General features: G+C 43.1%; 51 protein-coding genes and 1 pseudogene (2 of these 52 cut by a window edge). 19 read left to right on the forward strand and 33 right to left on the reverse strand.

Annotated elements, in window-relative coordinates; genetic code table 11:
- The 4 genes from QSH61_RS18400 to QSH61_RS18415 all read left to right on the forward strand — a co-directional run.
- Positions 1-316 carry the 3' end of a sigma-54-dependent transcriptional regulator gene (locus tag QSH61_RS18400; protein WP_010606973.1) on the forward strand. Its footprint begins 1,097 nt before the window's first position, so the window shows 316 of its 1,413 coding nt (coding positions 1,098-1,413); its start codon lies beyond the left edge, outside the window; its stop codon occupies positions 314-316.
- An 11-nt stretch (positions 317-327) separates the two neighbouring features.
- On the forward strand, positions 328-1,653 hold the full coding sequence (locus tag QSH61_RS18405; protein WP_206473530.1) for a sensor histidine kinase: 1,326 nt from the start codon (positions 328-330) through the stop codon (positions 1,651-1,653).
- 132 nt (positions 1,654-1,785) lie between these two features.
- A complete protein-coding gene (locus QSH61_RS18410; RefSeq protein WP_206473532.1) occupies positions 1,786-2,562 on the forward strand; it encodes a LytR/AlgR family response regulator transcription factor in 777 nt (258 codons plus the stop codon).
- A gap of 139 nt (positions 2,563-2,701) precedes the next feature.
- The gene (locus QSH61_RS18415; protein WP_206473533.1) at positions 2,702-4,669 is read left to right on the forward strand and encodes a TonB-dependent receptor; all 1,968 of its coding nucleotides are present in this window, start codon (positions 2,702-2,704) and stop codon (positions 4,667-4,669) included.
- Between the two features lie 38 nt (positions 4,670-4,707).
- Here QSH61_RS18415 and QSH61_RS18420 read toward each other — a convergent pair whose 3' ends face one another.
- Positions 4,708-8,133, reverse strand: coding sequence for a GMC family oxidoreductase N-terminal domain-containing protein (locus QSH61_RS18420; protein WP_206473535.1), 3,426 nt, complete (start codon positions 8,131-8,133; stop codon positions 4,708-4,710).
- Positions 8,134-8,270: 137 nt separating this feature from the next.
- A complete protein-coding gene (locus QSH61_RS18425; RefSeq protein ID WP_206473537.1) occupies positions 8,271-9,473 on the reverse strand; it encodes an acyltransferase family protein in 1,203 nt (400 codons plus the stop codon).
- A 167-nt stretch (positions 9,474-9,640) separates the two neighbouring features.
- On the opposite strand from QSH61_RS18425, the gene QSH61_RS18430 reads away from it, so the two are divergent.
- The 6 genes from QSH61_RS18430 to QSH61_RS18455 all read left to right on the forward strand — a co-directional run bounded on the left by QSH61_RS18430 (position 9,641) and on the right by QSH61_RS18455 (position 14,300).
- Positions 9,641-10,504, forward strand: a complete 864-nt coding sequence (locus tag QSH61_RS18430; RefSeq protein ID WP_206473539.1) for a LytTR family DNA-binding domain-containing protein — start codon at positions 9,641-9,643, stop codon at positions 10,502-10,504.
- Positions 10,505-10,734: 230 nt separating this feature from the next.
- Entirely contained in the window at positions 10,735-12,021 is a 1,287-nt protein-coding gene (locus QSH61_RS18435; protein ID WP_174170170.1) for a LysM peptidoglycan-binding domain-containing protein, read from the forward strand.
- A 23-nt stretch (positions 12,022-12,044) separates the two neighbouring features.
- Entirely contained in the window at positions 12,045-12,791 is a 747-nt protein-coding gene (locus QSH61_RS18440; RefSeq protein ID WP_206473541.1) for a hypothetical protein, read from the forward strand.
- A complete protein-coding gene (locus QSH61_RS18445) occupies positions 12,755-13,411 on the forward strand; it encodes a lysozyme family protein (RefSeq protein ID WP_206473543.1) in 657 nt (218 codons plus the stop codon). Before QSH61_RS18440 ends, QSH61_RS18445 begins: the two co-directional genes overlap by 37 nt.
- A gap of 258 nt (positions 13,412-13,669) precedes the next feature.
- On the forward strand, positions 13,670-13,819 hold the full coding sequence (locus tag QSH61_RS18450; protein WP_206473545.1) for a hypothetical protein: 150 nt from the start codon (positions 13,670-13,672) through the stop codon (positions 13,817-13,819).
- Positions 13,820-14,012: 193 nt separating this feature from the next.
- Positions 14,013-14,300 carry a hypothetical protein gene (locus QSH61_RS18455; protein WP_193521935.1) on the forward strand — a complete coding sequence of 96 codons (288 nt, stop codon included), beginning with the start codon at positions 14,013-14,015 and terminating at the stop codon, positions 14,298-14,300.
- A 235-nt stretch (positions 14,301-14,535) separates the two neighbouring features.
- Here QSH61_RS18455 and thpR read toward each other — a convergent pair whose 3' ends face one another.
- From thpR to QSH61_RS18470, 3 genes are all read right to left on the reverse strand, one after another.
- On the reverse strand, positions 14,536-15,054 hold the full coding sequence (thpR, locus tag QSH61_RS18460) for an RNA 2',3'-cyclic phosphodiesterase (protein ID WP_193521934.1): 519 nt from the start codon (positions 15,052-15,054) through the stop codon (positions 14,536-14,538).
- 20 nt (positions 15,055-15,074) lie between these two features.
- A complete protein-coding gene (locus QSH61_RS18465; RefSeq protein WP_206473547.1) occupies positions 15,075-15,797 on the reverse strand; it encodes a helix-turn-helix domain-containing protein in 723 nt (240 codons plus the stop codon).
- Between the two features lie 171 nt (positions 15,798-15,968).
- Complete coding sequence (locus QSH61_RS18470; protein WP_010606984.1) at positions 15,969-16,835, reverse strand: helix-turn-helix domain-containing protein; 867 nt, start codon at positions 16,833-16,835, stop codon at positions 15,969-15,971.
- A gap of 284 nt (positions 16,836-17,119) precedes the next feature.
- On the opposite strand from QSH61_RS18470, the gene QSH61_RS18475 reads away from it, so the two are divergent.
- From QSH61_RS18475 to QSH61_RS18500, 6 genes are all read left to right on the forward strand, one after another.
- Complete coding sequence (locus QSH61_RS18475) at positions 17,120-19,774, forward strand: TonB-dependent receptor (protein ID WP_206473549.1); 2,655 nt, start codon at positions 17,120-17,122, stop codon at positions 19,772-19,774.
- A 40-nt stretch (positions 19,775-19,814) separates the two neighbouring features.
- On the forward strand, positions 19,815-21,302 hold the full coding sequence (locus tag QSH61_RS18480) for a tryptophan halogenase family protein (RefSeq protein ID WP_206473551.1): 1,488 nt from the start codon (positions 19,815-19,817) through the stop codon (positions 21,300-21,302).
- 106 nt (positions 21,303-21,408) lie between these two features.
- Positions 21,409-22,674: an MFS transporter gene (locus QSH61_RS18485; protein WP_206473552.1), complete on the forward strand. Its 1,266-nt coding sequence runs from the start codon at positions 21,409-21,411 to the stop codon at positions 22,672-22,674.
- A gap of 6 nt (positions 22,675-22,680) precedes the next feature.
- Positions 22,681-23,556 (forward strand): ROK family protein, encoded by an 876-nt coding sequence (locus QSH61_RS18490; RefSeq protein WP_206473553.1) that lies wholly within the window; start codon positions 22,681-22,683, stop codon positions 23,554-23,556.
- Positions 23,546-26,092 (forward strand): family 20 glycosylhydrolase, encoded by a 2,547-nt coding sequence (locus QSH61_RS18495; protein ID WP_206473554.1) that lies wholly within the window; start codon positions 23,546-23,548, stop codon positions 26,090-26,092. The genes QSH61_RS18490 and QSH61_RS18495 overlap by 11 nt, the downstream gene beginning before the upstream one ends.
- A gap of 228 nt (positions 26,093-26,320) precedes the next feature.
- Positions 26,321-26,494 (forward strand): hypothetical protein, encoded by a 174-nt coding sequence (locus QSH61_RS18500; protein WP_017218574.1) that lies wholly within the window; start codon positions 26,321-26,323, stop codon positions 26,492-26,494.
- 49 nt (positions 26,495-26,543) lie between these two features.
- Here QSH61_RS18500 and QSH61_RS18505 read toward each other — a convergent pair whose 3' ends face one another.
- On the reverse strand, positions 26,544-27,062 hold the full coding sequence (locus tag QSH61_RS18505; protein ID WP_206473555.1) for a hypothetical protein: 519 nt from the start codon (positions 27,060-27,062) through the stop codon (positions 26,544-26,546).
- 237 nt (positions 27,063-27,299) lie between these two features.
- Here QSH61_RS18505 and QSH61_RS18510 point away from each other — a divergent pair, with 237 nt between their 5' ends.
- Positions 27,300-28,865: an NAD(P)-binding domain-containing protein gene (locus QSH61_RS18510; RefSeq protein WP_206473556.1), complete on the forward strand. Its 1,566-nt coding sequence runs from the start codon at positions 27,300-27,302 to the stop codon at positions 28,863-28,865.
- A 45-nt stretch (positions 28,866-28,910) separates the two neighbouring features.
- On the opposite strand, the gene QSH61_RS18515 is transcribed toward QSH61_RS18510, so the two are convergent.
- Entirely contained in the window at positions 28,911-32,039 is a 3,129-nt protein-coding gene (locus QSH61_RS18515; protein WP_206473557.1) for a lantibiotic dehydratase, read from the reverse strand.
- Positions 32,040-32,048: 9 nt separating this feature from the next.
- Positions 32,049-33,254: a lanthionine synthetase C family protein gene (locus tag QSH61_RS18520; RefSeq protein WP_206473559.1), complete on the reverse strand. Its 1,206-nt coding sequence runs from the start codon at positions 33,252-33,254 to the stop codon at positions 32,049-32,051.
- Between the two features lie 233 nt (positions 33,255-33,487).
- Here QSH61_RS18520 and QSH61_RS18525 point away from each other — a divergent pair, with 233 nt between their 5' ends.
- Positions 33,488-33,676 carry a hypothetical protein gene (locus tag QSH61_RS18525; RefSeq protein ID WP_010606994.1) on the forward strand — a complete coding sequence of 63 codons (189 nt, stop codon included), beginning with the start codon at positions 33,488-33,490 and terminating at the stop codon, positions 33,674-33,676.
- A 35-nt stretch (positions 33,677-33,711) separates the two neighbouring features.
- Here QSH61_RS18525 and QSH61_RS18530 read toward each other — a convergent pair.
- Positions 33,712-34,158, reverse strand: a pseudogene (locus tag QSH61_RS18530) (ATP-binding cassette domain-containing protein); the annotation flags it as partial.
- 425 nt (positions 34,159-34,583) lie between these two features.
- On the opposite strand from QSH61_RS18530, the gene QSH61_RS18535 reads away from it, so the two are divergent.
- On the forward strand, positions 34,584-36,671 hold the full coding sequence (locus QSH61_RS18535; RefSeq protein WP_029215891.1) for a winged helix-turn-helix domain-containing protein: 2,088 nt from the start codon (positions 34,584-34,586) through the stop codon (positions 36,669-36,671).
- Positions 36,672-36,697: 26 nt separating this feature from the next.
- On the opposite strand, the gene QSH61_RS18540 is transcribed toward QSH61_RS18535, so the two are convergent.
- The 24 genes from QSH61_RS18540 to QSH61_RS18655 all read right to left on the reverse strand — a co-directional run.
- Positions 36,698-36,976 (reverse strand): 2TM domain-containing protein, encoded by a 279-nt coding sequence (locus QSH61_RS18540; RefSeq protein WP_010606998.1) that lies wholly within the window; start codon positions 36,974-36,976, stop codon positions 36,698-36,700.
- A gap of 2 nt (positions 36,977-36,978) precedes the next feature.
- On the reverse strand, positions 36,979-37,902 hold the full coding sequence (locus tag QSH61_RS18545; RefSeq protein WP_206473560.1) for a ketopantoate reductase family protein: 924 nt from the start codon (positions 37,900-37,902) through the stop codon (positions 36,979-36,981).
- Between the two features lie 6 nt (positions 37,903-37,908).
- Positions 37,909-38,253, reverse strand: coding sequence for a pentapeptide repeat-containing protein (locus QSH61_RS18550; protein ID WP_010607000.1), 345 nt, complete (start codon positions 38,251-38,253; stop codon positions 37,909-37,911).
- 26 nt (positions 38,254-38,279) lie between these two features.
- A complete protein-coding gene (locus QSH61_RS18555) occupies positions 38,280-39,515 on the reverse strand; it encodes an ATP-grasp domain-containing protein (protein WP_227386661.1) in 1,236 nt (411 codons plus the stop codon).
- A 17-nt stretch (positions 39,516-39,532) separates the two neighbouring features.
- The gene (locus QSH61_RS18560) at positions 39,533-40,144 is read right to left on the reverse strand and encodes an amine oxidase (RefSeq protein WP_206473562.1); all 612 of its coding nucleotides are present in this window, start codon (positions 40,142-40,144) and stop codon (positions 39,533-39,535) included.
- Complete coding sequence (locus QSH61_RS18565; RefSeq protein ID WP_174170153.1) at positions 40,134-40,502, reverse strand: ApeI family dehydratase; 369 nt, start codon at positions 40,500-40,502, stop codon at positions 40,134-40,136. The genes QSH61_RS18560 and QSH61_RS18565 overlap by 11 nt, the downstream gene beginning before the upstream one ends.
- Positions 40,503-40,515: 13 nt before the next feature.
- Positions 40,516-40,887, reverse strand: coding sequence for a hypothetical protein (locus tag QSH61_RS18570; protein WP_010607004.1), 372 nt, complete (start codon positions 40,885-40,887; stop codon positions 40,516-40,518).
- 3 nt (positions 40,888-40,890) lie between these two features.
- Entirely contained in the window at positions 40,891-42,129 is a 1,239-nt protein-coding gene (locus QSH61_RS18575; protein ID WP_206473564.1) for an AMP-binding protein, read from the reverse strand.
- A gap of 9 nt (positions 42,130-42,138) precedes the next feature.
- Positions 42,139-43,572 carry an AMP-binding protein gene (locus QSH61_RS18580; RefSeq protein ID WP_206473565.1) on the reverse strand — a complete coding sequence of 478 codons (1,434 nt, stop codon included), beginning with the start codon at positions 43,570-43,572 and terminating at the stop codon, positions 42,139-42,141.
- A 20-nt stretch (positions 43,573-43,592) separates the two neighbouring features.
- The gene (locus QSH61_RS18585; protein ID WP_039841423.1) at positions 43,593-44,882 is read right to left on the reverse strand and encodes a beta-ketoacyl-[acyl-carrier-protein] synthase family protein; all 1,290 of its coding nucleotides are present in this window, start codon (positions 44,880-44,882) and stop codon (positions 43,593-43,595) included.
- Positions 44,883-44,891: 9 nt separating this feature from the next.
- Complete coding sequence (locus tag QSH61_RS18590) at positions 44,892-45,989, reverse strand: beta-ketoacyl synthase (RefSeq protein WP_174170150.1); 1,098 nt, start codon at positions 45,987-45,989, stop codon at positions 44,892-44,894.
- A gap of 12 nt (positions 45,990-46,001) precedes the next feature.
- On the reverse strand, positions 46,002-46,367 hold the full coding sequence (locus QSH61_RS18595) for an acyl carrier protein (protein WP_010607009.1): 366 nt from the start codon (positions 46,365-46,367) through the stop codon (positions 46,002-46,004).
- A gap of 47 nt (positions 46,368-46,414) precedes the next feature.
- Positions 46,415-47,131, reverse strand: a complete 717-nt coding sequence (locus tag QSH61_RS18600; protein WP_010607010.1) for an SDR family NAD(P)-dependent oxidoreductase — start codon at positions 47,129-47,131, stop codon at positions 46,415-46,417.
- A gap of 33 nt (positions 47,132-47,164) precedes the next feature.
- Positions 47,165-47,470: a hypothetical protein gene (locus QSH61_RS18605; protein ID WP_174170149.1), complete on the reverse strand. Its 306-nt coding sequence runs from the start codon at positions 47,468-47,470 to the stop codon at positions 47,165-47,167.
- A gap of 1,100 nt (positions 47,471-48,570) precedes the next feature.
- Positions 48,571-49,365, reverse strand: a complete 795-nt coding sequence (locus QSH61_RS18610) for a class II aldolase/adducin family protein (RefSeq protein ID WP_010607012.1) — start codon at positions 49,363-49,365, stop codon at positions 48,571-48,573.
- A gap of 108 nt (positions 49,366-49,473) precedes the next feature.
- Positions 49,474-50,229, reverse strand: a complete 756-nt coding sequence (locus QSH61_RS18615; protein ID WP_010607013.1) for a 4'-phosphopantetheinyl transferase family protein — start codon at positions 50,227-50,229, stop codon at positions 49,474-49,476.
- A 9-nt stretch (positions 50,230-50,238) separates the two neighbouring features.
- Positions 50,239-51,000, reverse strand: coding sequence for an outer membrane lipoprotein-sorting protein (locus QSH61_RS18620; RefSeq protein ID WP_010607014.1), 762 nt, complete (start codon positions 50,998-51,000; stop codon positions 50,239-50,241).
- A complete protein-coding gene (locus tag QSH61_RS18625; RefSeq protein ID WP_010607015.1) occupies positions 50,993-52,207 on the reverse strand; it encodes an ABC transporter permease in 1,215 nt (404 codons plus the stop codon). Before QSH61_RS18625 ends, QSH61_RS18620 begins: the two co-directional genes overlap by 8 nt.
- Complete coding sequence (locus tag QSH61_RS18630) at positions 52,207-52,902, reverse strand: ABC transporter ATP-binding protein (RefSeq protein ID WP_010607016.1); 696 nt, start codon at positions 52,900-52,902, stop codon at positions 52,207-52,209. The genes QSH61_RS18625 and QSH61_RS18630 overlap by 1 nt, the downstream gene beginning before the upstream one ends.
- Positions 52,903-52,918: 16 nt before the next feature.
- On the reverse strand, positions 52,919-53,503 hold the full coding sequence (locus QSH61_RS18635; RefSeq protein ID WP_010607017.1) for a hypothetical protein: 585 nt from the start codon (positions 53,501-53,503) through the stop codon (positions 52,919-52,921).
- Positions 53,504-53,764: 261 nt separating this feature from the next.
- Positions 53,765-54,553 carry a LytR/AlgR family response regulator transcription factor gene (locus QSH61_RS18640; protein ID WP_010607018.1) on the reverse strand — a complete coding sequence of 263 codons (789 nt, stop codon included), beginning with the start codon at positions 54,551-54,553 and terminating at the stop codon, positions 53,765-53,767.
- Positions 54,522-55,409, reverse strand: a complete 888-nt coding sequence (locus tag QSH61_RS18645) for a sensor histidine kinase (RefSeq protein WP_248298751.1) — start codon at positions 55,407-55,409, stop codon at positions 54,522-54,524. Before QSH61_RS18645 ends, QSH61_RS18640 begins: the two co-directional genes overlap by 32 nt.
- Before the next feature lie 181 nt (positions 55,410-55,590).
- On the reverse strand, positions 55,591-56,778 hold the full coding sequence (locus QSH61_RS18650; RefSeq protein ID WP_174170145.1) for a hypothetical protein: 1,188 nt from the start codon (positions 56,776-56,778) through the stop codon (positions 55,591-55,593).
- Positions 56,779-56,943: 165 nt separating this feature from the next.
- Positions 56,944-57,671, reverse strand: the 3' end of a protein-coding gene (locus tag QSH61_RS18655) for a peptidase domain-containing ABC transporter (protein WP_206473566.1). Its footprint extends 1,411 nt past the window's final position; only the last 728 of its 2,139 coding nucleotides appear in the window; its start codon lies beyond the right edge, outside the window — the gene reads right to left on this strand; its stop codon occupies positions 56,944-56,946.

The following is a 57,671-nucleotide window of genomic DNA, read 5'->3' on the forward strand; positions in this document are numbered from 1 at the left end:
ACAAACCTACCCGTGGCCCGGTAATGTCAGAGAGCTCGCACATGCTATCGAACGTGCGGTGATCTTAAGTGAAACCGAGTTTTTGGATATCAGTACCGTGATTGGCACTAATCCCACGGCGGCACAAGCAAGTATGGAAGATACCTCGGACACCAATACACTCACTTTTGAAGGCACTTTCAACCTTGAAGAAATTGAACAACGTACGGTGCGTGCAGCGCTCAAGCATTATCAAGGCAATGTCTCAAACGCAGCCAAAGCGCTCGGGTTAACCCGAGGGGCAATGTATCGTCGCTTAGAAAAGTACGATTTGTAGGAAGAAAAGAAATGACACGCGTTGCTCACCATCCCATCCTTGTTTTTTTCTTTACTATCATTGGTCTAGTAATTTCCAGTGGGCTCTCGCTATATTTGTATATACAAGGTGGCTTTTCGGCAACTTGGCTATTGATCACCCTTATTACCATCACGTTTATTTCAACCTTATACTTTCAATTTAACAAGCAAAACAAGCACATGGGTTTTGTACTTAAGTCTTTAGCCAATGGCGATAGCTCCTTGGGACTAAGCCAACATCACCCAATGCGGCAACACTTAGAAGAGATCAAAACGCGGATCCAAAGCGCGCGGTTGAGCGCCGAGCAGCAGGCTCACTTTTTACAAACCTTGCTAGTGCATATCGACTTAGCGGTTTTGGTGTTCGACAGCGAGGGGAAGGTTATTGAATCAAACCCAGCGGTAACCCGCCTACTCGGTAAACCCATTAATCAAAGTCAAGACTTAGACCATCTTGCACCTTTGGTTAATGAATGCGATAAGAGCTTGAAAACGATAGCAAATTGGCAATATGGCGAGCAACAAGATAACTTGTCTATACAAATAACATCAGCGCAGATCCAAGGGCAAATTCGTAAAATTGTCACCTTACAATCCATTCGTGATGCATTACAAAACAAAGAGCAGCAAGCCTATAAACGCCTCACCAAAGTGCTTACGCACGAGGTAGCTAACTCTATTACACCTCTGGCATCCATTGCACAAACCTGTGGGGGACTCTTGCCCGACACATTGAGTTTTGACGATGAAGAAGATAAACAAGACCTCGCCTTAGCGTTGCAAACACTGGCAAAACGCACTGAGTATCTGGGCGCTTTTATCGCCCGTTTTAGAACGGTGAGTAATTTACCCAGCCCAGCGCTGCAACCTGCCCAGCTTGCGCCGCTGGTAGAGGGCATCTATCAGTTACATCAACAAAGCTGTCATCAAGCGAACATAGACTTACAGCTTGATGTTAGCCACTCCCAACTGGTGATGTTAGACACGGCTCAAATTGAGCAAGTACTTATTAACTTAACCAAAAATGCCATAGAAGCGGTGCAGCAGCGCAATGAAGAAGATCAGCGAAACACCCGCCAAGTGGTATTAAAGACCGGAGCCAATAACGCAGGCCAGCACTATATAGAAATAAGCGATAATGGGCCCGGCATTGCCGAACATGTAGTCGACATGATTTTCGTGCCGTTTTTTACCACTAAACAACAAGGCTCGGGGATCGGCTTAAGCCTCTCAAGACAAATTATGATTAATCATGGCGGCGACTTAATTTATCTTAGGCGCGAACAAGGCGCATGCTTCAGATGCGTATTTGGTTAACTCACTTGAACTTTGCTTAAGGGCTTATCTTTAGTTCAAGGCAAATAAGACCGCATGCCAGGTCGCTCCTTGAGGATTTGTGAACTTATAAAAAATCGGTAAACTAGAAGTATCTAATTTAGGGAAAAGTTCGTGCACACCGTATACAAACCTATTCTTACTATTACTGGAATTGGCTGGACTGCCGTCATCATATTTTTAACCGCAATCGACTTACTGCACGATTGGGTTGAGATAGAAAGTGAGCGGCTGAATAACCCTATCTGGTGGGCTTTGCAGGAATGGGGGCTTTGGTATATTTACACGCCAATACTCTTCTTGTGGTTAAATAAACTCAGCCAACAGAATAGGGTATGTTGGCGCGATTACCTTGTTTGCTGCTCGGTTTTATTCGTGATGAGCATGTCTATACAAGCCGTATTCGACTACTTCGTTTACTGCGATGATCTTCCCTATACCCTGTATTATTTTGCGCCGTTACATCCGCTGGTGATCTACGTCTGCTTTATGGTTTGGCACAAGTTTATCCGTATTGAAAGCAACGAAGAAAACAATAGCACCGCGATAAATCAACGTTTACTTGTGGATTTAGGCGGCGATAAGTCATTTGTACAGATCAAAGATATAGTGCACATTGTGGCTGCAAAAAACTATGTTGAAATTCATACCGAGTCACACCAATACCTCAAGCGAGCAACCTTATCTCAGTTTGAAGCCATGCTGCCAACCGATATATTTGTGCGCACCCACCGCTCTTATTTGGTTAACATGACATATGTTGAACGTATCATCACCAAAGCGTCAGGCAATGCCATCATCAAGTTATCAACGGGCGCGCAAATTAGCTTGAGTAAAGGTTACAAGAAAGCACTAAAGTCACGCTTTGATACGCTTTCTCAGGCCGCATAACACCAGCGAGCGACGTGAACCCGCTTACGGTTTCCCGTCGATCCGTCCCATAGAACCACCTTACGTACCTAGTAATTTGTTTTATCTGCTTTTTTATTTTTAATAGCGCAATGGAGAGCTTTTTATTCAAAGAGGAACAATGACACGATTTCATCCCTTCACGGCTGCCTATTACGCTGTAATGAGCGTCATAAGTAGCAGCGTTTACGCCAATATGGATAACGCTAAACCGAGTGTTTATGCTGGAAGTTCACTGCAACAGTTTGCAGCACAAGATGCACTTGCAGCCATCGAGCGCTTACCGTCATTCACGCTCATTGAACAAAGTGGTGAGCGCGGCCTAGGAGGCAGTTCTGCCAATATTTTATTAAATGGCATGGAGATCCGCATAAAGTCTGGATCGGTCTCGGAGTATTTAAAACAACTTCCCGTTGACAAAATCGTTGCGCTAGAAGTGTATCTAAGTCACCACCCATTTCCTTCACTTAAGCAATATAATCAAGTTGTTAACATCATTCGTGATGAAAAAAACAATGCCTATAATTGGCAACTAGGTAGTGCAATAAATGCCAGTGCCTCCACTGGCAAAACAGCAATGGCGGGATTTGTATTACCTAAAGGGCAATGGACACACAGCGGTCATATTCAAGTTCAAGATGAGCCGTTTAAAAGCACCAGCCAAGGTCAGCTGTTCGCGTCTGATAACACACCCGAAGAAAAGAGCGAAGAAACATTTAAAGAGCAAAGTGAGCGAATAACGCTCTCACTTACCAGCCACAAAACCATTCAGGATGGTGCCCTAACGCTCAATGTTCAGGCTGTAAAAGACAACTTGCAGTCGCAATACGAATGGCTGTACCGCACACCAACTTCATCCAGCGATGTTGAATCTGCGTTTTCGCAAGAGCGCGATAAAACAGACATAACCGAAATGTCTATCGATAGGCAGTGGCAAGGTCAGCGCTGGAGCACACAGCTTACAGGCTACTACTCAAAACAAAAGAATGAGTTGCACATGCTTGATGGTCTCTCTGCGCAACTTTCAACACCGGGCTTTACACAGTATAAGCGTACTGACGAGCGAGTAATTCGCCTGATGGTAAACGATGCTGTCTCGGAGTACGGTCTTGAGGCCAGTATCAATCGCGTGAATGCCAACACAATATTGCCCGAGGAGCAGTTACACAGCACGATAAAAGAGCTAAGTATTGAGCCCTTTACTGCTTTTACTTGGTTGCTTTCACCAAAATGGCAGTTATACAGCAAACTGGCAGCCGAACAGGCTACGCTTTCGACCAACAGTAGTAAAAGTGAAGATATTCAACATTTCATCGTCAAGCCGTTGGTGCGATTAAATTATGACGCAACAAAACACATTCAGCTTACGACCACCTTAAAACATGAAGTGGAACAGCTCGATTTTTCACTTTTTTTACCAGAGCTCAACGCAGGATTTGGCCGCTTACAGTTTGGCAACCTTGAAATAAAGCCAATGCAGTACACTGAACTTGCGCTGCAAATTGATATTGAAGAAGGTGAAAGATGGCGTTTTAACGTTAAACCTTTTTATCAGTGGCAAAAAGATGTGCATGAATATCAGCAAGATAATCGAGGTGAAAGCATAGTTGCAAATGCCGGGGATGCCGCGCTTTGGGGACTAGATGGTGCAGTTAATCTAGACTTATCAAGCTGGATCAACAACAGTCAGCTCAATCTTGATTATAGTTATCGAGACGCATCATACCGTGACGCGCTCACAGGAAAACGTACGATTAACGGGACTGTTCCACATTGGGCTAGCGTGCAATTTCGACAAAGCTTTAATCGCTTTTCTTGGAGCGCAGAGATTTCCAGCGGGGATAGTTATCGCGAATATTACCCCGATGAGCAGTTTATTGAATCAGGCTCATTGCAATTGACTTTACAAGCGCAGCTTCAAGTAAGCCAGCAAGTTAAGCTCAACCTAGAAGCTTCGCCACTCACGTCTAGATATAAATATCGACGCTTGTACTACAACACCTCACGGGCAGATAGCGTAAGCGCCGTGGAAACGATTCGTGAACGTGTACCACCTGAGTTTGCGTTCACGCTCAGTGGTAGTTGGTAGGCCGATACTAATCGTGCCTACCGACTTTAGTGTCCTAACTAATATCGCTCTAAATGATTGAGAATATGAGGAAAAACATCTACATCAGCCTGACGCCCAAAGATACAATCTATATGCGCGTAATTGGGGATCACTTTACGCGTAAACTTAGCCTCACCAAAGGCAAGACAAAGACGTTCATAGGTTTTTTTCGTGCTCTCGGGTAAATAACATTCGTTATCTGCCCCGCTAATAAATAGCGTCGGTACGTTTAACCGGTTGATGTGTGGCATGTAAACGTCCTTGCCATCTGCATCGACCAGTTTTCCTGCTCGGCAAATTGCAGCAAGGTGCTCAAGGGTTTGAATATTGGCTTCGGCAAATAGTTCATCAATATGCTCATGCAGCAAATCGGTTAACTGGTCATGACGGTATAAGGAGGCGTACATAAAAGTCACGCGATGGCAGCTGTCATTGTTGCATCGCCCCTGTGCTTCAGCGAGCGCGTACAAGCCCAACGCCTTATCATACAAAGAGGCAAGCCCATTGCTCTGCTGTGGTACTCGCGCCGTTAGCGAGTCTACACCCAGCCTTTCTAAAAATGAGGGGAGATGTAAACCTGTCTTCATTTTCGTTGCCATCGGCACCACCACGTCCGCCGCAATTTGTGATGCAACAACACTTCGAACCCCTGAAAGGCCGCTAAGCATAGACATAAAGAAGGTCGTAGCACCATAACAATGCACCACCGCCTGGATACTATCTGCTCCCGTGATGGTTCGGATCTTGTTCACTGCAGCAGGGTAATCGTATTTCGCTACCTGATCGCCATTTGATTGCTTTGCGGCAGCAGGCAACAAAATACTGACTCGATAATCCAATAGCCACACGTCATATTGGTTAGCGACTAGGTACTCGACTAAGTTGGTATCTATCATATCGGTGGAAAAGATACTCGAAGCAACTCCCAGCCCATGCACTAACATAACCGGGCCCTTGTCACCGCCACGATAACGAGTCAGCGATAGCTGCACATGATCAGCTGTATCAAACAAGTATACTTCAGGTGTTGGAGCCCTTAGCGGCCGTTTTTTGCGCACCAATTCACCACTGTGCGTTTTTTCTTGGTAAAAAATACTGCCGTAACTCTGATATAGTGTGCCCGCAAAAAATTGCCCAAAGCGCGCGATGGCTTTTAAGCGAGCCGCTTTACTCTCGGCATGACTTACACGAATAGTGGCAAGCTGCGTCACAAAATCAATCGGCGCTATTTTCATAATACCATGACCACATACGGCCCCTTGAGTATCTTCTCCTTCATGAATATCAACAAATAAAGTTGTAGTATCATCCCAAAGATCGAGAGAATGAGGGTCGTCTTTGATTAACTTAAAGGCATTAAAGAAGTACTGTTTGCCATCCTCCGCCATTAAATTCATTTTATAGATCATCTTCCGAGTATTTGGAGGAAAGGCCTGACGCTCAAACAGACGAAACTCACCATTGCGAACGGTCAGTGGTTTATCAGAAAGCAGATTACACTCAACGCGACCCGAAATATGCGCTTTATGTTGTGGGTCGGTCAACATCACCTCTAGATCCGTCGAGGTGACCGTCAATACAAACGACAGCGTTTGGTTTGTTTCTTGGCCCTGCTGATAGGCAGCCAAGTAGGTTTGTAAAGAGGTCGTGCTTGGCTCTACCACGCGGCTAAAATAGCCCTGCATGCGCTCTGTAAACGCCAACCCTGTTGTAGTCGGCTCAGCGCTACGGGAGCGGCTTGACGGCAATTGATAGTCAATTTGCCAATCACGGTCCTTGGCGATAAGCGCACAGCAGCGCTCCGTCAATGCACTTATCGTAAGCAGCGGATTGACCGCAAGTGACGTTGGAATGATGGCACCATCTGACACATAGAGCGAGTCGTAGCAGGCATCACTCTCTCCCGTAAACACTTGCCCTTTATGATTCACCACCCCTTCGGAACCCGTCTCAGCAAGCCGACAGCCACCTAAAGGATGAACTGTAACCAAGCGATTATTCAACCACGGTGACCAAATTGGGTTTTTAACATAGGTGCCACCGAGCGCAGCTGTCGCTTGAAGCAGCTTTTCACTCGCATGATGAAAATTAGGCTGAGCTCCTAACTCTGGCCAACGGATGTTCAACTTGTCTTGCTCTAAAGTTATGACACCTTGGCTATCGTCATGGCTCATTACTAAGTAGGTCTGAGTATGTTTTACCGCACCATGATAAGCGCCTCGCCATTGGCTTTGCCATACTCTCGCTTGCTCCTCCAAAGCGTCATAAAAACCATGATCCGTGTCGAGTCCAACTACACCCGCTGCACTTGCAAGCGCAGTTGGTAACACTCCTGCCATGGCGCCGGGTAAACTTCCCTCTTCAATAATCATTTGTTGCGCGCGTTCGCTCGCTTCACGAAGATCGATTGCACTAGTGATACAAGGCCCTGTAGGCGCTTTGTCTTCAGGCTCTAGATTACCAACCCCAACACCATCAATTTCGCTGTCGCAGTTATAGCCAAAACCCAACATATCGCCATTACCAGTAAAATGCTGACCAAGTTGCGAAGAGATAGCCAAACCGCGACTTTGGCTACGCAATAAAATTTCATTACTGCCCAGCGTGCCTGCAGCCAAGATCACAAGATCCGCCTCAACAAATAACGGTTCAGCAGAAAAGCACTCTGCGCCGGTTCCCATGTCTTGGTAAAACACCCGCCAACCGGAGTCGGTTTTCTCCAAGTAGCGCACACTGGCCTGGCAATAAATTTCTGCGCCATGATTCCAAGCATCCGGTAAGTAGTTCATTCGAGTGGTGTTTTTAGCATTAAAATTACAGCCAGACACACAGTCTCCGCAGTTATTACATGCTTGCTGCTCAACACCCACATGGTTGATGCCACCTTCTGGGGTCGCAAAACATACATTGATTGGTACTTTATTAAAGGGGGCTTCTAATGCATTTGCCGACTGCTGGTGAGCCTTAAGTTTATTCAAAGTTGGGTAATGTTCAGGGTATAAGGCAGGCTTCAGCATCTCTCGAGCTCGCGAGAATCCCTCTTCCAACAAACCATCCTCATCATCTCTAATCGCGTGTGGCCATACTGGATCTCTCAGTACTGCATCTACTGGGGGCAAAGCAACATTGGCATTGATAAGAGAGGTACCACCTAAGCCACAACCGACGACGACATTCTGTTCACGGTGCATATGAATATCAAATAATCCCAAATGAGAGCCCTTGTGCCCTGTTTGGCTATTAAACTGCAACTCACCAGCGGCCTCCAACTCGGTATCCGGAAATTCTCCCGTTAAAAACTCGCGTCCTCGCTCAAGTAGGCAGACTGATTTTCCGGCTCTCGCCATGCGTGACGCAGCGATAGAGCCACCATAACCACTACCAATAACAAGTACATCGTAATGCGGCTGAATTGCCGCCAGAGGTGAAGAAATTGGTTTCATTTGCTTGATTCCCTCTTCTTATTTTCGCTCACCACCTTGCCCGTGGCGATGCTATCCGTGAAGTATCCTCCACCGGAGGCATACTGACCCTAGCAATAAGAGTAGAGCATTTATTGAACAATGGTGCAGTACACTGGTTAAATAATCCGGAGGATCAGCGGCAACAATAACAAACACCCCACCCCCCAAAGAATTTTATTGTTTGTCAGCAAGGCGGCGCGATACCCCATCATCAACCCAAGGGAGCCCAGCTTTGGCACCAGCCAAAACAACAATCCAGAAAATAGCAGTGTTCCTGTGATCACCAACAGGCTCTCAGGCACACCACCGAGTTGATAACGGCTCAGCCAGAGCGCCAAGGCAATAATCACGCTTTGATGCCAGAGATAAATGGGAAACACCGCTTTATTGAGCCCCGTAAGCAGTGGATGAGGACGGTTAAGATAACGCGCCGCTAATGCTAATATCAACAACACTGCGCACACACGCTGTAACACCAACACAAGACTCCCACCCCAAGTAATGAAGGTAGTGCGCGTGTCTTGCTGCAACCAGTAAAAATGATATAAAAGCAAAATAATCATGGCGTTGACGGCACAAACCCACAGCAGCACTTTACCTTGTCGAGCAAGCCAAGCCCAAAACCGATTATGCTTAGCAAGCAGATAACCTGCGAGCAGAAAAACAAACCCCTGAAATTCTCTTTTGCTATCACCTTCCAATGCCAACTGAGCCCAGAGTAAGCTTGCAAAAGCCAGCACGCTTAGTAGATAAGTTAACCAGCGCAAAGTGATACAATGCCGGAGCATTACTTGAAGCTTAGAATTAAAGACGATATGCAGTACAGCAAGGAGCAAAGTAAAACGCCATAATTCTCGCAAATACCACAAGTGATTGACATCGACATGGGGCCAAATACCGCTTTGATATTGACTAAATAAAGGACTGTTAAAATCAATAAACTGTTTGTAAAAATCAACATACCCGAGCGTTAATCCAGCATTTTGCTGCATTTCTGCGTACAGTTGCACTGGCACAACAACCCATATGCCAAATAATAGTGGGAGCAATAACAAAGGAGTACGAAAGAGCATGGCTGTGCATGCTCCTTGTTTATCAAAAATATATCTAAGCGCAACTCCCGAGATAAACCAGATAAGCAACATGCGCCATGGTGAGATCACTAACATCAGATATTCTAGCCAAACCGAAGTATAAGCACTTTTGTAGTGAAAACCCCAGTTAGGTACATATAACATAGCGGTGTGATAAAAAATGAGTATTGTAAATGCAATAACACGCAGCCAGTCTAGCTCTACTCGCCGATTTAAATGATCCATGTTATTTTCTTTTTGAAAGTAAACTTACCCCTACAGTGCGCCAATACAGCGTACAAACAAACGAAATTTGCTTAAATAACAATAGCTAGGGATAAACCGTGGAATAGAGGGATAAAATAAGTGACCGCTTTGCGTCCAGTTGCTAGAGTAAAAGAAAAACTCAAACCATGATGTTTTCACGTACCTTTATTCAGCAATACCACCCTTTGATGGCAATGGCATTACTCGCCCTCTTTCTGGCGATTAATAGCACCTTAAATGCCATTACTCTGATCATGGATGCCAACCGAGATGCGCAGCTCGATTTTGCGCTGTGGGAACCTTTCGTGTGGGAATATACCAGTGCAGCTGCCAGCTTAGCCTTAATTCCCGTCATATCTTGGTATTTAAACGCATTTCCTTGGCAGTGGCATAAACCTGTTAACGTCGCTTTTAGCTTTTTTATGGCCTCACTGTTATTTTGTTTTGGCCATGTTGGCATCATGGTGTTATTACGTGAAACGATTTATTTTAGTTTGCAACTAGATTACAACTTTCACCTTTCTTGGTTTGAACTTATCTATGAATATCAAAAAGATGCATGGAGTTTGGTGTTCTTTATTGCACTCATAAAAGGTTATCAATTTAGTGTCTCCCATATGCTTGGTGAAGCATCTCCGATAAAACAAGAAAGCGATGAAGGTGAAACACTCCACAAACCTATTCATCACTTATTGGTACGTAAGCTTGGTAAAGAATTTATCGTTAAAGTTGAAGAGGTTGAGTGGTTACAGTCGTCTGGAAATTACGTCAACCTACACGTAAATGGCCGCATTTATCCGCTACGCTCGACGCTTGCTACTTTATGTCAGCGCTTAGACCCCGTTGGCTTCGTGCGTATTCATCGCTCTTTTGCTATTAATGTGTCTAAAGTGGTAAGTATTACGCCACTCGCCAGCGGTGACAGTGAAATCGCATTGCAAAGTGGGAAAGTATTAACGCTCTCGCGAACCTATAAAACACAATTTAAGCACCAACTACGCCTTGAATAAATGGGCAATACACGATCAGTGAGTAATCGCGTGTTATTGCGTTAATCCCATTAATCAATGATAAATGCTGTAACGCTAAAGTTCATTTTGTATCCATTTCATCGCTCTACACTACACAGCCGCAACAGGTAAGGTGCCTATTTTTGCATTTGCACCGAATTTATATACAATCTTATGCGGTTCAGATGCCTCATTGGACTGCATAATAAAAGGATAATAAAAAAGGCTCTATGAAAAACCTCATCACTCCATTACTCGCAGCAATCCTGCTCCTAAATGGCTGTAGCCAAATACAGCAACCTCAACAGGATGAACCAACGCCAGATAACTCCGTGCAAACTGGTGTAAATAAGCCAAGAGAGACAGTTAAAAACGAAGCTAAAACGGTGGTTAAAACACCATATGATCCGCTCGCAACTGATGATTTATGGCTCCGCATTAAAGATCAGCTCAGCTTTGCCGATTCCGACGATAAGCGTGTAAAACAACGGATTGATTGGTATCTCAGGCATCCAAACTATATGGATACCATCAGTGAACGTGCAGCGCCGCTACTTTATTACTTAGTGGAAGAAGTCGAAAAGCGCGATATGCCAATAGAGCTTGCATTGATGCCGCTAATTGAAAGCGACTTTAATACCCAGGCCTACTCTCACAAGCATGCTTCGGGTTTGTGGCAACTCACACCGCTGATTGCAAAACATTATGATGCCAAGATCAACGCTTGGTATGACGGTCGCCAAGATATCGTAGACTCGACCCGTGTCGCATTGGACTTTTTGCAATACCTCCACAAACGTTTTGATGGTGATTGGTATCATGCCATTGCCGCCTATAACACAGGTGAAGGTAGAGTGCTTGCAGCCATTGAACGAAATAAAAAAGCAGGTAAACCAACTGACTTTTTCCATTTGAAGCTACCGCGCCAAACAAGTCACTACGTACCAAAGCTACTTGCGGCATCACAACTGCTAAAGCATGACTTAATGAAGTTTCCTAAGATCCCTAATCGTTCGTTAATCAGCGTTATTAAACTCGAACAACAAGCTATTTTATCTGATCTTAAAGGTTGGAAAGAAGTCGAGGTATTAAATCCAGGCTATGCACGTTTTCCTGCATTACTCGGCGGCCCTGAGCATATTGTCATCCCTACAGCGCGCGTGTCAGAGTGGCAAACCATGCTCACACACTTACCAAAAATGCCCGCGGATACATGGCAACATTATACTATTCGACGTGGAGACTCTCTTAGCACCATTGCAAAGCGCTACTCGCTAACTGTCGCCGAATTAAAAGCCTTTAATCAATTAAAGAGTGACCGTATTCGTGCAGGAAAAAAGCTAATTTTGCCCATTTTGGCAGACAAACAACTGGACTATCAGATCAAACACGGCGATAGTTTATGGCGCATTGCGAAACAATTTAATGTCAGTGTCGCTAAGCTAAAGCAATGGAATCAGCTTTCGACAGATAGACTGAAAATTGGCGATACGTTACTCGTATTTCTGTCGCCCTAGGGCGTAATATCAGTTGGATAAATATGTCAGAACATAATAACAACTCACACTCTGAAGATTTGACCGAAGAGAAACGCACTGAGCGCCTAAACCCATCTCCACATAATTCAAGACAAGCGAGAGGGACATTTAAACTCTCTCGCTCTAAAATGAACACCATTTTAGCCCTGTGTGCGATGTTTATTTCCGCAGCGTCGTTTTACGCCACCTACCTGCAAGCAAAGGCTGCTCAGGAGCAAGTTTCCGCAGCCGAAAAGCAGCTAAAAACTGAAACCTGGCCATGGCTACAATTCAGCTATAGCAACTTTGATTTAGACTCCACTCAAGCAACGATTAGAGTCGATATTCGCAATTCAGGAACCGGACCTGCCATAATCCACTACATTAAGTACGAGTTTGATGGCGAAAATTACTTTGATGTTACCGAACTGATGGACGCTTGTTGCAACCTTAACGCCTATCAAGCAGCGCTTAGTGATGCTCAAAATGAAGAATCGAATATCAATTATCTAAAAAAGTTTGGCTGGTATGTTTCCAGTGCGCCACAAAAGATTTTGCTGGCAGATGGCGACACTTTCAACATTTTTACCATGCCAAAAAGCAATTTTAATCGTGGATTATGGGACAAAATTGATGCCCATAAGTCGGTTTTTAAGGCAGAGGCCTGCTACTGTTCTATACTAAAACAGTGCTATACCACGAATGAAAAAGCAGTGATCACTGAGGTACCTAGTTGTTCAACGACGCAGATAAATTCTACCAACGAGTAACACAGCATCTATTGCAATTTGAGGGCGAGGTACTGCACTTGTACTTAGATGTGAATGCCAATCCGACGATTGGTGTTGGTTTTCATATGCAAAGTGTTGAACAATTCTGCCAATTACCGATGCGAGATAGGCGCTCCAAACGCTCTGCCACCCTACAACAAAAGCGCGATGAATACCGTAATATTAAGGGCAAACCCAGCGGCTACAAGGCTTCTTGGTATGCGCAATATACCGAGCTTACCTTGCCACCAAAAGCGTCTAAAAAATGTCTTATAGAGCAAATCAAAGAATTTGAACAGTACCTCATTCATTTTCTTGCCAAGCAAGAAACTGGCAGCATTCCTTATCAGCTATTACCGACGCCCGCTAAGATTGCGCTATTGGATATGGCTTACAACCTTGGTACCAGTAAGTTATTTTTGGCCTTTCCTAATTTAATTAAAGCCGTCAGCGCACAAGATTGGCACAACGCAAGTAAAGAGTGTAGCCGTCTACATATTAGCCCAGCACGAAACGAAGCCACCAAAAAGCTATTCCTCAAGTGCGATAAATACAAACGCTATCAACTGACTTGGTTCGAAACTTTGGTTAAAAAGCTAAAGCGTTGGCTACATAGTTGACAAGCAATTATAACGATTTGCAAACCGAGTTGTTATCACCCTATAACAAACAAACATAACCCACTAATATTATTGAATAAATTTTATTTTCTTGGTTTTTGAACTTGCGAGTTTTTATGCTAACTTGACCAAGTCGCATCAAGGACATGTTGATTTATTGAGTGAGTCTCTGGCGGGAGTCGACTCGATTAATATCGATGCTTCTATACTTAGCGACAGGAAACGATTTGAAATTTATATTAACTTAAGGACAATATTATGCGAGAGCTTACTGTAGCAGAAACAGCACAAACAAATGGCGGTATACCTATTTTTATTGCACTTCCAGCAGGATACATCGCTCGCCGTTATGGCCGTCGAATTGTAGGGGGAGCTATAGGTGCAGTAGCCGGTTGGTTATCAGAATAAATAAAAAGGAAATAGAAAAATGAAAGAATTAACTACAATGGAAACAGCCCAAGTTAATGGCGCTGGATTTGTTGCTGCCTTTCTAGTTGGCGCAGCTTTGGGTGGATTAGCGAAGAAGCTTTACAATAAATACGCTTAACCTATCGGTCAGCTCCGTGTTCTGGAGCTGACCTACTTAGTAGGACACGAAATCATGTTTGAGTTTATTGAGTTTCTGTTACCTGTGTTTTTCGTTTTTATTTACGTAGTACTGCAAGAGAGATGGAAGGAAAAGTGCGACTTACCTTTGAAACAGCATATTTTAATTGTGCTCGCAAAGATAACAATATGCCTAGTTTCTGTTGTGTCATTGGTGTTTATTTTTGGCAGTTGGCTTGGTGCTAGTGAAATACAAATGCTACCAATTGTTGCTATCGGATTCGGCTGCGCCTATGGATTAGCCTGTTATCTACTCGAACCCTTTTACTCTAAGAAAAGCTAAGGCCTGCTACAAACGGGCATAACAGGGGATGTATCAAACATTAGTTCTCATTAAAGCTTTGAAGAATATAGGAACTAAACTGAATGAAGTACATTGCATTATTACTATTATTAGCAACTAACCTCTCGTTATATCTTTATAACGGCGTGCCAAATTATATCTTTGTCTTGCTATTTAGCTGTTTACTTAGCAGTACACTCTATTCTATTTGGAAAAAGCATTCAAAATAGACATTTCAGCTCAAGAAGAAAGACGCTATTGGCTCATAAATCAGGCCATTTTCATTGCGGTGAGAGTGGTATAAGTAGAACTTCTTTACCGTGAGTGAGAAAGGTGCAATTGGCTTATCGATAGTCGGTTCTGGCTTACAATTTCGAAATAGCGTGATATGTGGTGAGAATGGATGCGGGTTGTGATAGAGGTCGCATTTTTCTCCAAAAGCACGCAATGGATTGGCTAAATCAAGCAAAGCTTGTGGTTTTTGTTCGGGCTTTAAGTAAAAAATGCCATTGTGCTGCCAGTAGCCATAGTCACCAAAGGTGAGTGTAAATTTAGGCACCGATAAACTACTAGCAAAATCACAAAGCTCAGCTACTTGTGACTCCTCCACCATAGCAAGAAACGCCAGTGTAAGATGCCAATTATTCGGCTGAGTATTGGCTTTACTCGCGCTCACACTATCCACCAGCCATTGGCCAATATGCGCTCGAGTGTCGTCATCCATGCCAATACCAAAAAATAATCGTTTTTGCATCTTACACCTATATTGATAATCTAAGGTTTAACTAACCGCTTACCTACTAAAGTTAGCATAACCCCAGCGGAGAGACACAATAAGCCAACAAATTGCAGCCAGGCGTTTTCTACACGCTCACTAAATTTAGGGCCTTGAAAACGATAATGCCTTCTACCATCGGTTACCGATTCGGTATAAGCGCTCCCTTTATAGCCTGAAAAAAATACCGTTTTTTTGTCTAAACGTTTCGCCATGGCAAGCTTAACTTGCTCCACAAATTCAATATCGCTATTCCTACTATGAGGGACAAGGAGAAAGCGCCACTTTCTATATAGCTCGACGGGCTCACCGGCTTGCAATACACCTTGAGATTCATATTCAAACAGTTTTTCACTAAAAAATATCTGTTTATAACCACTCCAAAATAACCCGACACCGAGAGACACTAGCAAAATAGCTAATATCGCAAGTTGCTTATATTGCTTTTGTTTTGATTGTTGATGCTGCTTATACCAATATTCGATATCCGGTATTTGGCTTAGTTCTTCGCGCTTTCCTTGTGTTGAAAGGGTTTGCATACACTCATCTAAGGATAAATTCAGCGCCGTTAGTAACTTTCTAAATACCTCGTTAGAAGGCACGGATTTGTCGTTTTCTAGTTTAGATAAATAGCTTTGCTCAACACACATTTGCTCCGCTAACTGGGGTTGGCTCAAGCCTTTTTGTGTACGGATCTGTTTTATAAAGTGTCCTAGTGTCATCACGGTCATCCTCGTTTATTGTTGTTGCGACCCGGCACATTCTTGGCAATTCCTTGATAAATACCAAGTTGAATATTTAGGAATAAGCATGAATATCATAGCATTACGAAATATTCACGGTTTGAATTGAAGTTTTGATTAAAAAGCACAATAAACAAGCTCACGTCCAGATCAATACAATGCCTTTTGGTGCAGCCGTGCACGAAACTCACTGGGCGTACACGCCTTCAATGCTTGAAAACGACGATTAAAATTAGAAATATTATTAAAACCACATTGATCCGATATCACACTAATGGGAGAGGCAGAACTAATTAATAGTTTACAGGCCTTGGCAATACGCAGCTGATTGATAAATTCCGTCACAGTTCGCTCCGTGCGCTTTTTAAAGAAACGGTGAAAGTGATTGGTGCTCATGTGCACTTGCTGTGCAAGCTCATCGGCGCTTAATTTGTCGGTGTAATTATCATAGATATAGGCAATAACCCGGTCGAACTTGTCTTTCGCGGGGTCATGGCGGGCGTCAAAGCGAAAGCCGTTACTGGCTAAATGTTGATAGTTCGATGTCGTCATCCGCGTTAACATTTCAAGCAAAAGCACAAAGCGCATTAACGGCTCGGCATCCGCGATTTGCTCAAACCACTTTTTCGCTTGCCGTGCAACTTCCACTGGAAATTTGACGCCACGGCGCGCTGCATTTAACAATTCAGATAAGCCGTGTAATTCAGGATGCTGAGCCACTAAAGATTCCAACCAGTGCGCAGGTATTTGTGCAACATGGACAACGTGAGCGGAGTGATCCGGATTCGGTTTTGACTGCCAAGTATGTGGTAAGTCAGGGCCTAGGATAACCAAATCTAAGTCTTCGTAAGGGGCGATATGATCACCCACGTGACATACACCGACACTGTTGAGCGTCAAACAGATCTCATATTCCGGATGATAGTGCCAATTAAAGGGAATTTCGGGCAATTGATACAGGCAATAACGCCATGAACATCCAGGAGATGGTAGTACTTTCTCGTACATCGCGCGCATAGCAATTTCCTTTTACATTAATAAACTTATTTAAAATCGACATGTTATAAACTTTAAAACAACTACTCGTTACACCTCGTTGCATATCATGCAAATTCAATCACCAACCAATATTAATCTATCGAAATATAGCAACAGCCTGAAGTGCAGTGAAGTATTTTTGTCAAATTACTCTCATTTAAGCGTGAAAAGTATCATTAGTAGATAGAAATATACCGCTTAAAAAACACCCAAGGCGATACCCTAGCTTCTGCCAACAACAAATAGGAACAATGGGCAGAACAATGAAAACAACTAAGTTGAAGCAATTTAAATTGAATAAACTTGCCGCCATCGTGACAGCAAGTACCTTATCACCCCTTTTACTCACCGCTGCACCATCAGCATTAGCCGAAGAACAAAGCGCAAAAGAAAATGTCGAAGTAATTGAAGTAAGGGGCATTCGCCGCTCGCTTGAAGCTTCAATGAACACCAAGCGCTTTGCAGATGGTATTGTTGATGCTATCACCTCGGAAGATATTGGTAAGTTTCCCGACAAAAACATTGGTGATGCGCTACAGCGTATTTCTGGGGTTACAGTTGACCGCCAATATGGTGAAGTAAGTGGTGTTACTATCCGTGGTACCGCGCCCGAGCAATCGCGTATTTTATTAAATGGCCAATCGGTCGCCAGTACCGATTGGTATGATTTGGGTCCATCGACGCGTACTTTTAACATGGAGCTGTTATCAGCAGAACAAGTATCGGCAGTTAACGTCTACAAAACGCCTGAAGCAAACCTTGAAGAAGGTGCGCTGGGTGGTACAGTGAATCTTGTCACGCGTAAACCACTGGACTTAGATGCACACACTTACATGGTGTCAGCAGAAATGGGCCGCTCTACCTTGTATGATGAAAATGATATAAGTGGCTCATTTTTAGGTAGCTGGAAAAGTGACGATGAAAAATTTGGTGTGCTCGCAGCATACTCTGTTGAGAACCTGACTTCAGGCCGTCACGTTATTGAGTCCATTGGTGGCTACTATGAATATTTTGCGGCGGATCAAGATACGGGACAAGCATCTACAGTGGGCGCTTGGGCAATCGGCTCACAAGCATTTAGAGCTGAGCGCGAGCGCACCAGCGCGCAACTTACCGCGCAATTTGCACCAAGCGATAACACCGAATTTGCGGTAGACTACTTTCGCTTTGAGTTTGACAACCCACATGTAAACCATAACTTTCTTACCGTAAGTGCCCGTGGTGCAGGTGCTGTTGATGTACAAAACAATACTGCAGGCGGTACACAGCGTGCGCGTATATTGCCAGCTTACGCGAACATTATATACAACCCTACTGTTCGTAACGCCGTAAACATGGAAGTCGATGCTTTAAACTTCAGTGGTAAATACGTCGGTGAAACTTTCGAGATTAGCGGTGTTATTGGTCGCTCAACATCTGATGGTGGTACACAGTTTGGCTCCTCAAGTTGGTGGATCCCGGCAACAGATGAGGGAGGAAAAATTGGCGATCCAGCCTTCCCTAACGGTCAAAATAGTACTGATGGCGGCTTTACTTACGATGCATCCGGCCCTTATCAAATTTGGTTTGACTCGCTAGACCCAACCGATGCCTCACAGCTCAAATTTGCTCATGAATCAAACTTCCAAACTACGATTCAAGAACATGAGGTAAGTTATGCGCAAACCGATATCAAATGGATGCTAGAGCATGATTACTTCAAGAACATCAAAGCGGGTGTGAAGGTTAATAAAAACGAATTTGCACGTATCGCAATACAAAGAAATCCAGCGGATGTTGTTGGTTTTGTCCCTGATGGTAATAGCCTAGCTAACTGGAGTGATGGTATTTTTACCAATCTTCATTCGCAAACGGGCGGACATATTCTTAACTCATACGCCAAGCTAGATGAAGATAAGTGGTGGGATTTTATCACTGGCAAGTATGAGGCGGGTGAATTAATCGAGCAGCAAGATTTTGGTAAAACCTACAATGTCGAAGAAGATATGCTCGCTATCTATGTGCAAAGTGAATTCAGCGGTGAAAACTTCCGCGGTAATATCGGCTTACGCTATGTGGATACAGAACAACAGTCCAGCGGCTATGTTGATAACACGGCCTTCGATGAAACGGTTGACTACGACAACTGGCTACCGAGCATCAACTTCGCTTATGACTACAGCGACGATATTATCATCCGTGCGGCCGCATCTAGCGTTATGTCTCGAGTTAATTATAACGACTTAAAACCAGGTCTAGCGATTGATGCCAACTTTGGTTCTGCCACCGGTGGTAACCCGAATCTTAAACCATATGAAGCTGACCAAGCAGATATTGGTGTCGAATATTACTTTACCGAAGCTTCCTTGCTCTCAGCAGCCGTTTTTGTGAAGAAAATTGACAACGTTGTCTTTTCTACCGAAGCGATTGAATATGTAGACGGATGCGGTACCGACCCTTCTAAGTATGATCAATGCCGAGTCACACGCCCACGTAGTAACGGAGACGGTGACGTAACAGGGATAGAACTGCAGCTTCAACATAGCTTTGATAATGGCTTTGGCTTTATTACTAACTACACCTACGTGGATAGTGAAACCACCACACCAGATAATGCAAAAGAAATGGTGCCGGGAGTATCTGAAAACTCATTCAATGGCTCGCTATTTTTCGAAAACGAGCAATTTAGTGCACGTATCGCTTATAACTGGCGTAGTGAATGGATTGGCGTCGGTGCAGCACAAGCGGTGCGCAACGATAGCTACCAACAATGGGATGCATCTTTGGTGTGGCATGCAATGGAAAATCTGGATGTCAGCTTAGAGGGTGTAAACCTGACCAATGAGGTTATTCAATCTTACGACACCAACTACAACTTAACGCAGAACACCATTGAATTTGGTACGCGTTATTACCTTGGCGTCAGCTATAAGTTCTAACCTCGGAGCCCCAGTCACTTGCGGCTGGGGTCATTTGCCTATGAAAACAATACAGTCACTCACCATCCTTGGTGGCGGTACCGCAGGTTGGATGTGCGCAGCCTACCTTGCTAAGCATCAACCCAATTTATCGGTCACGGTGATTGAGTCATCGAGTATTGGCAGAATTGGCGTTGGCGAAGGCTCAACGCCACATTTGCAGCTTTTTATGCAAAGCCTTGGTGTGAAAGAACGCGATTGGATGCCCGCATGCCAAGCAAGCTATAAAACCGGGATCTATTTTGATAACTGGAATGGCGACAATGGCAGCTATTTCCATCCCTTCTTCTCTGAAATGGATGCAAAAACAGCGGAAGTTTACTTTGTCAACGCCAACGCCAGACGTCGTGGTAGCGAATATATAGATAAGCCCGAACATTACTTCTTAGCCGCAGTGCTGGCCGACAAGCAACAAGCACCTCTGCCACAGTGTCCATTACCAAGGGCGCTTGAGTACGGCTATCACTTTGATGCGCAAAAACTTGCGGATTGGTTAAGGGCATTTAGCCTAGCGCGAGGCGTAAAGCATATTCAAAGTACGGTGAGTAGCGTACAGCATCATGCCAAAGAAATTATTGCACTGACACTTGAGTCAGGTGAGCAGGTGAAAAGCGATTTTTACGTCGATGCCTCAGGGTTTAACGCCCTACTGATAGAGAAAACGCTCGAAGTGCCCTTTATTTCCTTTGCAGATCAGTTACTCAATGATTCAGCTGTCGCGATTGCTGGCGATAAAATAAACCCGCTACCTTCAAGCACTTCTGCTATCGCGATGCCGTGCGGCTGGCGCTGGCAAATCCCGCTACAAGGCAGAACCGGACATGGTTACGTGTACAGCAGCGCACATACCACTCCCGAAGAGGCTGAGGCTCAACTACGCCAAGCCGCGCAACTCGATAAAGGACAAGCCAAACATCTCACCATGAAAGTGGGCATGATGGCACGCAGTGTTGAAGGCAATGTGTTTGCTATTGGCCTCGCACAGAGCTTTATTGAACCACTCGAAGCCACTGCGCTGATGGTCACAGGTTATAGCATTGAGTTATTAAATAGGCTGCTTTCGCAACAGCTCGAGGCACAAGCCATCAATCAACAACTGTCAGAGCTGGTGCTCGGTATTAAAGAGTATGTACTGGCACATTACGCCACCAGCAAGCGCGCAGATTCACCGTATTGGCAAGATGCAAAAGTCGCGGCACTGAGCTTAAACGAGCTCGATGAGCTGCTCACACACTGGCGTAGCGGTGGTGATTTTGATGCTTGGCTCAACCAACACAGGATGCACTCTCCCTATATTCGTCCCAGTTGGTATTGCTTACTTGGCGGCATGGATCATCGCGATAGCACCTGCCAAATGCCCTTTGATCAAGCACCACAGCATATCGAACAAGCGGCCAAGGCCTATCTAACGAAGCTTAGTGATGAGCATTTTACTGCCCATACAACAGCACTGGAGCAATTACAGCGAGCACAAGCGTTTCGTGCATAACCCAATTGCGGGTGGTGGTGAGATTCCCCTTGATCTTTTTGTTTGTCTGCCCACAAGCGAGATCGCCACGCCATCACCCGCTCTCTAATGAAGGTGGAAATACAACATGAAAAAAAGCTACCTAGTGATTGCCTTAGTATTGGCAACCTTTTTTACGGTGTCCTTTATCACCAATATTTTAGGCGCGATTTTTCCAGCATTAATAGAAAGTTACAGCATAGGCCTAACGCTCGCGGGGTTTTTCCCGTTCGCCTTTTTTATCGCTTATGGGGTGATGTCTATTCCAGCGGGACTGCTAGTTCAGCGTTTTGGAGAAAAAACCGTTATGCAGCTCGCATTTACCCTTGCTGCAATTGGCGCAACGACCTTTGTGCTCATGCCAACGTTTGCCATTGCCATGGTAGCACTGTTTATGCTCGGCTGTGCCATGGCACTACTGCAAGTGGCTATCAATCCACTATTACGCGCTAGCGGTGGTTCAGAACACTTTGCCGTGCTTTCGGTGTTTGCGCAGTTGATGTTTGGTGCTGCAGCAACACTCGCGCCTCTGGTGTATAGCAAACTACAGTCTCAAGTCACCACCGCAGAGGGATTTGGCGGAGCGCTGTCTGGTGTTATCCCAGCAGATAAAACCTGGCTAAGTATCTATGCGGTATTCGCTATCCTAAGCGTCGTGATGCTATTACTCTCGCAATTTACGCCATTTAACGCGGTACCCGAGCAGAAAAAGCAGCAGCTGAGCAGGTCACAAAGTATCGGTTTTTTTAAAGATAAAACCGTACTGAAATTTTTTGCCGCCATCGCCGCTTATGTTGCGCTAGAACAAGGCGTCGCTAACCTTATTTCCGTCTTTTTGCAGCAATATCATGGCTTAGACCCAACCATCGAAGGCGCAAAAGTGGTGAGCGAATTCTGGTTATGCCTAACCTTAGGCTGTTTACTTGGACTGGCACTACTTAAACTCATTGATGCGCAAAAGCTTTTGATTTTATTCAGCTCTGGCGCCGCTATCGCGCTCCTAAGTGCGTTATTCGGTAGCACTACGGTGGCGCTTATTGCTTTTCCAATTGTGGGATTTTTCCTCTCCATTATGTGGTCGGTCATCTTTGCTTTGGCATTAAATTCATTCAAAACCGGCCATGGCGCAATCACAGGGATTTTATGTACTGGGATCATTGGCGGTGCTTTTATGTCTCCAATCATAGGTTTTGCGGCCGAATTGAGTAACAACTTACAACTTGCTGCCCTGCTGTTACTACTGCCACTTAGCTATATTCTGAGTGTTGGTGTATGGGCTAATCCTTTGATTAAAAATAGAACTTTTGGCAATAGTCAAAAGACGCTGTCTCAACCTCTAAATGAAAATAGTTAAATTACGATGAATCACTCTTTGTTATGTATTGACTTGGGTGGCACCAAAGCGCTTGTGGCTTCGGTTGCGCACACTCAGGTCGAGCAGGTACGCCAGTATGCAGTGCCTAGTCAGGCCAACTTAGACCAAGTTAATGCCTTTGTTATCCGTTTAATCGAAGAAAACCTAACGACCGAAACAATTGGTATTTCGATTGGCGTACCAAGCACACTGGATGTGTGCAGCGGCACCGTGCTGACAACACAAAATATTCCTCATTGGCAAAATGTGCCTCTGAAACGGTTGTTAGAACGCCACTTTTCATTGCCCGTTGTTGTCCATAATGACGCAAACTGCTTTGCATTTGGTGAATACTTATATGGTGGCCACCATGCCAACAACCTAATTGGCGTATGCCTTGGCACAGGCATTGGTGCCGGTTTTGTGTTTAACGGTAATTTATATACGGGTAACCATAGTGCTGCAGGAGAGCTAGGAAATTTAAGCTATCTTGATGGAATTATTGAAGATTATGCTTCAGGACAGTTCTTTGGGCGACAAGGAATTGAAGGGAGGTGGTTGGCCGAACAAGCACGCAGTGGCGACTCATTTGCACTACAACAATTTGAGATTTTTGGCGGTCACGTTGGTCATGCACTCGCGCAAATAGTCATGGTGCTGAATCCAGATGTCATTGTACTTGGCGGCTCCGTGACGCATTCATATGACTATTTTAACGCTGCACTTGAAGCAAAGATGCAGCAATTGCTTGGCAATGCTTTATATCAATCCGTTCGTGTCATTCCAAGCACCTTAAATCACGCGCCACTTTTAGGGGCATACGGATTGTTTCAACACAATAAAATTAACCATGATAACAAGGAACTAGCCAATGAAGTTTAATAGGCTTATGGCCCTACTTTTTGGGGTGTCGTCACCCCTTTATGCGCTCGACCAAACCGCAGTAAACTGGTTAGGTCAAAATCTTGATGTAAAGTACACCTTGCTTGATAGCAAGCCAAGCACCTGCCCCAAGGCACAACAAAAGTGCTATTACTCAGAGCTGAGTTTTAGCGTAGCTAAAGAAAATACCAAAGCAAATAATGACTTTGCTATCTTTTTTAGCCAACTGATGCCGATTTACCATGTCGAGGGCGATAACTTTGCCATCACCCATATCAATGGTGATATTCACAAAATCACGCCTGCAGCAGGGTTTAGTGGGTTTTCAAGTGCTCCCACTACCGTGCGCTTTTATACCAAGGACTCTCAGGTTACGCGCTCGGAATTTATGCCAAATTATGTTGTAACGGACGCGCAGCTTAAGCTCACCCCACAAGTGATCAAAAGCACGCAAACCCAGCGCGATAACGACACAGGACTTGAGCTACAACCTTATCTGACGCCATTTGATACGCTCAACCAGCTGCAAACCAGCAGTAAAGATGACACGCCGTGGATGGGCAGCGAATACTTATATCAACATCAAGTGAAGCCAACACTTGATGCTGCAATTGGGCTAATACCTAAACCTAAACAACTGGCTGTGCTGTCCGATAAACGACTCAATCTAGCAGCCGGTATTAATCTGCAACTTTCGGGCGTTTCAGCTGAGGCTATCGCCATGGCACAACAGCGACTCAATACCCTCGGGGTAAAAAGCACCAAGGACGGACTTGTAGTTAATGTCGCTGTAAAGCCAAATAAGCAATCAAGTCCACATTATCAACTGACGGTCGCCGAAAATAATATCTCAATCCAAGCCAATAACAGCGCCGCTGCATTTTATGCGCTACAAAGCCTTGCAGGGCTGTTGGATATTAATGATTTAAGTATTCCCATAGTGGATATTAATGATACACCAAGGTACGACTTTCGTGGCTTACACGTCGATGTTGCCCGCAACTTCCGCTCCAAAACCTTTATTTTACAAACCATTGAACAGATGGCGGCGTATAAGCTAAATAAACTGCACCTTCATTTAGCGGATGATGAAGGCTGGCGCTTAGCCATCGACGGTCTTGACGAACTCACCTCTGTCGGCGCTTATCGCTGCTTTGATTTGACCGAAACTCGCTGCCTATTGCCGCAATTAGGCGCTGGGAATGATAAAAACGCGCAAGTGAATGGCTTTTACTCTGCAGAGGATTATATTGAGATCCTGCGCTATGCCAAGGCGCATCATATCGAGGTGTTACCCTCATTAGATATGCCTGGTCACTCACGCGCTGCAATCATCGCCATGGAGGCGCGATATAAAAAGCTGATGGCACAAGGCAAACCAGAGGATGCGCAGCAATATCGATTAGTAGAAGCTGCTGACAAGACGCGTTACAGCTCCATTCAACATTATAACGACAACACGCTAAATGTCTGTATTGCAAACACTTATACCTTTATCGACAAAGTATTAAGCGAAGTAAAAGTACTGCATGACCGTGCAGGTGTACCACTCAACACTTACCATATAGGTGCAGATGAAACCGCAGGTGCTTGGCTAGAGTCGCCGGCTTGTGAAAAATTGCAGGCAAGCGTGAAAGATTTTACCAACTTTAACGGTTACTTCATTGAACGGATCGCAAAGTTACTAGATAAAAAAGGAATACAGGTTGCAGGGTGGAGCGACGGTTTAGGTGATGTACGTGCTGCAAATATGCCAGCAAACGTACAGAGCAATGCTTGGGCGACATTAAGCGAAAACGGGCACGCGGTCGCGCATCGCTTCGCCAATCAGGGCTGGCAGGTGGTCTTGTCTAGCCCTGATGTAACCTACTTTGACTTTCCATATCAATCTCACCCAGAAGAGCGTGGTAATCACTGGGCAAGCCGTGCTATCGAAAGCAAGAAGATGTTTGAATTTATGCCAGACAACCTTCCTGCACATGCAGAGATCTGGAAAAATACCAATAACCACGCCTACATAGCCAACGACAGCGACTCATCACTAAACAAAGGGGTTAAGTTTGCCGGGCTCCAAGGGCACTTATGGAGTGAAATGCTGCGCAGTGATGCACAAGCCGAATACATGCTTTATCCACGGCTATTGGCCCTTGCAGAGCGTGCATGGCACCATGCCGAGTGGGAATTACCCTACCAAGCCGGTCGTATATACAGCCAGTCTAGCGGATATTTTACTGCAAAGTTACAGGCGCAACGCGAGGCTGATTGGCAACGATTCGTGGCTATTTTGGGCCATCAAGAGCTACCTAAATTAGCACAAGCCGGAATTGAATTTCGCATTCCCGTCGTCGCCGCAAAACAGCTATCTGGAGCAAAGCTCGACGCTTTTACCGCCATTCCGGGTTTTGTTATCGAAGCACAGCTTGAAAACGGCAACTGGGTGCCCTTCAATACCTCACTAAGCAACGTACTTGCACTTAGGGCAGCTCGGTTAGGCTCCGAGCGCAAGGGAAGATCGCTAAGTTTAGACAAAAAGTAGGCCTAACTGGTTTTTAACGCTGAGTACTTTATTAGGTACTTGGCGTTTTCATTGTTGCCAAATATCCCATCATATAATCATTCGAAAGCAAAATGTTGAAAAAGTAAGCAATATGTTTTAGCTTGGCAATTGTGTTTCTTTTTTGTTCGAAAAAATCGAAACAAATTAGTTCGCGTTAATCCACTTTTGTAGCTCAATCTGAGCATCTAGTTTAGAAGGAATACTGAAATGAAATTATCGTTAAACAAAAAGAAAATCAAAGCCCTATCTGCTGACAAACAAACAGTACCTGCAGTAATGACTCCACAAGTTGCAGGCGGCGCGCTTCGCTTCAGCCAAGACAGGCTAACGCATTGTGTTGCCAATACGTGTGGTCGCCACACTTGCCCTGATATTTACTAATCAAGAGTAAATATCACAGTTCAGTGCCTCATTGGAGGCACTTTAAGGCTTACTTAAATTTAACCTCTTTCTCACTTTTCGTGTAAACACGCGACTCAGGTTGAGTCCACTCGCCGTTTTTCAAATATTGTGTCGACACCGTAAATTGACCACTCTCAAATTTACTGGTTGATTTCACCTTTGTAATGCCATCTTTGTTATTAATGACATCTTCGTATGCCACAAACTCGGTCTGGCTCAGGACTTCCATCGTTCCTTGGGTGTAAAACCCTGCCGTCGTAAAATAGTAAAACACTAGACTGTTTTTACTTTTATCCCAGAAAATTAATGACTCTCCGCCGTACATGCCATCGTTGATTGAATGTAAGGTACGAACAGCCGTGCCATTTAAAGCCCGCTCCCAGTGACTCACATCCTGCATCTTTGGCTTATCTGTAGCTACATCAAAGTCCGATTGCCAAGTACCGAGATAAGGTGTAAACACCGAGAGTTCTTCATTTAATTTTTCATTAGCCCAAGATAGCGTGCTGAATACCACCAATATGGCGAGCCCGAATTTTTTCATCATTTTTATTTCCGTTGATTGTGTCTCAATCAGTATAAATCTTCATGCACAAGTTGCGTACTTAAGGTGAACCAGTCATCCCACCATTGGTAAAAAAACATTGCAAATACACAATTAATACACATTTTAAAACAATAATTACACAACAAATTAATATCATAACTGCAATAGGGAAAGCGGGGAGCCTTACCCTGTCTAGAGTAGTTGTTGCAGCACCAACACCAACAAGGAACAACAAACATGCTTGATTATCTTATTATTGGCGCAGGCCCTGCGGGGGTCCAAACTGCTTATCATCTAAAACAAAATGGCTTGTCCTACCTTATGTTGGAGTCAGGTCAGCGCGCAGGATGTTTTTTCGAAACATTCCCAATTCACCGAAAACTGATTTCAATTAATAAAGTATATACTGGTTCGACAAACCCTGAGTTCAACTTACGACACGACTGGAACTCAATTTTAACTGATGACTACAGCCTAAACTTTTCAAGCTTTGACCAAAACTTTTTCCCAAGTGCAGATAATTTAGTCAAATATCTCAATCATTATGTCGACCAAAATCAGCTAAATGTTGCTTATAACCAGCATGTTAAGTCCATCGAAAAAATTGCTGGGCACTTTGTAGTAACTACAACAAGTAATGATCAATATGAAGCGTCTCGCGTTATCGTTAGTACAGGCGTCCCTAAACCTTATATTCCAAAGATCGAGGGAATTGAGTTAGTGACGCAATACTCTGACTTAAATATTGATTTGGCCCCGTTTGCAAACAAGCGCGTACTTATTCTCGGTAAAGGAAACTCCGCTTTCGAAACGGCTGATCACCTTATTCCTGCTACAAGTCTAATCCATGTTTGTAGTCCAAATCCTTTAGACATGGCATGGAAGACGCACTATGTTGGCGACCTACGTGCCGTAAACAATAATATTTTAGATACTTATCAGCTTAAATCTCAAAATGCTATCTTAGACGCCGACATTAAGTTAATTGAGAAACAAGACGACCGCTTTATCGTGCACTTTAGTTATGCCCACGCAAATGGAGAGCAAGAAACCATAGAGTATGACGAGATCATTTGTTGTACAGGGTTTGCCATGGATAGCAGCATTTTTGCCGATAGCGCAAAACCCGATTTAATGATTGAGGGCCGCTTCCCGTCTCTAGATTGCAGCTTTGAATCCATTAATGTGAAAGGTCTTTACTTTGCAGGCACGCTCACTCAATCCACCAAATATCGTAAGTCAACTTCAGGCTTTATTCATGGTTTTAGATACAATAGCCGCGCTTTAGTCGAGATGTTAAAGCAAAAACATCACGATACCGCGCTTGCATGCGACCAACACCTTGGCACACCAGAAGCAATTAGCAGCGCAATCCTCAGCCGTATCAATGAGACTAGCGCGCTATGGCAGCAACATGGCTTTATGGTGGATGCCGTCACAGTATCTGAGACCGGTATGGCGCAGTATTACAAGCACCTACCGAGCCCATACCTCCATGCTCACCTAGGTGATCACTATCATTTGCAGATAGCATTGGACTTTGGTGCGCCAATTGAAGGTGACCCGTTCAACCAGGTTCGGGTGCATAAAGACAACGCGACTGACGCGGAATTAAGTAAATTCTTACACCCCATCATTGAACTTTGCCATCAAGGTGAGGTGATAGAAACTCATCATATTATTGAGGACTTAGAAGCGGATTGGACTGACATAGAAGCGCACGTTAAACCACTTCAACAATTCATTGAGCGAGTACTGCCACAGCTTGCTGGTGAAAAAATGCAAAATAAAGCATCAGCATAGCTCATAAATGAAAAAGGTTGGCAATCAAGCCAACCTTTTCATACTCTACAAGGCTTTAGATTCAGAAAAGTATTTTCGTCTCAACATATCATGAATAACAAATTCTTGCTCTCGACCATAGGCTTTAAACATACGGTTGTTATGCATGTGTAAAAGAGAGCCCAGCAATGATTGTGTACTCAGGTTAAGCGAACCTGACTTTTCTAACGTCAGAATTTCCTTCACCACTGGCTCAGCCTGCATTTGCCAACCTTCTAACAGTGCAAGTATAGCTTGCTGAGCCTCATCACATTGCGCTAGGTTCGAAATATTAAGCTTCGCAAAGTCATCATCGAGCTGTGTTTGATGGTCGCGATAACGATTGCCGAGCTGCTTTCTCAGCGCACTACTCTCATTAAATTCTTTACCAAACCCTGCGCGCAATGAAGAGATTAGCGATAGCTTTTGTTCAGCATCATAGCTAAATAACGTTAGCAGTCGATTAGTAAAAGCTAACGCGACGCGCCAACGGACATCTTCACCAAACTCTGCGACAAGCTGGCAACTTTTTGCAATAAGCTCACTGTCAAACATAAATAAGCTTTCAATCAAAGCCATAGACTGCGGACCGCCGTAACGCTCAACCTCTCGCTCATAAGTCATTAATTCAACTTTATGTAGCTGAGAGCTCTCTATCATAGGTGACAACAGCTGATTAAGTTTCGGCAATAGCTCTCCACAAAGTACTTCTGGCTTGCCTTGGAAGCGTAAGCGTAGATGCCAGTCAGGATCGCCATAGCGAATAAAGAACCACTTATCGAATAATGCGCTATTTTCCTCAATAAGCGGCAATAACTGCTCATAAAGCAGCTGCTCAACAATAGTATTACCTGAATATATTTTTAAGCTAAGCCACTCGGAACCAGCACTAAAACGCCGAGAGATTGGTGTAGCCGTAATATTTTCTAACGGTTTTTCAATGTAGTGCGTGTGAGAAGCTGCACTCTCATTAAGTAAAGGAACAATGATTTCATTAGTATAATGACGACCCTGTGTATCTGTTACTCGTGGTGCAAATTGAGATGCCAACACTTCACTGAGCTCAACCGTATGACGGCCTTTGGTTTCCATCAACAAAACTTCTACCATCGCACTTTGGCTCAAACTCAAAGTTAGCACATTATCACCTGCAGCAAAGCTCACCCAATCGTCTAACAAATACTTATCTTTGAGTTGTTGAAGCTTATTTTCTTCGATGCTCTGATTAACCAGCAACGCCTCAAGCTCTTTGCGCTCAATACGCCATGTTTTCTCATGCAGAATCAGGTTATCTAACATGATACGTGGGACATAGGTTGCGTTTCTTAGGCTCGAGGGCAGTGAAAACTTGGGCGTTTCACTTTCTTGATGTTGCAACATACAAAGGAATTTATAAGCACTCAAGCTTCTGGCAGAGAAGTTATGCGCACTGGATAAGCGAGGAATAATGCGCTTATCTAACCGCTTACTCCAGAGTTTAACCTGCTGGCTTTCGACCCAAACGTATAAATCACTTAGCGGGATCTGGTATTCAGGGTCAAGTGAACTGTCCGCCATGAAGACGATTTCGTATTGTCGTAAATGTGGCCTCGCAATTACGTTACCGGGTCTTCCTTCGGGCATATGTACAATTTCAGCGAAGATAACGTCTTCACTGTGACTATGTTCTTGCTCTAAATGATGAATAACCGATTCTTTTAATGTTTCATCAAGGTGACAGAAGCGACCCAAAAGATTGGCCGCAGACGGCCCGTAACAACCGTTGAACTTAAATACGGGATTAGACTTTTCGTCCTCAAATAAACTCAACATTACAGCCATTGAACGTGGCAAGTTAAGTTCTACTTTATCCTTAACTCTTTGTTTCAACTCACTACTGGTAAGAGCCACACAGCTTGTACCTAAATTGCTTGGCAATGTAACTGCCTGCTCAATAATGTGATCCAGTTCAGTATATTCAGGGGAACTAGATTGACCGCTATTCGCTCGACCCAACTGCAAACCACCCACAAGAGGGGCATCATAACCAGTTTCTGTTGAAACACTGATACCCGATTCATCATCCAAGACCATGTCCAAAGGCACAAATTGTCCTTCAAATCGCGCGTTAAACTTAGAAATAAAATTTTCAAGTGGATTCTGCTTAGTGCTGCGATTCAAACTCGCAATCAATTGCAGTTGCTTGTTCACTCTCGCAACTTCTTGTCGTGACATTTCGCAATGCAAAAACGCGCGATAAGTATCCGATTGAAACAGTTTGTTTTCTTGAACTTTTACTGGTAATTCAGAGAGGTAATTAAAAATGGTTTGATATTCTTCAGGCGTTGCATGTCCCTTTTCATCCATAATAGCAAGGTCATTAACTGCTTGCTCCACCTTAGTATAAATCTCTGCTGGCGCGATGGTTTTCAGTGCTTTAAGTAGCGCGATGTCGGGGCTATCACCGGTAAGAGGTAACGGAATATCAGGAATTAACACCCCTTCGCTAATGAGCTCTTCTAGATAGGCGCTAACTTCATCATATTCAGCTTCGTTATAGCGGTGACAAAATTGCTCAATTAACTGAGAAAAGCTGAGCTTTTGCTTCGCAAGCTCCAACATAGTGATGAAGTATTCATCACTATCGACTGCACTTAGGCGATATTGCATCGAGTCATCAGAGAGGTAAGTTTCTATATAACGACACTGATCTGCTATGAAGTAATGGGAAGGATTTGGTAAATAGGACAAACTATCCGATTTTGCTTCCGTTTCGGCTAAATGAGAGCGAACAGCTGACAATAGAAACATATCTAAACGAGTTTTGCGGGAATCATGCTCTACGTTATCACTCACAAGTCGAGTTTCTGAGCCAATTTTACCCGTATGGATCCCCGAAAAAAGACCAAAAGGTGTAGGACGAGATGACATCCGAATTAAATATCTCAGCAGTGCTAAAGCAACTTTTTTACCTTGTTTAGAGTTTGGCTTTTCGCGCCACTGTTCTAAGCGTTCGAGCAACGAAGGACTTGCGACATAAAGGGCTTCCACCACACCAGGTGTGGCGAGCCAGGCACTCAGCATAGCATTAGTATCTTGTTGATTGAACAAGGTTTCAATCGGCAGCTTTGGTGTCCTTAATACAAAAAAGGAATCTGTTGATATTTTAGCTGACATAGTCACTCCTTAACTCATTAGCAAACAATCAACCCAATCTAGGTTGTCATCTAACACGCCAATTAAAGCAAGTCCAATACCAGAATAACCCATTAAAAAGCTATGATCTTCCTGATGTGCCTTTTCCAGACCGTTATATGAATATAAGGCCTCTAATCCACGCTCTTGGTACTGATTTAAGCCATAATCTAGCCAAGTTAAGGCGGCCTGCTGTAACTTAGGATGAGGCACAACTTGGTTGAGTAGTTGATAAATGGTTACCAACCCAAAAAAACCATGACAAAGTCCGGCATCGTTAATATGGCCTTGTGTTGCATCTCTATCGACGTTAAACAACGCGATTTCCAGTGCTTGTTCAACATACCTTGGCTTATCAAGCGCATGCCCAGCTCTTGCAAGTGTCAACGCAATAGTTAAGTCACCATAGCACCAACCTAACCGAGAATGGTGCTCGTCGCCTGCACATGAGCCAAAGCACGCCTTCTTATCCTCTGCATGACTTTGTTGTTCAAGCAGCCAATCACAACCCGCGATAACTAGCTTCTGCGCGCGCAATTTTACCTTTTGATCCTGAAGCGCGGGAAGAAGTGCGGCAATAATGCCAGGTACGCCATGCGCTAGTCCCAAATTAAACTCATGACTTTCCGTATCTTCTTTATCGAAACGATATACGGATTGTTTTGGCTGAGACCAAGCGATCTGCTGATCACTCAACTCTACAGCAACCGATTCATAACCCGTCACTAACCGATCAAATAATGTGCTTTGTTTAGTTCTCTTTGCGCGACGTGAGATATAGGGTGAATAACCAGCTAGGCCGAGCACCATTTCAATTTCTCCCGTCCAAGGAGTAAAATCAAGTGCCGTTGCAAAGAAGTGATCTATCTCCTCCAGCAGCTCAGGGTCATAATCTTCGTCGTCATACTGGTTAAAATATTCAAGCACCCACGCCTGCCCAGCTAACCCTGAACTCAGTTCCGGGGTTTGTTCCGCCAATTCGTTTTGGAGCTTATCTAGCGCCAGATGAAATTTTTCCTCATCGACCCAAGCATCATTAAAGTTCGCCGCTCGAAATAAAAACAATAAGTGCCCAGCAAGACCACTGAGCAAACCATTACGGTCTAGCATTTCTAGGTCTGACTCTACCTGCTTAGCCAGCTTTTCTACCATAGCCAGGATGAGTTCTTTTTTTTCTATATCTAATGGCATTAGCATACTTATCCTTGTTCAAATTCTGTTTTTAATTTTGTCTTCACTACAGGTAAGTTAACCTTTTGTTCAGTCAAACTCAAACTTTGACACACAAGAAATACAGATAAACACAAAACAAACAAAGAATTGACATTCACCCTAACTAGAACTAGTTTTTTTGTACGCCCTTTGAGTTTGGGGGGTTAAAAGGATTGAAATAAAGGATTGTTATTAACCGCAAAAGTAAGGAACAACAAATGAAATTAGCACTAAACAAAAAGTGTATAAAAGCGCTTTCCAACGACAGCAAATCTATTCCAGCGAATATGACACCTCAGATTGCTGGTGGTAAATCTCCTGCAGCAGCCTTATTCACTGATCGCTACGGTGACTGTTGGACAGGTCGTAACCGCTCTTGCCGTGAGCACACCTGTCAGATCCCATAAAGATACATATCAAGCGAGCTCTGTGCTCGCTTTATTTATTCTGAATCAGATGTTGACGTTTGCTCCTCACCCTCACTATGCATCGGCTTTTTGAGCTTAATTTCTCTGTCAGCCGAGGCGATAGTTTCTTTACGGTGCGCAATGATCACACGGGTAATTTTCAACCGCGATACCGCTTCATTGATATCTTCTTCCAGCCCCGTATCAAGGTGGCTTGTTGCTTCATCCATAAACAGAATCTTAGGGTCTTTATACAGAGCACGCGCCAAGATGATCCGCTGCTTTTGACCACCGGATAAGCTCGACCCCATATCACCAATCAGGCTGTCATAGCCCATTGGCATATCGCTAATATCATCATGGATAGCTGCTAATTGAGCACAATGCACTACTTTTTCCATATTGATTGGTGAATCAAAAAAGGCAATATTATCAGCCACAGTACCGGATAGGAGCTCATCGTCTTGCATCAATTTGGCTAATCCACAAATGCCTTTAAATCTGTTTCCTGACAGCTCACCGCGTGAAAAATCGACAGATTTCACTGCAGAAGCTAATATGTTCCATTTTATTTTTCGGAACAATCTAAATCAGCAGTGAAAAAATAAAAAAGATAATAAGAATAAGTAAGTTAAGATAAACTCACTAATGAAATAACCCAAAATAAAAACAGCATCACACAACCACGTTATTGTTAAAAAAAACCCAAATAAAGTCACCTTAATATTAACCTTCACTGAATTTTCAACCAATATATTGACATTGACGTAACCAATATCGATACTAACATCCATCACAACATGCCGTTGAGTTTAACGCACAAATATTATAAATAGTTAAATCAGGATTGGGTAGCGGGGATTTAGACGTAGTCATGCACATATACAGCACCCCTCATTGGACTTTCGTGGCTTCTAATAATGAGCTAATACTGAAAACCGGAGAAATATTCCGCTTAGCTGCTCGCCACAATGCATGCTTGAAAGCGTTGCTGGAGGCTAACGGGCAAACTGTAGATTATGATACTTTATTGATGGAAGTATGGGGTACTCAATATCGTGATACAAACACTATCGCGTCTGTTATTTCTGAACTTAGGAAGCTGATTAACTGCGGTGACCCCAATCTTAAGTACATTTCTACCGTCCCCAAAAAAGGCTATCGTTTTAATGCCTTTGAACAGGTGAGTAGATATACCACCCAGCAATATGCTGAGAAACAACTAGAGACAGGAAGTGCTTCCAAGCTAAAACCACACCCTGAGAACAATAAGGCGCAAGGGCTTGCGCAACCCAAAGCCATCTCATCAGAACAGAAGAACTCCTCTTTATTACAATTGCTAAACCATAAAAAGCAGCTGATTAGCATTAGTTTAATCACAGCATTTACCGCCGTGCTGTTTTTGGCTCCAAGCTTTTCAGCGAATTTTGTTACTCCAAGCTTTTCACAAAAGACGTTAACTTTTGATCGCGGAATTGAATATGATTTTGCTATCTCGCCGGATAAAAGTCTATTGGTGTATTTAAATGAGCAAGAATCTCAATATACCTTGATGGTCAAACAGCTATCCACAGGTGAGAAACAACTTGTTGAGTTGGGAAACAACCAGCGTTTAACGTCTTTTGCATTTTCTAGAGATGGCTTGTCTTTCGCTTTTGTCGAGCACCAGGGCAAACAATGCCAACTGTTTATCACACGTGTGGCAGGAAATGAACTGATTATGGAGGAGAAGAAGCTCCTCGATTCATGTGCTGAAGGGGGCTACCTCATGTCAGTGACGTTTGCTAAAGACGGTAACTCACTTTTCTACGCAAAAGGTGATCAACTCTCCAGTCCATTCGTAATCGTCAAACATGATCTTACCACAGGTCTGATCAGGAACTTTACCTCCCCTCCTACAACAGGGAGAGGTGATTATGGCACAGCAATTAGCCCAAATGGTAATTACATTGCGTTTGTCAGAGACTTATTCTGGGAACGTTCTAGCATTTGGGTAATGAATATCCAAACAGGCGAAACAAGAAAACTATTTTCAAAGCCCTTTTTAATCGACAAAATTAGTTGGCGATCTGACGATGAACTTATTTTCACTAAAGATGGTAAATTACTTTCTTACTCTATTGCCAAGCAAAAGTTTTCGGCACTTGATGAATTACCATTTCAACTTTATATGGCAGAAGCGATCGGTGACTCTGTCATCATGAGTAAAGGCAATCTATTCCTCTCAGAACTGTCTTATCTTGATTTAAACACATTGGCTTTGGAAGAACGAGACAAAATAGATTACTACGAGCACACTCCTACAGCACCTCAAGACGATGGTAGTTTCTATTATATAAGCAATCGCTCAAATCGAAATGGGATATGGCATAGTACAGGAAAGACGAACGTTCTGGTTTCAGACTCTCCTGAACTCGAGCATATAAGCACTCTGGCTGATGCAGGTGACTGCATTCTCGCAACGACCCCTGGCAAATTATTCAGAATCGACAAACAAACAAATGAAATTACGATATTAAAAGAAGACCTCCCTAACCTTGAGAACTTTACGTACTCAAAAGACATCAATAAGGTTCTGTTTAGCAAAGAAGTCAACGAAAGCTGGTATCTGGAATCACTCAAGTTGGATACAGATCAGAAAGAACTACTTGGCGTATCTGGCTATACGGGGCACTTTTTTAAAAATGATATTTATCTTACTCAGTTTAGGAAGCCAGGACTTTGGCGCTATAATCCATACACAAGGGAGAAGAAGCTGCTTATTGAAGAATTTGAAACCTACTCTTCAGGACGATGGGCAGTCACATCAGATTATATATTGTTAATTCATGATACAGAGCTAAAAATATGGCAAAACGCTCCAAGTTACCACCTTGTTAAAACCTTAGAACTTAAGAGCAACCCAAAACGCATAAATTGTAGTGATTCAACCTGTATTTTTGATCGATACACCTTAGGTAGTACCGATATTATAGAGCTAATTGAAGCTAAATAATATCGGAGCTACGTACACCAAGCACCTCACTTATTCATCTTTGAAAGCCGTTTATCTATCTGTTTTTTCTCCCAATCTCGGTCAAAAAAAGAGGAGAAGCCAAAACAGCTAATCCAGCGTAGTACGAACAATATCGACCAACCAGCAAGAACCCAAAGGCTCCACATATATTCATGATTGATAACTGCATTAAGTAGCACCAACAATACACACAGTACTAACCCTTTCAGAGCAAACTGGTAAAATGACTTAATTCTACCTACCTGCTCTATTGCAGCTTTATAACTGCTCGCTTCATTATTCATGGCTAACATTCCTTCAATTTGTTCTGGTACACTTGTAAGTGGCTGTACACCGCTTGCATAAAAGGTATAGAAATTGATTTTTTCTCTGCAAAATCACACAATTCAGCGATCAGATTTAACTCAATGGTAGAGTGATTTTGAATATCTTTAAGCATTGATGCCGATAACGGAGAGTTTGCCTGAGCAAATGCATCTCTCGTCATCTTGTTTGCCCTTGGACGAACTGCATAACCATACGCTTTAGCTACTTGCTGACACTCTTCTAAAATTTGCATTGCTACAGACTGACCATTTCGAGTTTGCAAAATCTCACCAACAGTGCCTCTCAATAAACAGGTCACTCCAGCTAGTGCGTTTATAAAGACAAACTTTTCCCACATCTCTAGCTTAATATGCTTACTCACTCGTAAATTAAAGTGAGCGGTCTTTAGCTGAGCAATTATTACATCTAACCTGTCACTAAGTTCACTACCGTCAGCGACACCCAGTGTCATCTCATGGATGGAGTTATAATGTTGAATGTAACCATCTACATGCCGTGCAGCGCTGATATTACAATAACCATATAACAACTTGGCATCTGGAAAAGCAGCTTGTATTTTTGCATAGTGACCAAAGCCATTAAGCATAGGCAATATAAACGTAGATACGTTAATCGCCGCTGCGCAATGTTGTAAACACTGCTCTAGATCGTAAGATTTACAAGTAAGTAAAACCAGATCATAACTTTGATTGAGCTCATCAGCAGTTACCACGTTAACTGGCGTGTTAACATCTCCTCTGGCGCTTTTTAGGTGTAACCCACCACTGCGTAACTTAGCCGCAGTATTAGCACGAGTAAGGAAAGTAACCTCGGTGCCAGCTTCTACCAGCCTAGCACCGAAGTAACCACCTATCCCACCACAACCTACGATGAGAACATTCATGATTGTTTACGCAGCAGAGTTTTGCTTTTGATATGCTTGCAACAATTTGAAGACTTCAATACCCTCAATTGTCATACCTTCATAGTTACAGCTTGAAATTTTCAAGTTGTGTAAGTTGCTGCGGGTCAGAGTAGTATTAAATAAGTTAATTGATACCATATTTGCTTCTTGACAAGAGACGCCGTCAAATTCAGATTTATCAAACTTCACCTTTTCAAGTTTCGACTCACTGAAGTTCACTTGATTAAGCGTAGATTCTGACGCATCCACTTCCTCGAGAGAGCTTTCTTGCATATTTACGTTAAGAAGCTCCATAGTGTGCTCACAGTTACTTAAGTTGATAGTGTTCATGGTTTTTTCCTTATTTCTGTTGATTCTTAAATAGTGGTAAATGATAAATTTTGTTGGTACTTCTGCTGAATATCGCGCCACATTCCGTGGAATGACTCAGTATTCTCAGAGTCAAAAATAAACAGGCTTAAGAAGTCAGTGCAATGAGTCGAAGCCGCTTTAAAAGCGCCTGGCTTTACAAAAGATTGCTTGAGCTTGATTCGAGAGTCGGTCATTGCACCCAATGGCAAACACTCTTTAACAAATCCCGAAATATTCGAGCGAATTCCTATCAATCCAGATACAGCTGGATTATGTTCATTAATCGAAGGCAAAACCTCCGTGCAGCCCGCTTCGATAGCCAAAACAGCCTCGGCATAATTCACACCGTATTGCAACTCAATCATCCAGACGATACCTCCACCACCTGGTCGTAGACCGATTTCACAGAAAGTGAGTTCGCCGTTAGGCGACACAAAGCATTCCAGATGCGTAATGCCATTTTTGATTTCAAACGCTCTATTTACTTCATCAGAGAATGCAATCAGCCTTTGTTTTAGCTCGGTATCTTCTTCAATTACACTGATAAATGGAGTGCCCGCCGTAAAGTCAATGTTGCTCATACCTGGTAAATAAGCAGCAGGGGCTGTTAATTTTGTTTCACCATTCACTATCATGGCGTTGATATGGTATAGCTGCCCCTCAATAAACTCTTCCGCCTCAAAGTGTCCTAGATGCTGTTGGTTTTTTTCAATCCATACCTCCAGCTCTTGTGGTATAGAAACAAATATAACCTCTTTGCTACCAAAACCATCTTTAGGCTTTATCACCAACTTACCGAATGTAGATAGCATGGTTCTTATTTGCTCAATGTCAGTGCAGCAAGCAAATTGCGGATACTTCACGGTGGTATTTTTCAAGCGTTGCTTCATCGTGACTTTGTCTCTAAACCAAAGACCTTGCTCATGCTGCAGCCCTTCAATTCCCAGTAGCTCACGCAGCTCAGCTGCTAGGCCAACATTAGACTCATCCAAGGTTGCTACCGCGGTGAATTGATACTCTTTATGTAGTGCAACGACCTGCTCTTTAAGCTTTTCTTCTTCAGACCAACGAACAACTTCTACTTTAAATTTGTCCGTTAGCTTTGGATAAGTTTTAGCGTTACCTCGGTCCGCAAGAATCACCCCCTGGCAAGGCAGATTGTCGAATATGGTAGAGCCATCTAGCTTTAGAAAGCTTTCATACTCACCGCGAGCCAGCATTAATACTTGTTTGTTCATCATTTTATTCTCTCTACTTTTTATGCGACTGATTGCGCCGATGCTTTCATTTTTGCCTGTTGTTGCGCTTCTGCTTCCATTTTAGCTCGCATTGCCATCGCCTTTTCTCGTACACGAATTGGGTAAAGATCACTAAAAACGATAGCGGATGTCAGCACTAAGTAGGTTGTGATTAGCGATGCCCACGGATAGTAAACTTCAAACATCATCACTACGCCATTCAATGCAAAGCTAGCGGCCCAGAACAGTGACACATGCTGGTTTGTTTTCAAGAAGATTGGATGCCCCCAGAATTCTTGTGGCGTGACAAGCTTTGAGTGCGTTAACGTAAATGGTTTGTTCACCATTACGGTCACTAATGCCGTAATGGCAAAAACGCCGTAACAGATTTGCGCGCCATACTGAAGTGCCCAGTAAGACCAACCAAAAATACCATTAGCAAACAAAATCAAAAACAATAGTGATGAAACCCAAGATAAAGGGTTGCCTGCTTTGAGATAATGACGGCCAAAATAAGTGTGGAGAACGAAAAATACGATCCACGCAACATTGATAAGCTCCATCGTGCCAAACCGTAGTACCAAACTGAATACGACCCATGGACCAACCCCTAAAAGAATCTTACGCAGCATATTCCACCTCCGAATCAGTGATTAAAGAAATAATCCCTTTGTTGTAAGCTTTACCTGTACTATCCGAAATGGTGAACATGTAAGTCGCACCTGACTTATTTTTCAGCTCACAACGATAGTTTGGTGCTGGCAACATTGGGCTTAAAAATTTAGCGTTATTTATCAAAAGTTTACACCCTTCTTTTTTGAGCTTTTTAGCTAACTGTGTATAGACCATTTCCATGATTAAGGATGCTGGCACAACTGGAAAACCAGGAAAATGCTCTGCAAAGAGGTAGTGATTTGCATCTAAAATAAACTCAAACACAAAGTCAGATTGCCAACGGATGTTAGTAAACAACATTTGATTGTTATGCATAATTTTATCCTCGCTAAATTTTGGCCACTGTGATTTGGGACTCTGCAACCACGGGTTTGTCTGGTGCCTCATAAACAGATATTTTGACTCGTGCGGATGGCCCAAACGGTGCAGCTTCACAACTAAATTGGTAGTCCTGCAAAACAAACTCACCAAGCTGCTGAAATTGGTTAATGTTTACTGGTAAAACGCGAATTTCACGGCTACTGGCACCTTCAATCACCTTTTTTCCCACTCTGACTGCTGCTTGATGGATACCTTCCAGTGCTAAAAACAATGGATCCACAGCCAAAGTTCCGCAATAGTTACTGAGTACTAATCGACCCTGAGCCACCCCATTTTCAACTTGTTCAATCCGGCAAATATCTAGAAATTGACTATTCATGGCTTACGCTCTCGCATCTAATATCTGTCTGTGCTTATTGCGCCCTGTCAGACTTGCCGTTTCAGGTTTATCAAAACGAACGTTAACCACTCCGGTACGCTTATCGATTGCTTCTTTTATTTCTTCATAACCCAGCAAAGCATATTCGATTTTCTGGCATTGCTGAGCATCTAACTGGTCATGTAATACTCGAATCGTCAGCAGATCCTGACCCGCGTTATTAGTATCTAATAACACCTCAATTATTATATCCGGCTCACAAATAGTGCTTGCTGCAATACTTCGTAGCGTCTTGACATCAACTAGATTACCGACAAAATTGAAACTCGTATCAGAGCGGTCAATACCCGCCATAATGACCTGTTCTCCTCGAGCTGTAAGCGATACTGCATCCCCGGTATCAAAACGCAAGAAAGGTACAGGTGTCTCCTCATTCAGACAGGTAACAAGTAGCCGTCCTGCTTGATTGATTTCTAGGAAGTAAGCATGTTGTCTGACTTTGTAACGCTCATCACCTTCTTCTATTGCCATAAATCCACATTCTGATAAGCCATAAAAGCCGATAATGCGCACTCCAGGGAAGACCTCTCTTAGTACTTTGGCTTTTGCCTCTCCTAATCGCTCTCCAGTGTATAGAATGCGTTCAATGCTCAATTGCACACCCGTTTCTTTAACAGCATGAGCAACTTGGATAAGCGTCCCTGGCGTACCGGTAAGAACATTGACTTTATATTGCTTCATGAACTTTAACTGTGACTCAGTTTGGTCAGGGCTCAATATACCAAGCGGCAAAATTGATGCGTAACACGCTTCTATAATGCGATTAAATCCGTGGTGCAAAATTGAATACATACCTACCATGAAGAGGTTTGCTGCAACATCCCCTGGCCCCATGACTCCTGCCATTCGAAGTTCTGTGATCAGTTGAATATCCTCTTCACTTGGTCTTGAGCCTGGCGTACTGGTTTTCTCTACGACTAATTTGCTTTGACCTGATGTCCCGCTAGAACCACCGATGATCAAAGGTGCATCTTTGTGATTTTCAAAAGCCTTTTCTGAAAGCTCTATGTATTTTTCCTTTCCCATTTCTGGCACATTAGCCACGAATGACTCATAGTCCGAGATGCGTGGGACTTTTTCATCAGGTAAGTTCATCGCCCAATATTTTTTTACAATTGCTTGGATACGCTTTCTATCAAAAGCGGTATGTTGCAATTCTACTGCTTTAGTTACGTCGTTCATTTAAATAACCTATTGATTAATAATCATATTTTCCAAATTACTTTGGCGTAACTCAGAAAGATCTAATTTGCCATTTTCCGTTCTCGGCAACTTAGGAACTAGCGCGACTTTTGAGCGCTTTCCTCTGAGCGTGCTAGCCAGCAATGAGCTCAACTCAATGCGCAGCGCGTCATCAATACAAGAAGATTCAATATAGGTGCACAGTTCGCCTTTTTTATTTGTGATATACCCGACACCAGAAACTTGCTTATAGTTAAGTATTTGATTCGTAACCGATGTCAAAGGCACAAGCTCGCCATTCACTTTAATGGTGTGGCTACTTCGTGTTATCCAATGCCACCGCCCTGCGCTATCTTGTGTAAACAAATCGCCACTGTCCGAAAAGATATCCGTCGACTGCATAGAGCCATCATCCTGCAAATACCCCAGCATTTTGAAAGGCGTCTTATAAAAAAGATTTCCGATACCTGTAACAGGACTTTTGTTTACTAACTTGACCTCTATTGCCGCGTCAACGGGATAACCCACAGACACAGTGTTGTTATGACAAACGGCGGCTAAATTAGGAAATTGCGTTAACTCCAGCGCGAAAATTCTAGGTGCGGATTCTGTTTGCCCAAGGTTATTCCAAAACTCTGTTGCCCAGGGCATTACTTCTTCAGCTTGCGACTGTAAGAGGCGGTCTGAAGCATTCAGTATGATCAGCCGCTCTGGCGAAAAGCCCTGCTTCCAAACCTGACTCAGCTCTTGGCTCCACTCCCCTAAAATTGGCAATACCGTCACAGGGTTATTTTTAACGTAACTGGCAACCAAAGACGGACTGACAAATTCGCCATATTCGATAACGCTATTGCTATGTAGTGCACAGAGGGAAGTCGAAAGCCCATACATGTATTGCATTGGAAAAACACAATAAGAAATATCATCTTCTCTAAGGTGCAAGTATTCACTTACAATCTTCGCGTTGTTGATCAAACTACTTTCACAATGCACAACTCGTTTTGCTTTACCCGTAGAGCCAGAGGTGCAAAAAATAAATCGTGCTTTTTGTATTGTTGGATTCAGCGCCCCCCCCACCAGTTTTGGCGTTGTAAAGTTTAAAGATAAGGATTCAGTACCTTCGGGTAGCGCTGGAGTTTTTCGACCCAGTGGCGTAATAATGGTGCCCAACTTTCTGTTGTCGAATCCATTAAGTAGCTTATTCAAGCTGCGCGGAGAAACCACTGCACAGGTTAAGCCTAAATACGAACCGACAAAGTATGATAACAACGCCTGAACAGGGCTAAATACGCAAAAAACATGTAACTTTTCCCTGTCTAACTCACCCAAAGGACCCATGCCTACGGTTGCTAGTAGATTAGATACGTACTCAGCATCTACCTTTTCATTTTTATATCGAGCGACCCAACTTGCCGTTGGATGTAAAAAGTCAATGAAGCGCATTGCCTAAATCTCCACTGTTACTAGACAGAAGGGTTCTGTAATACCATTGATGCAGCCAGTCCGCCCATGCCGAAAGAGTTCTTCAGCACGTTAATGATTGGCTGATGTATGGTTTCTTTTACTATCGACACTTTAATCGTAGGGTCTTGCTGCTCAAGGTTGGCAACTGCTGGAATAAAGCCATCGCGGAATGATGCCATCACACCTAACACCTCCATTGCACCAGCTGATGCAATTAAATGCCCATGCAAGGACTTAGTGGAGGTCACTGGTGGCACTTTTCCTTCGCCAAAAATCCCCTCTAACACCTGAGTTTCATGGTAATCGTTTAATTTGGTTGACGTTCCATGAGCATTGATGAAGCTGAAAGAGTCAAGTGGCAACTGTGACTCAGCAAGAGCACGCTCCATACATAGCTGCATTTCTCGGCCTTCTGTGTGCGGCGCAACAACGTGCTGTGAAGCTAAGCTTGCCCCATAACCCTTTAGACGGCAGTACTTAGTACCTTCTCTCGACTCAATTGCATCTTCCCGCTCTAAGATAAATAGAATTGAACCTTCTGCTGGCATAAAACCTGAGCGTCTGACATCAAATGGGCGACAACGCGCAGCCCCTTCTAGCAGAGGATCTGTACACACAGCACCTACAGCTTCTAACTGGGCGAGGTTAAACGGGGTGACTTTCGCGGAAACACCACCAACGATCATCGCATCAGCTTTTCCATCTAAGATTGCTTGCCGAGCCATCCCCAACGCTTGTAATGAGGCAGAACAAAGTCCCACATGACAACGCGTGTAACCACTAAATGGTATGTGCTTGTGAATCACTTTAAGTACTGAAGTAACATCGAGGTCCATCATCTCTGAAATTCGATAAAATTCAGTGCCTTCAGGGATATATTCGTCACGCTTTTTACTCTTTTCTGGACCTAGTTTTTCTGTAAAGTGTGTTGTGCGTTCTGGATCAACACCAGGTTCATCAACGCCTATGACACAACCAATACGATCTGGGCTGTACTTCTCTAATGGGTTAAATTCTGAAGCTAGCTGCTTAACGGCCTTTTCTGCATAGATTAACTCTCCTGGACGATTTGACTGACCAGGCTTTTTTGGCCAGTGAATTGTCTCGTTACCATATTCTGGTAATCCAGCCCACTTTGTTTTAAACGTCGAAGTATCAAACTTTTTAACTTCACGGATCCCCGTTATTCCGTTTTGTAAACTATGGCTAATCTCATCCAGTGTCTGGCCAAGCGGGGTTATGGCGCCATATGCGCTGATACAAACGTTATCCTGCTGACTCATTTTCATACCCTTTCTTTATGATACTTTTATGTTTTTTAGTTTTTTGATGACAATTAAACCAATCCCAACACTAAAGCCAGCACCGTTAATTAATACAGTTGCACCTTCAGGGATACTCTCATCAACCAGAACAGCTGAAAGATCCAAAATGTTGTTAGCCTTGCTGGTGTAACCAAAAACCGACTTATAATTTTTTTGGGTTACTTCAGGGAAAGTATCACCAATTGCAGCAAGTTCGTTTTCATTGTTGGTTTTTACGCCGTTGCAATAAGTCACAATTACATCCACATTCAACCCTTTAACTTTCACAGACTTCATCAAGGCATGCCAAGCTTTGGGGCTAGGGAAAGGAGATGGACTGTAGCGACTTTCTACTGCCAAAACCTCCGCATATGCATCTGTTTGGTCGTTACTTAGATACAGGGTTGCCGCACCAAAAGAAGGTTCAATTTCACTTTCTTTTTCGTCTTTACTCAGCAAACCTAGTTTGTCAAACACCAGTAGAGTATCGAAGTTACGCATACTTCCAGCTCCCACGACCACACCTTGAGCCTGTCTGTCGTGCTTGATATCTGAGAACGCATCCTCCAGTGCTTGCAGTCCCGATAGCGACATCCCGCGTATCGGGTAACCACCTCCTCGTAGCTTCAATCGCTTCGATGCGTGATACAACGGGTTGGTTGATAAAAAGCGCATCATATTGATTGGGTTACTCATTTTGCTAAGCTCGCCAAGATTTTTTAGCGCGCCTTCTACTCCACCATGCTTCTCGATAATCTTATACAACGCAGCAAAGTTGTACTCAGACACGCCATCTGTACCCGCATAGAGTGGGGTTTGCTCAGCATCGTTAAGCTTGTCCTGCGAGGTGTACTCGAGCAAGTCACCAATCGAGTTTAAAATTAGCGTCGACAGGTCGTTTAGTATTGAGCGGTCTTCACGCGCGATGACAGCAACTTCACCTTTAGATAGCTTTCTATTCAATGGCTTATAGATATTTCTCTCTGCACTTTCGACGCGCTCCTGGCCGCGGTTTACTATCGCGTCCAGAGCTGCTAACTGGTCAAAATGTTCAGTTTGAATACCTGCTGCTTTTACATAAACTGCAGACATAAAATCACCTCATTAAAGTGCATTAATGCGATGCTGAATGAAGTTAACACTGAATAAGTTGTACAAAGACTCAGGTGATGGATTGCCACCTTCTACTTCGGTGAAACCAGCGAATACCTTGTTTAGTTCCTCACGGCCTTGTTCAGTCCATTGGCCACCTTGGTAGTATTCTGGGTTATCCATCATGGTGTTGATTGGCCATAATTCGTCTGGATCAAATTCCTTTCCAGATTCGCCTTTTAATTCAAAAGCGAAGTCAACGTAATCAAGAGAAGACATTGAATAATCGCCAAACAATGAACGATCAAATTCAATTTCACTGACGTCATCTAGATAAAGAATGTTTGCTGCGATTGTTGCGATTTCTGTTTGGTTCATTTTTGTATCCTTAATAATATTATTGATTTAATTGTTAATATTTATTTTTAGAGAACAGGTGCGCCATTGGTTAGTGGCAAAGTCACCCCCGTGGTTTTGATGTTTCCAGTTACAAATGCCAATACAGCATTTGCTACATCATCAACTTCTAAAATTTCTCTTAGTGGTAAGGTTCTGATAACTTCTCGCTCTTTACCGTTTGCGAACTGAGTAAACATCGGCGTGTTCACAAAGGCTGGTGCAATATTGATGGTTCTTACTTTGAATCTTGCTACTTCTACAGATAGTGATGCAGTGAAACGCTCAAGTGCCGTCTTCGCGCTACCATATGCGCCATTACCTGTTTTTGGAGTCTTTGCCGCTACAGAGCTGATATTCACAATATGGCCGCTGCGCTTTTCCATCATCACTTCTGCCGCTTTTGCTGCAATAGTTGCTGGAGATAGAAAGTTCACTGTGTGTACCTTGGTCAAGTTTTCATTGATATCACCAAAGGACAGAGAGTCATTGGTGATGCCCGCGACGTTAACGAGTACATTCGGGCCGATGTCTTGCTTCATCGTGCAGATGAATTCTGTGACCGCAGCGCTATCGGCAAGATTTAACCTACAGTATTTAATTAACTCAGAATTGAACTCAGCAACTAGCTTTGCCTTGTCTTCATTACTGTTGTAAGTAAAAAGAACTTCATATCCGTTTTCCGCCAACTTATTAATGATCCCCTGTCCAATCGCAGATGTTCCACCAATGACTAGTGCTTTCATTGTTTTTTCCTTAGCTTTGATTATTTATCGTTATTAGTTATTACGATTATTGAGAATTCGGTTTAAGTCGTAGTTGTTGCCAACGCTATCTTCCACTGATGTAGCTGGTCTTATCTTGCATCTTGGATGAGGATTACATGATTCTTGAGTTTCATATTTTGAGAGGTCTTCTTGAAGCTGTGCTTTATATTCCATGGCCATATTTTGCTCACGAAGTTGCTCGTTCAAGATTTGCTCTTTAGTTAATGATGTTTGGTTTGCTTGAGGAGCCAACGACATTACTGTTGCGCTGATAAGAAGTGTGCTCTTTAATCTGGTAGTTACTTTCGTGAAAAACATAGCCCATGCATCCTTATTTAAAATTTGTAATTCATAAATTTTGTTGAACAAGGTGAGTTAATATTTTCCCGCCTCGCTGTCGATGGAGCCATTTTTGATAACTTGAGCACAAAAGTCTTTTGGGAAAGCTTTCATAAATCTTCCAATTTAATTAAGCATCAAAAACAATAAGTTATAAATATTCACTCAGAAATTCAGCAGGTTCTTATTGGGTATTTTGAGTTACACGGTATGATTTCTAGCTCAATACCATCACTTTGACTTTGTAAGTAAAGGTAACCATGTGAAATTGATGGAAGGAGAGCACTTTTATGAGCTGCTTTCAGAGATCGAAATAATTTTACAGCCATCAAAAACAAGTAATTTCTGACATCCTTAGATCTGTACAAACCCATTTCAGATATTCATGGTGGTTTTTGAATTTCCAATGAAATAGAAGCTAACTTTTATCTCTACTAATCTTCACAACTTACGTTTAATAAGATCAGTTAAGCTGTTGTTACAGAGCAAATACTGAAAGTACCATGCTATGTAACAACAGCCATTACGAAACCAACCTGAAGTTTAGATAAAGAATGAGCTAACTCATGTTTTGAAATACACCTTAAATAATCCCTAGCCTAGATCTAGCTAGAGTGTTTTAGGGATAACAAAACGAATTTACGCATCAATAGTGTGATATAAAGAAAGTGAACTCAACGCTGTTAGCGCCAATACTTGACGCTAACGATGCTAAAAGCTCTTGATTTAGAACAGCTAAGTAACGAAATTTTTGCCTTGCATGAAAAGATGTAGATACCTTATGCAATAGCTGTGATATCGCTAAAATTTCCTCACCGAAAAATAGACCACATAGCTAAGCTGATTAGTGTGCAAATTAGAATTTTTAAGCAACAAATGATTCAAAACTGCGAAACGTTGTAGCCAACGATAAGCTATTTTTTACCATAAAAGTGTTTGGGGTAATACCAAGCTGCTATCAAAAGTGTAAACCATAAAGTCAATCGACGAATTCCCCTATCTGCAACGGATTTGATGCTCTCATCCCTGGTTGGGCACCACAAAACATGCAATCAAAACGAGAGAAACCAATTATTGGCCTATCTCAATAAGTCGGCTTGCTCTTTAACTATGTGCTCATAAAGTGAAAGGAAGTTAAACCAACCAGTACGCTCACGCCCTATGTGTTTATGAGTTTCTTTCGCCACATGGTCTGGAATTAACTTAGGTTTTCCTATCGCTTCAACTAACAGCTGAGTTTGGCAAGCACGCTCCATTGCTATATACCACCAACACGCTGACTCGACACTTCGCCCAACAGTCAGCAAGCCATGGTTTTGCAAGATTATGGCTTTATTTCGCCCCAAAGCCTGTACAATTAATTCCCCCTCCGATTTATCAAGAACTACTCCTCCAAACTGCTTTAAGAGACTATGGTCATTGAAAAATGCACATGCGTCTTGAGTAGTTGGTAGTAATTCCCTTCCGAGGCAAGAAAAAGCTTTACCGTAAGTAGAGTGGGCATGAGCAGCAGCGATGACATCCTTGCGTGCTTGATGTATATGCGCGTGAATCGTAAACGCCGCGCCATTGAGTAATCCTTCCCCTTCCACAACTTTGCCTTGATGATTCACCAGTAACAAATCAGAAACCTGAATTTGATTAAAACTTTTTCCTAACGGGTTTACCCAGAAGTGATCAAGGTATTTCGGATCACGAACGGTAATGTGTCCCGCAACTCCCTCATCGAACCCATATTTACCAAATAAGCGAAATGCCCCCGCCAGTTTTTCCTTTCTGTCAGTTCTAATACTCTCAACGGAGGTATCATGCTTGAACGACGCGACTTTTTCAGTTGAGTTCATAACTAAAGCGTTATCACTAATTACCTTCATATATACTCCATTTCTTCTGCGTGTGTACACCTAACTTTGAGTTTGGCGCCAAATGTCGCTTGAACCTAGGTAACATACGCGGGCTTTTATAATAAAATTACTTTATGTCTACGCCGCTGCAGACGCAGCGACACGCTTGGGCAAAAAGTTAAAACTTCTAAAAGTCACAGGTTCTGCTATGCTCGCTCGAGCGAGCATAGTAACCGCAAGACGATGCTCTGTTGAAATAGGCCACAACCAGCTAGCATACTCCCCTGATACTTCCACCAACTGCTGACCACTGACACTGAAGCTGGCAATTGCATCACGTTTACCAAATGATACTTTGCTTAATTTGGTCGTTAAGCCTTTGCCTGTCGCTTTAATCAACGACTCTTTTAATGTCCAGCGATCAAAAAAGTATAACTCTTGGTGCTGCTCCGATAACTGTTCAAACTCACATTGCTCAGAAGGCGAAAATACCGACTTGCCTAGATGCTTTAGGTTTCGCTTGTACCTGATCCGCTCGACATCAATCCCAACAGGTTGATCTAGACTCACGGCACAGGCCAATAAGTCATCGCTATGGGAAAGGTTAAATTCAAACTGCATATCTGCATTTGCCAATTTGGGTTTACCATGTAACCCTCTTGCAAATTGAATTGACTTAGGAGACTGTCCAGTATACTTAGCTAGCACAGCACGTAAAAAAGCTCTCGACACAATCTTTACTTGCTTTTCAGAATATCTCCGTATCAGTTCAATGTGTGCAATATCCTCGTCAGTCAGCAATCCGGTTAACTCGTCAATCGCATTGTTACTTTGAAATAGGCTGACAGATGTCTGCCACATATCAATTTGGTTTTTCTTTAACGACAGTTCCACACCCTGCTCCTATTCGGTAAGTAACAGGTCTAAATCGCTACGGATGAGTATCTGTGGATTAAATAATTTATCTGGTACTTCAATCTGTTGTACTTCATCATATGCAATAACGGTTTTTTGTCCTTTCTGCACTTTGTCTTGTAAAGTCATTGCTACAACTTTGACTTTGTCATCGCGGATCCCACGTTCAAAAAATGCCGTTTTGGCATGTTTACCTGAGCGCAAATAAAGTTCTGCTTTTTTAGGAAAATAATCTTTTTGATCAATTTCCAGTAGGATATTTTGATAGCTTAGTTTGGTTGAATTAGCCTGTAGTTCAAGCTTAATAACACCTTCAACTTGTGCAACGCTTTTAACTTGATACTCTTCACTCCAACTCAAAGTTGCAATATCACCTAATGATGCTTCACCAAGCAGTTTTTGCATCGGGGTGATTCGAATTGGGCGGCGACTTTTGGGCATAAACATCCAGTAGTCGCTTCCTTTCATCAGTACCTTTTGGCCCTTTTCAGAGTCAGATTTAAAAACCACCAACGCACGTTTTGATGACGATGAATACACATCGTATTGTTTTGTATGCTTAAGGATATCGTCATCAAAAGCTTTTACGGTGGCAGACACCTTCACTGACGCTGACTCACTTCTAAATGCATCTACTTTTAATAATGTAGCTTGTGCATCTGCTTTAGTAAGCTGTGAAGCACCAACACTAAATGAAGCAAACGCTAATATCGCTGCAGGTAGTAAAGTTTTGGTAAGTTTATTAAACATGGTTCAATGCCTCCGTTATTGGTTTCGCGCTACCTTTGTATGCCGCTTTGAATGCCGCTAATACACAAACTAAAATCATTATTAACATTACACTCAACGCAATTTCCCATGAAAACGTAATAGTAAGTGGATACCCTTGGTTACTTCCTGGTGGTGGTGGCATTTCTAACCCCAGATAAACGAGACCCCAAGCAACAATGGTCGAGATAGCAATGCCGATTGTTGCGCCTAAGAAACCAATGATGCTGGACTCAAGAATGAAGTTCCTGATGATTTCCCATTGGTAAGATCCCATTGCTGCTACCGTCCCTATTTCCCTAGTGCGCTCAGTCACAGTCATCGCCATTGTGTTTGAGATGGAAAAGAACACCAGTAACACCATAATTCCACCCAATAGGCCAAAGATTCGGTTATATAAATCTTTAACTGATTGATAGTAAAAAGCTCTTTCCCACCAAGGGACAAAGGCCAAAGATGGATCTCTTGGCTCGTATTGCGCGACAGTACTTCGAGTATTATCCAAGTCAAATAAGTAAACAGAAAGCGAGCTAACCTTATCGGTGTAGAGTAAAGATTGGGCGTCACTAAGTTTAATGTATAGCTGGCGCTTATCTAAGTCCGGCACACCTGTTGTATAAATCCCTCGAACTTGAAAGTCTAAGGCATTTAACGCGCCATCCGTGGTCGTCGACATTAGCGTCACATAATCACCAACAGCCACTTTTAAACTCCGAGCTAAGTCTTTACCTAGCACAATTTGCGACTCGGCTTCTAGGTCACTAAAACTCGATAAAGCCTGACCAGATACCATGGTTAAGAATGGTCCTTTAACCATGAACTCTTCTGGTTCAACACCCAACCCAATGAAAATAGAACTTTTTTCACCATTTGAAACCAGGCCATTAAAATTGATTCTAGGTAGAACATTCTTTACCCTTTCATCTTCTAATAGTTGATTTTGCAGTAACTCAGTGTCTGACAAACCGTACTGCAACGGCATATCTTCTTCTTCCAGCAATTTTTTATGGGTGATAATAAAGTTACCTTCATCTCTTGCTGCTTTCTCAGCCAAAGATTGGTAAGTAAACAGCGCAAATCCACTGGTGGTTAAAATAGCGGCCACCGCTACCGCAGCAACCAAAATTGTGAACAGTGAACGTCGTCCGTTTCTTAGTACGTTAAAAAATGCAAATACAACCCAACGCATTACCCTGCTCTCCTGTTGTCTACTTGTTGCAACTGTTCTGTGATGTGCCCATCAGCAAGGTTTAATACTCGATGGCAGCGATCCGTCATCCGGTGATCATGAGTAGCAACGATAAATGTCGTGCCCATGTCATTACCTAGATCACGCATTAGATCCATCACCATGTTTGCAGTTGGTGTGTCCAAATTAGCAGTGGGTTCGTCAGCTATCACTAACTGTGGCTTTTTCACCAGTGCTCGTGCGATTGCGACACGTTGTTGTTGACCACCAGAAAGCTGGTCAGGACGTTTAGATATATGATCTTTCAAGCCAACTTTATGAACAATTTCGACAACCCTATCCATTCTTTGCTGTTTATTAAGGTTTAACATCAACAACGGATATTCAATGTTCTCGAGCACTGACATCACAGGAATTAAGTTGTAGCGCTGAAAAATAAAGCCCAGCTTTTCTCTTCGAATCTGCGTCAGCAAGCTTTTTTTCTTCGGTATAGGATGATCATTAATCCATATATCTCCTTGATACTGCTCATCAAGTAATCCACAGATATTGAGTAGCGTAGATTTGCCACTACCAGACGGGCCGCACAAAGAAACGGTTTCGCCAGCATGAATATGCGCAGAAACCCCCTTAAGTGCATCGACAGTTACATCACATGTCGTATAAGATTTTCGAATGTTTTCAAAACGCAGCATAGAAGCGTCCTCATTGTTATTTGGTGCTAGCTAACAGGAGCTTTTGTGCCAGCTCCGCCATCAATTTTGCTTGCTCAGCATCATCCAACTTCTCAGCTGCAGCTGCTGCACAACGGTACGCACTAACCTGTAAAGCAGGCTCTAACTGTTTAAACTGCTCACTTTCACTGATTACTTTGTTCAGTAAGTAACTTCCATGCTCTGCGCGATTCATCATTTTTGGAACCTGAGCAAAAGTGCAACCAGCAGTTACATTGACTCGTGCCTGCAATGAATAAGGTAAAGACTTAACCTGCTTGATTGCTTTGGACAATTTCGCCATCCCCTTTTCAGCATATTGCATTTTCTGCCATGGCTTGTTGGTATAACGAGCTTGTGTTGTCTCTGTGCTACCTAGCATCGCCAGAACAACTGGATTTGGTGCTTTTTCGTTAATTTCTTTTAGTGCATTAAAAGCGAATTGATTTTGTTCTTTCGAGCCTTGTAGCCCCGCTTGGTAGGCTTCGATTACCTGCTCAGGTATAATATTTTCAGCTTCGACATTTAAGCTTAATAAGCCCATTGCTGTTATTGCGATTGTTATGATTGATTTGCTTGTCATCACTATTACCCTTCATTTTTCTGTTAGTGTAAGCATCATAAGAAAATCAAACATTCAGTGGTAAACGAGGTGATAACCTGCGCTTAAGTGGGATAAACGGTAAATATCAAAGATAAAGTGACGTGTGGTTTAAGCGTTGAATTAACCCAAGGTGTGAACAAGGAATGAGTTAACTTGTTGTCTTTATAATAGAGCCATTAGTGGAGCACATGTGTAGATACGAGATACTAAAAATCTTAGTTCTTAGCGCCTGAAGGGATATTACATCTGCTTAAAAAGCGATTGATACTTTCGGCTGACTACTAACCTTTCGCTGCTATCTTTTAAATCTACGTAAACATGACCGAGTTCATCTTTAGTAACTTTTTGAATATTTTCAACTTTAACAATACAATTTCGATGAATACGCCAAAACATTTCTGGATTTAGCGCATTTTCCAGCGCTGTAATTGCTGTTTTGATCAAATAAGTGTCTGTTGCAGTGTGAACTTCTGTGTATTTATTATCAGCAATGAAATACTCAATATCCGAGGTATTAACAACATGGAGTTCATTATTTTTGTTGACCTTGATCCATTTTAGGTAACTGCCTATCGCGGCTGACTGAGTGGATTCTAGCAACTCTTCAAAAATCTCACTGAGCTGAGCTTTTTGATTTAAATAGGGAGATTGTTGACTTAATAGTTTTTGTAGACGCTCGACAGTCCGTTCTAAGCGAGACTCTTCGATGGGCTTTAACAGATAATCAATGGCTTGGTTTTCAAAAGCCACCACCGCGTGCTCATCATAAGCCGTAATAAAAACGACATACGGTGGCTGTACCTGTTCGCACAGTTGCCGCGAGACCTCTAATCCATCTATGCCAGGCATGTTAATGTCCAAAAACACAACTTGAGGTGAAAAAGCACCAACGAGTGTTAATGCTTCTTCACCATCAGCAGCTTGACCGACAATATTCAGCTCTGGCCACGCTTCTTTCAGCATCATTTTCAAATGAGCTCTTAAAATAGGCTCATCGTCAGCGATCACTGCTTTTATGAGTTGAGACATTAATAGGTACCTCCAAAGTTACGCAAACCTGTCCCGCTTGGCTATCGTCATAAACCAGTTTTGCTTGGTCCCCGTAAAGCTGTTCCATTCGTTGTTGCACATTTTTCAGGCCAACATTCGTGCCCTTTCTTTTACTGCCCCCGATATTGCAATCGTTCGACACAATAATAATCACATTCTGCTCGGCACGCTTTATTATTAGCTTCAGCATACCACCTGATTTAATCTGCTCTATACCGTGTGTTACTGCATTTTCCATGATCGGTTGTAACAACATCGGCGGAAACAAAATGTCATCTGTGATTTTATCAGTGACATCGTACTCAATATGGAGACGTTCGCCTAGTCTAATTTTTTGTATGGCCAAGTAAGCTTTATTAAATCTGAGTTCATGCCCAAGTGTCAGCCACTCCGTACGAGTCCGGTCAAGGCTCTGCCTCAACAAAGCAGTTAATGCTGAAAGCATTTTGCTCGCTTGCTTCGCGTCAACCGCAATCAACGCTTGGATATTCGCAAGTGTGTTAAAAAGAAAATGCGGCTCAATCTGAGATTGAAGTAATCTAAGCTGGGTTTCTAGTAATAGCTTATCTTTTTGTACTTGATCTAGTTCGAACTGATATAGAGAGCGTCTTAATTGCGCGGTTTGTTCACTGCGATAGTAAATGAAACTAACCACAACCATAATGAAACCACCAACAACAAAAATCCCTAAGTACTGCTGCAGGTCATCAACATAACCACCAGAGCTCTTTAGTACACTTAATAGAATAGGTGTTAAGCCCCAGACTAAAAATGATAAAATCAGTGCGGCTGCATATTGTGTAGCCAACTTCATGCTTGAGTAATTTGTAGCCAACCAAAATCTTGATAATCGGATTGTAAAACCAACCCCGAGTGATATCAGCACCGAGATTACCGAGTACTTAGCCCACCCTATTGCGTAAATCGTAATTCCGATTAGTGTACATACAAATGCCAACTGAACATTTTTCTTCCAATTATCACCACTAAACGGTGAGTCCACTGTTTGACCCATATTAAAATTTTAGTTCCGTAGAAAAGTACCATGTCTTGTCAAAGCTAAGCTGCTCATAGATGGATTCATTACCACCCACATACTGCCTAATACCACCACATAGTGGGCTATTTTTGAAGCCACTATAGCATAGCTTACCATCAATCAACATACTGTTATCACTAGGGTTTACAACCCAAGTTAATGTAGGTTGCCAAGTTGTCGATGACGTCCTCAGGTGCAGCAGCAAGTTATCTCTGAACAAATTTTGGGTCGCAAAATGCCCTCGCATTACGTGTAACTGATGACTTTCTATATTACCATCTGCAGCCCTAATTAAGTCACGCCACTGCGTATTACTCGGTGAGCGACCATCGTACCAATACTCAGCAATCAGAGTCATCCCAAAACGAAAACTGTAATTGATACCCATCAGGGCTTGAAGACTACCACGCTGCCATTGTGTTTGAACTGAAGGAATAAAGCTGTCTGATTGCAATATGCGCGGGTCAAAAATCGGCATTCTATGCCTTTGCTGCCAAAGTAATGAGCTATGAATTTCCATGCTATCCCCAATAACAGTAACAGCACTACCGCCAACTCTCACGCCTAACTTTTCATCATAATGTGCAACGGCCTGAGCTTCAAAACTCTCGAAGTATCGATAATAGCGCCCGCCACAGCCAGCGCTTGCTGCCACTTTCACCCCTTTTTCTAGATAATCTGGAGTAGTTTCGTTACACACAAGGCTTACGCTACCAGTTTCGGTGAAATAGTCTCCCACTACCATCCACGCACCAGGTGGCACAGCAGTATAAACTGCAAGAGAATCAGTAGGAGAAAACATGTCTAGAGGCCGAAAACCATAGCCAACATCCCAATCCAATTTTTTCTTGCCGACTGACGCAAACCAATCACCTAACGTGAAATCGTAGTAAGCCTCAGAAACTTCAACATTGAGCTCAGACCCCCCTGCTATTTTCATCCAGTTTGCAGTGGCCGCAACTCTAATCCCATTAAACTCTGAACTAACATCGAGAGCAGTAAACCAGGAAGTCGTGTCTTTCTCATCAAAGATTTGACCGTTACTGGCACTAAGATCTTGTATGTTCATTCGCAAAGTTGTATCAAACTCAACCGTTGCATTCGCTGAGTAACTTAACAAGGTGAGAATGGTTGATAATAAATAGTGGTTGATTCGTTTTTGCATTATGCCCTCCAGATGTGAGTAGCATACGGCTTGCTACCATCAATTGGAGACCAAACGACAAACGGAAGAATGCTCAGATAAATGGTGAACTAGCGTGATAAACGGTTGAAGAACACTAAGCTTCAGAAAACGGGAGCAAGCTTGGTACCAGCTTTCTCTCACGGCCTATTCCGACGCAGACGTTTCCATTTCCGAGTCCATCTTTTCTGGCTTTTTGAGCTTAATTTCTCTGTCAGCCGAGGCGATAGTTTCTTTACGGTGCGCAATGATCACACGGGTAATTTTCAACCGCGATACCGCTTCATTGATATCTTCTTCCAGCCCCGTATCAAGGTGGCTTGTTGCTTCATCCATAAACAGAATCTTAGGGTCTTTATATAGAGCACGCGCCAAGATGATCCGCTGCTTTTGACCGCCGGATAAGCTCGACCCCATATCACCAATCAGGCTGTCATAGCCCATTGGCATATCGCTAATATCATCATGGATAGCTGCTAATTGAGCACAATGCACCACTTTTTCCATATTGATTGGTGAATCAAAAAAGGCAATATTATCAGCCACAGTACCGGATAGGAGCTCATCGTCTTGCATCACCGCAGCTATCTGCTGACGATACTGTCTTGCACCAACTTGGCTAAGAGATATGCCATCCACCAAAACTTCACCACTGGATGGTTTATTTAGCCCCAGCATTAACTTAAGTAACGTCGACTTACCACAACCGGAAGGCCCTGTGATTGCTACTGACTCACCCGCCTTGATTGTTAAGTTTAGTTTTTCAATAACATTTGGTGTTGCATCAGAATACGCAAAGGAAACATTCTTCACCTCTATTTTGCCTTCAATATTCAGTTTACGATATTGATCAGGTTGCAACTCTTCTTTGTCTG

This window comes from Pseudoalteromonas sp. JC3 (assembly GCF_030291895.1).
In the GTDB taxonomy this organism is placed as follows: Bacteria; Pseudomonadota; Gammaproteobacteria; order Enterobacterales; family Alteromonadaceae; genus Pseudoalteromonas.

Coding starts and splice junctions, on each gene's coding strand:
- QSH61_RS18565 (WP_174170153.1), bottom strand. CDS start 40,502: ATGCATAACAATCAAATGTTGTTTACTAACATCCGTTGGCAATCTGAC.
- QSH61_RS18540 (WP_010606998.1), bottom strand. CDS start 36,976: ATGAATAATGAAGCGAGCAGTTATAAAGCTGCAATAGAGCAGGTAGGT.
- QSH61_RS18520 (WP_206473559.1), bottom strand. CDS start 33,254: ATGCTAATGCCATTAGATATAGAAAAAAAAGAACTCATCCTGGCTATG.
- QSH61_RS18450 (WP_206473545.1), top strand. CDS start 13,670: ATGCGAGAGCTTACTGTAGCAGAAACAGCACAAACAAATGGCGGTATA.
- QSH61_RS18425 (WP_206473537.1), bottom strand. CDS start 9,473: ATGGATCATTTAAATCGGCGAGTAGAGCTAGACTGGCTGCGTGTTATT.
- QSH61_RS18585 (WP_039841423.1), bottom strand. CDS start 44,882: ATGAAAATGAGTCAGCAGGATAACGTTTGTATCAGCGCATATGGCGCC.
- QSH61_RS18575 (WP_206473564.1), bottom strand. CDS start 42,129: ATGAACGACGTAACTAAAGCAGTAGAATTGCAACATACCGCTTTTGAT.
- QSH61_RS18590 (WP_174170150.1), bottom strand. CDS start 45,989: ATGTCTGCAGTTTATGTAAAAGCAGCAGGTATTCAAACTGAACATTTT.
- QSH61_RS18515 (WP_206473557.1), bottom strand. CDS start 32,039: ATGTCAGCTAAAATATCAACAGATTCCTTTTTTGTATTAAGGACACCA.
- QSH61_RS18480 (WP_206473551.1), top strand. CDS start 19,815: ATGAAAACAATACAGTCACTCACCATCCTTGGTGGCGGTACCGCAGGT.
- QSH61_RS18510 (WP_206473556.1), top strand. CDS start 27,300: ATGCTTGATTATCTTATTATTGGCGCAGGCCCTGCGGGGGTCCAAACT.
- QSH61_RS18545 (WP_206473560.1), bottom strand. CDS start 37,902: ATGAATGTTCTCATCGTAGGTTGTGGTGGGATAGGTGGTTACTTCGGT.
- QSH61_RS18455 (WP_193521935.1), top strand. CDS start 14,013: ATGTTTGAGTTTATTGAGTTTCTGTTACCTGTGTTTTTCGTTTTTATT.
- thpR (WP_193521934.1), bottom strand. CDS start 15,054: ATGCAAAAACGATTATTTTTTGGTATTGGCATGGATGACGACACTCGA.
- QSH61_RS18560 (WP_206473562.1), bottom strand. CDS start 40,144: ATGCTGCGTAAGATTCTTTTAGGGGTTGGTCCATGGGTCGTATTCAGT.
- QSH61_RS18600 (WP_010607010.1), bottom strand. CDS start 47,131: ATGAAAGCACTAGTCATTGGTGGAACATCTGCGATTGGACAGGGGATC.
- QSH61_RS18640 (WP_010607018.1), bottom strand. CDS start 54,553: ATGTCTCAACTCATAAAAGCAGTGATCGCTGACGATGAGCCTATTTTA.
- QSH61_RS18465 (WP_206473547.1), bottom strand. CDS start 15,797: ATGACACTAGGACACTTTATAAAACAGATCCGTACACAAAAAGGCTTG.
- QSH61_RS18490 (WP_206473553.1), top strand. CDS start 22,681: ATGAATCACTCTTTGTTATGTATTGACTTGGGTGGCACCAAAGCGCTT.
- QSH61_RS18625 (WP_010607015.1), bottom strand. CDS start 52,207: ATGCGTTGGGTTGTATTTGCATTTTTTAACGTACTAAGAAACGGACGA.
- QSH61_RS18420 (WP_206473535.1), bottom strand. CDS start 8,133: ATGAAACCAATTTCTTCACCTCTGGCGGCAATTCAGCCGCATTACGAT.
- QSH61_RS18505 (WP_206473555.1), bottom strand. CDS start 27,062: ATGATGAAAAAATTCGGGCTCGCCATATTGGTGGTATTCAGCACGCTA.
- QSH61_RS18610 (WP_010607012.1), bottom strand. CDS start 49,365: ATGAAGGTAATTAGTGATAACGCTTTAGTTATGAACTCAACTGAAAAA.
- QSH61_RS18440 (WP_206473541.1), top strand. CDS start 12,045: ATGTCAGAACATAATAACAACTCACACTCTGAAGATTTGACCGAAGAG.
- QSH61_RS18485 (WP_206473552.1), top strand. CDS start 21,409: ATGAAAAAAAGCTACCTAGTGATTGCCTTAGTATTGGCAACCTTTTTT.
- QSH61_RS18430 (WP_206473539.1), top strand. CDS start 9,641: ATGATGTTTTCACGTACCTTTATTCAGCAATACCACCCTTTGATGGCA.
- QSH61_RS18570 (WP_010607004.1), bottom strand. CDS start 40,887: ATGAATAGTCAATTTCTAGATATTTGCCGGATTGAACAAGTTGAAAAT.
- QSH61_RS18595 (WP_010607009.1), bottom strand. CDS start 46,367: ATGAACCAAACAGAAATCGCAACAATCGCAGCAAACATTCTTTATCTA.
- QSH61_RS18525 (WP_010606994.1), top strand. CDS start 33,488: ATGAAATTAGCACTAAACAAAAAGTGTATAAAAGCGCTTTCCAACGAC.
- QSH61_RS18605 (WP_174170149.1), bottom strand. CDS start 47,470: ATGTTTTTCACGAAAGTAACTACCAGATTAAAGAGCACACTTCTTATC.
- QSH61_RS18635 (WP_010607017.1), bottom strand. CDS start 53,503: ATGACAAGCAAATCAATCATAACAATCGCAATAACAGCAATGGGCTTA.
- QSH61_RS18405 (WP_206473530.1), top strand. CDS start 328: ATGACACGCGTTGCTCACCATCCCATCCTTGTTTTTTTCTTTACTATC.
- QSH61_RS18495 (WP_206473554.1), top strand. CDS start 23,546: ATGAAGTTTAATAGGCTTATGGCCCTACTTTTTGGGGTGTCGTCACCC.
- QSH61_RS18475 (WP_206473549.1), top strand. CDS start 17,120: ATGAAAACAACTAAGTTGAAGCAATTTAAATTGAATAAACTTGCCGCC.
- QSH61_RS18630 (WP_010607016.1), bottom strand. CDS start 52,902: ATGCTGCGTTTTGAAAACATTCGAAAATCTTATACGACATGTGATGTA.
- QSH61_RS18555 (WP_227386661.1), bottom strand. CDS start 39,515: ATGATGAACAAACAAGTATTAATGCTGGCTCGCGGTGAGTATGAAAGC.
- QSH61_RS18580 (WP_206473565.1), bottom strand. CDS start 43,572: ATGCGCTTCATTGACTTTTTACATCCAACGGCAAGTTGGGTCGCTCGA.
- QSH61_RS18650 (WP_174170145.1), bottom strand. CDS start 56,778: ATGCAAAAACGAATCAACCACTATTTATTATCAACCATTCTCACCTTG.
- QSH61_RS18550 (WP_010607000.1), bottom strand. CDS start 38,253: ATGAACACTATCAACTTAAGTAACTGTGAGCACACTATGGAGCTTCTT.
- QSH61_RS18500 (WP_017218574.1), top strand. CDS start 26,321: ATGAAATTATCGTTAAACAAAAAGAAAATCAAAGCCCTATCTGCTGAC.
- QSH61_RS18415 (WP_206473533.1), top strand. CDS start 2,702: ATGACACGATTTCATCCCTTCACGGCTGCCTATTACGCTGTAATGAGC.
- QSH61_RS18435 (WP_174170170.1), top strand. CDS start 10,735: ATGAAAAACCTCATCACTCCATTACTCGCAGCAATCCTGCTCCTAAAT.
- QSH61_RS18620 (WP_010607014.1), bottom strand. CDS start 51,000: ATGTTTAATAAACTTACCAAAACTTTACTACCTGCAGCGATATTAGCG.
- QSH61_RS18470 (WP_010606984.1), bottom strand. CDS start 16,835: ATGCGCGCGATGTACGAGAAAGTACTACCATCTCCTGGATGTTCATGG.